Raw genomic sequence first — 57,671 nt, forward strand, 5'->3', positions numbered from 1 at the left:
CAACTTCTACCTTCTGGCGTTCCACCCAACTGGCCGGCATAGGCCGTGCGTAACCACCCACGCCCTGGGCGATTTCCCGCTCTTCGTCGGTTTCAAAAGGCACATCAATAAATTTGGCGCCGAGAGATTCCACCTGTTCTTTTACAGCCGGGCGCACATCGGTTGCCTCGATCACCGCTCCCATGCGCTTGGCAGTGGCAATAGCCTGCAAACCGGCAACGCCCACACCCAATATCACCACGCGCGCGGCCTTTACTGTTCCGGCAGCCGTCATCAGCATAGGCATGAACCGTTTATATAAGTTTGCCGCAACCAGCACTGCCTTATATCCGGCAATATTTGCCTGCGACGACAATACATCCATCGCCTGCGCACGTGATGTACGCGGCAGTTTTTCCATTGCGAATGCAGTAATGCCCTGTTTGGCATAGGTTGCAACCAGTTCCGTCTGGTAGGGGGAAAGCAGGCCGATCAGCACTGTGCCCGCAGCCAGCCTGGACAATTCGTCACCGGTCGGCGCTTTCACCTTGAGCATGATTTCCGCCTGGGCATACACCTCCTCGGCATTGACCAGCATTGCACCTGCTGCCTGATAGTCTGCATCGGGAATACTTGCCCCAGCGCCAGCACCCTGCTGAATCAGAACAGCATGCCCGGCAGCCAGCATTTTTTTTACCGTTTCCGGTGTTGCTGCAACACGTGTTTCACCTGCGCGCGTTTCCGTAGGAATGGCTATTCGCATGAAACATCTCCCTTTTTAAAAGACCCGGATAAATCCGGAAAAAGTAACGATTCCAGTCACGTAAACAATGCCTCCTTTTGCAGAAATATAGCGGCTTGAGTTAAAACCACTTCAGCTCCGGATTGCATCATGGGGAAAGCAGTATTTTGTTCTGTTTATTCTGCAACCCAATAACTGAGTAATTTTATCATCAAGCCGCACCTGTCGGCATCTGATCTTGTTCAACGCAATGCGCTATCCATTGCGCGGTCATTTTTTCCTGTACGGAATTTTGCCTGAGCCTCGCATTCAGGGCGGGGAAATTCACGCAATCGAGCTTCTGGTCCTGATTAAAGCACGAGAACACATAAGTCTTTTCCCCGGTGGAAATATCGTAATGCTCCTGAATACACTGACCACAAATTTCTTTCATCATGCATTGCATCGGAGAGTTGATCGAACCGTAAGCATGGTGATCCGGTTTCATATAGGCTTTCAGCTCACCATGGCGGGCTGCAGCAACAGCGGCCATCATCCTGTCCGAGCCAATCGCAATAATGCGGTCAACCTGTTCCAGTCCGATCTCCGGATGTCCGAGTTCTCCACTGGCATAGGCTTTAATGGCCTGTACAATATTGCCTACATAAGCACGATCCTGGGGACGGCCCGGAGTAAACCCAGGCGCATCATCGCTGCACCAGACCACCACATCCGCCGCAAGTTCGATATCCTCTACCTTGTAGCGGTCAATCATTTTTTTATAACCGGCAAAATACAGAACCTTGGAACCGATACTGCGGAATGCCTTGCCAATCGAGAACAGCACGGCATTACCCAGTCCGCCTCCTGCCAATAGAACAGTTTCTCCGGGTGCAATTTCCGTAGGCGCACCCGTCGGACCCATGAGAACAACCGGCTCACCGTGCCTGAGTCTGGAGCATAATTGCGACGATCCGCCCATTTCCAGCACAATAGTGGAAAGCAGTCCCTGTTCGGCATCCACCCAGGCGCCCGTCAAAGCCAGACCCTCCATTATCATCCGTGTCCCATCCAACTGCGCGGAATCTGTCTCAAAATTCTGCAGCCGGTAGAATTGCCCGGGCTGGAAGCTGCGCGCAGCCGCAGGAGCCTTGACGATCACCTCAACAATATTGGGAGTAAGACGCTCCACCTTGTGAATTGTAGCGCGCAGATCATTCCCGAGACGAGCAAGAAAAGCCTGGTCACCTTCTTTCGCGGAAGAATGCACCTGTGACAGCACCCTGCTCAACACCGGATAACCCTGCTTCGCACTGCCCATGGCCTTGACCACATTACCCGAATAGGATGGATGCAAGTCTCCGAAAAAGCTCACAAACCTACCATCGTGATACCGGTACTGAAGCACATGCGCACTGGATGGCTTGGCATTGCCCTTTTCTGGTCTTACGGGCTGCCCCTGTTCATCACATGCCTGGAAGTAACGTCCATCCAGCTTGAACTGATCGGGAAACTCGCGTGCCAGGACAGTATTCGGCTGGGTACCCGCGGCTACAAAAATAGTGCGTGCCGAAATCTGAATTTGTCCTGCCTTCTGCCAGTTTCCATCTGCATCCAACACCTGATTCATCACCACCATTGCAGTCGCATCGCCATTTTCATCTATTTCCACCCGCACCGGAGTCATCCCCTCGGCAAAGTAGATTCCTTCTTCCAGCGCCTTCTCCACTTCTTCATGGTTAAGCGTGTAGGAAGGACTATCAATCAAGCGCTTGCGGTAGACCAGGGTAACCCCACCCCACGATTTGATAAGCTGCAGGATGTTCGGGCTGCGTCCTTCAGTTTCGGCCTGCGCACGCTCTGCCCGTATCGCCCGGGCATGGCCAAGAAACTCGTCACCGACAACCAATTCTGCAGCGGACCATGCGCTACGCACTGCCGCTTCGCCTTTTTCTGCAACCAGCTTTTCATAGCGGTCGAGAAATTTTTCCACCTGTACCGGATAATAAGCGAGGGATTCAGTAGCCGTATCGATTGCAGTCAAACCGCCACCGATTACCACAACTGGCAGGCGAACCTGCATGTTGGCAATGGAATCCGGCTTGGCCGCCCCTGTCAACTGCAACGCCATCAGAAAATCCGATGCGGTGCGCACGCCGCATGCCATCCCGTTTGGAATATCCAGCAGGGTCGGGCGACCAGCACCTGCCGCCAGCGCAATATGATCAAACCCCATGGAAAACGCGCTCTCGGCGGTGATGGTTCCGCCAAAACGCACGCCCCCGAACAGGGCGAATTGCGAGCGACGTTCCAGAAGGAGCCGAATGATTTTGAGGAAATTTTTATCCCATCGGACTGTAATGCCATATTCGGCCACGCCGCCAAAACCAGCCATCACCCGGTTATCCAGCGGCTCTTTCAATATGCCCGCGTCGTAAATTGGGCTGAAAGGAACCCGGTTGCCATAAACATCCACGCCGGAAAGATCACCCGGCAGTGGTTCGATTTTCAACCCATCAATGCCGACAACGATATGACCATCATTCATTAAATGATGCGCCAGAGTAAAACCGGCAGGCCCCATTCCAACCACCAGCACGCGCTTGCCGGTGGCGGCGCGTGGATAGGGACGGTGAATATTCAGGGGATTCCATCTGGTAAGCAGGCTGTAGATTTCAAAACCCCAGGGCAGCTCCAGCACATCTTTCAGCGATCTGGTTTCTGACTGCGGGATATTGACCGACTCCTGTTTTTGATAAATGCAGGATTTCATGCAATCGTTGCAGATACGATGCCCCGTCGCGGCACACATCGGGTTGTCTACGGTAATGATGGCCAGCGCACCCAGTGCCAGGCCGGAAGCCTTGACTTTATGAAACTCGGAAATCTTCTCGTCCACCGGGCACCCTGCCAGAGGGATTCCAAAAACGCTTTTCTTGAATGGAGGAGGAGAACCATCAGAACCAGCCTTATCCCGCATTCCCACCGAGCAGGAATCCTTGCCTTGTTCATGGCACCAGATGCAGTAGTTCGCTTCCCCCAGCGCGCCCGCCAAACCTGTGCCTTGATCTGTCAGGGCAAAACCCTCGCGATGGCGCAAATGACTGTCTGCCAGGCGGTGGGCAACATAAGGGACATTTTCAACCCGAATAACCGGCACCAGGCGCTGAAAATCCAGTTTGGCAGGAACACGGAACAGAACGCCCTGCCCGTGGCGCTTTTTACCTGCGCTGGTATGCACTGCCCAGGCAGCATAACGCATGGCGAGATCAATCCTGTCCGCATTTTCTGCCTCTGCGTCCAGCCAGCGATTCACGTTGCGGGCAAAATTTAGTTCATCCAATTCACCTGAAGTGTCACCGAAAGCCTGCAGCAAGCCTGCCTTGAGAGCCTCACCATCAAAAGCTGCAGCATCAACGGCCTTGTATTTTTGCGCGGCCTTGCGCTGCACAAAAATTCGTTTGCAATGAAATAGCGGGGCCAGTTGGTTGTGTCTTTCAGCCAGTTCGCGTACCGATGACTGAATAGCAAACAAATTTCCCAGAAAATCTTCCAGGTGCGGCGCAAGATCAATGATAAGCTGCGACTCTTGCAGGCGCGTCAGCTGACCAGAATCCTTTCGTGCTGCCACCAGCCTTTCTGCCAACACTGAATCGCTATTAGCAAGTTCGGCGAGAAACGTGGAATCAATACGGGACAAACCATCACAACTGTAAAGGTCTGCAAATTCCATCCCGAATCCCAGATTCAAAACTGGAGGTGAAGATTCCCCATGATCCGTTCCTCCGGCTCCTTGCCGTGAATATAAGCTTTCCATGCAGTGCAAACTCCTAAATGTATTCTGCGCTTTGAATTAAAACCGTAAAACCGGGCACCCAGCACTTGCCGGACAACATTTCAGCAAACTTATAATTATACAATTCTATCGCCACATTCGCACAGCAAAAGCATGAAAAAGTTATAATTGCCCTCCTGCTACCTGATGTAATTCATACATGTCCGCAATACAACGGTTACCCGATTTACTCATTAATCAAATTGCTGCCGGGGAAGTGATCGAACGTCCTGCAGCAGCTCTCAAAGAACTGCTGGAAAACAGCCTGGACGCGGGAGCTACTGAAATCAGCGTGCATCTGGAAGGGGGTGGAATCAAACTGGTACGTGTGCGCGACAATGGGAACGGCATCACCCAAGAAGAACTGCCTTTAGCCCTGGAGCGCCATGCAACCAGTAAAATTGCCTCGCTTGCAGACTTGCAACAGGTGTCCAGTATGGGGTTTCGCGGTGAGGCTTTGGCCAGCATGGCCGCCATAGCGCAGGTAACCATTACCAGTCGCCGCATGGAAAGCCCGCATGCCTGGCAAATCAAATCGATGGACGGCATACAGGGCGAAATAGCACCCGCAGCACATTCTCACGGCACCAGTGTAGAAATTCGTGAAATTTACTTCAACACCCCGGTGCGTCGCAAATTTCTCAAGTCCGAAGCCACCGAATTTACGTACTGCGAGGAAATATTCAAGCGGATCGCACTATCACGCCCGGATGTAGCCTTCAGCCTGCAGCACAACAACCGCACGGTCTGGCAATTGCCCCCGATGGCCTGTCCGGGCCAGACGCACCCTGCTTTTGCTTCCCGGCTTGCCGGAAGCGGACGGATAGAAAATGCAGATGGCTTACCCAAGCGGATCGAAGCCATATTGGGAACCGATTTTGTCCAGAGCGCGGTAATGATCTCGCGCCAGACAGCCGGACTGCATTTGTCTGGAATGGTCTCCCTGCCGGTTTATTCCAGGGCTACGCGCGAGGCTCAATATTTTTTCGTGAATGACCGATTTATTCGCGACAAGGTCATTGCCCATGCCATTCGGCAGGCCTACCATGACATCCTCCATCTCCAGCGCCATCCGGCTTTCGTACTGTTTCTCGACATGCCGCCAGAGCTGGTGGACGTAAATGTACACCCATCCAAAAGCGAAGTCCGCTTTCGCGAAAGCAAGGCGATACACCAGTTCGTATTCCATACGCTGCACGATGCACTGAGCACGCCAGCATCCTCAACACCAACCGGTTCGGCACTCCCGGACCAAAGGTCTCCGGGTTCTTCTTCCGGACAGCGGATTACCTGGCTTTCGCAACCTGTGCAGCAACCCATGAATTTGCACATAGCTTCACAGCCCATGGCGTTGTATGACGCCCTTTACGGGGACATGGCCTCCAGGAAAGAACCCGCCGCGAACCCTTATGATTCCCCCACGGCATTTCCCCCCGCCCAGCCTCTCCAGTCCGGAATCCCGCCGCTCGGGTTCGCCCTTGCGCAGCTTGCCGGCATTTACATTCTGGCGCAGAACATACATGGCCTGGTTGTGGTGGACATGCACGCTGCACACGAACGGATTATTTACGAAAATCTCAAGGCAGCACTGGATGAGCACCAGATTCCCATGCAAACGTTACTGATCCCGGCAAGCTTTTCAGCGGAAGCGCTGGACATTGCAACAGCCGAAGAAGAACGCTCGGCCATTGCCAGGCTTGGGTTTACGATCGACCCATTGCCCCCAACTACGCTGGCAGTACGTGCCATGCCTGCCATGCTCAAACAGGCGCACGCAGAGGCGGCCGCACGGGATGTTTTGCGCGAAATGCGGGAATACGGCTCCACGCGCGTACTGACTGAGCGGCGCAACGAGTTGCTATCCACTCTGGCTTGCCATTCTGCCGTGCGTGCCAACCAAAACCTTACCCTGCCAGAAATGAACAGCATCCTGCGTGAAATGGAGCGCACAGAGCGCTCCGGTCAGTGCAATCATGGCCGGCCAACATGGTTCCAAATGAGCATCACTGAACTGGATACGCTGTTTATGCGAGGGAAATGAGTACCCTGCCCCCCGCCATTTTTCTAATGGGTCCTACCGCCTGCGGAAAAACCCTGGCTGCAGTTGAACTGGCACAACAGCTACCAGTGGAAATCATCAGCGTGGATTCCGCTCTGGTTTACCGGGACATGGATATCGGGACAGCCAAACCCGAAACTTCCCTGCTCGCCCAGGCTCCACACCATCTGATCGACATCATTGACCCAACCCAGTCCTATTCCGCTGCTGCTTTCCGTCATGACGCATTGAATCTGATGGATGAAATTACCCGGCGCGGACATATTCCTTTGCTGGTTGGCGGCACAATGTTGTATTTCCGGGCCTTGCACTACGGACTGAATGCATTGCCTCAGGCTGACCACGATTTGCGCGCCGAGCTGAATGAAAAATCGGATCGCATCGGCTGGCCTGCGATGCATGCCGAACTGGCGCTGATTGATCCGGAAATGGCCGCATTCCTGAAGCCAAACGATGCACAGCGTATCCAGCGTGCCTTGGAAATTTACTGGCTCACCGGCCAGCCAATGTCCGCACTGCTGAAGCAGCAGCAGAGGCAACCCATGCCTTACCAAGCGATGCAGCTTGCACTGATTCCTGCGGAACGCGGCCAGCTGCATGCGCGCATCGCTGCAAGATTTGCGGCCATGCTTGAGCTTGGCCTGGTAGAGGAATTGCGCGGTTTGCAGAAAAAATATTCCCTGCAACCCGGCCTGCCATCCATGCGATGTGTAGGCTATCGGCAGGCCTGGCAATATCTTGCGGGAGAAATAAACGAATCGGAACTATTGTCCCAGGGCATAGCAGCCACACGGCAGCTGGCCAAACGCCAGCTTACGTGGCTTCGCGGCATGCCGGGCATCCTCCGGTTTGATTGCTTTGCCAGCGACCTTATGCAACAAATACTCGCCGCCGCGCGTCCTCTGCAAAAATCCTGACCCTTTAGAAATACACATCCATTCCTGAAGCCAATCGCGGTCCGCAGTGAATTCAGGAATGAAGCTTCTCCATCCTGCAATCATCCATGTATGGCTGGATTCACATTATGCAGAACCGCGCCATCCGGTTGCTCTGGAAATTCCCTGAATCACTTCGCGAACCGGAAAAAATATTCACATCCCCGTATGTCAGGCGAGACTAACTCGCGCGGGAAGCACGCTTGCGTTCGTGCTCAAGCAGATGGCGTTTGCGTATCCGTATCGAAAGCGGGGTAATTTCCACCAGCTCATCATCACCAATAAACTCAACGGCTGATTCCAGGGTCAACCGGATCGGCGGAGTAAGACGTACAGCTTCATCCGTTCCGGATGCCCGTACATTGGTTAACTGTTTCCCCTTGATCGGATTCACCACAAGATCATTATCGCGGCTATGTATGCCGATCACCATACCTTCGTACAATTTATCCCCGGGACTGACAAACATGCGTCCACGGTCCTCCAGTTTCCACAGGGCATAGGCGACTGCCTCTCCATTATCCTGAGAAATCAGTACTCCGTTATGGCGGCCCGGCATGTCCGGTTTCACCGGACCATATTCATCGAACACATGCGAAATCAGTCCGGTGCCACGGGTCATTGTCAAGAAATCGCCTTGAAAACCAATCAGGCTGCGTGCCGGTATCCGGTATTCCAGGCGTACACGGCCTTTTCCATCCGGTTGCATATCCTGCAAGTCACCACGACGGCGACCCAGCTCTTCCATGACTGCCCCCTGGTGAGTTTCCTCCACGTCCACGGTGAGCAATTCATACGGTTCGCACTTTTCGCCATTGATTTCACGAAACACCACGCGCGGTTTGGAAACGGCCAGTTCAAAACCCTCACGACGCATATTTTCCAGCAAAACAGTCAGGTGCAACTCTCCGCGCCCCGATACCAGAAACGAGTCCGCTTCACTGGTGTCTTCCACGCGCAGTGCCACATTGGTCAATAGCTCCTTGTTCAAGCGGTCGCGAATCTGGCGACTGGTAACAAATTTTCCTTCCTGTCCAGCAAGAGGGGAGCTGTTCACCTGAAACGTCATGGTCAGGGTAGGCTCGTCCACCTTTGGCATGGGCAAAGCCTCCGGTTGGTTTACGTCTGCCAGCGTAACACCAATCCCGATTTCTTCAATACCGTTTACCAGAACGATATCACCCGCAACCGCCTCATCCATTTGAACGCGCTCCAGACCGCTAAAACCCAGCACCTGGTTTATCCGCGCCTTTTTCGGTGGCTTGTCGCCATTCAGAACCATCACATCCTGAGCAGGTTTCATCCGTCCCCGCGTAACCCGGCCGATACCGATCCGCCCGACAAAACTGGAATAATCCAGCGCAGAAATCTGGAACTGCAACGGCCCATCCACATCGCCGACCGGTGCAGGAACATGCTTTAATATCGTGTCAAACAACGGACGCATATCCTGGCTCGGTTTTGCCAGATCCAGTGTCGCGAACCCATTCAGCGCCGATGCGTACACAATAGGAAAATCCATCTGCTCTTCGGTTGCACCCAGCTTGTCAAACAGATCGAAGGTATGATCAATCACCCAGTCCGGCCTGGCGCCGGGCCGGTCCACTTTGTTGATTACCACAATCGGGTGCAGACCAAGTGCAAGAGCCTTGCGTGTCACAAAGCGTGTCTGTGGCATTGGCCCCTCCACCGCATCCACCAGCAGCAGCACTCCATCCACCATCGATAAAACACGTTCAACTTCACCGCCAAAATCCGCATGGCCTGGCGTATCCACAATATTGATGTGCACGCCTTCATAATCAACTGCACAGTTCTTTGCCAGAATAGTGATCCCGCGTTCTTTCTCAAGATCGTTGCTGTCCATCACCCGTTCAGCAACATGCTGGTGTGCGGCAAAAGTAGCCGTCTGGGAAAGCAGCTTGTCCACCATAGTGGTCTTCCCATGATCAACATGGGCAATAATTGCGATATTCCGGATTGCGCGCGACATGTACCTACCTAACCAAAAAAATATTAAAGTCCGCCATTCTAACACAATGGTCTGCCCTTACATGACATTTCATCCGGCACTGCGGGCTGATACGGTTGCAAACCACCCCGGAAAAACAACCGGGTGTTTCCCGTGCCCACCGCCTGCACTCACTATTTAACTACAAGTACTTGCTATTAAGTTTTCCAAGCAGTAAAATACTGCCAAGCCGTGCTTTATATACGCGGCCATGGTTCATCGTTTCCTGACCTCTAGCGTCCCTGACGCGTCTTGCTTTACCGGTTAGCGACGATGTTTTGCGCTGGTAGAGTCTATCCATACCCCTACTAAAATTTCAATGCCTGGCTTTTGCCAAGCATGCGCTTTCATTTTAATGATCGTTTTAAGGAACCACCGTGTCTATTGAAAACACAACCACACCTATTACAGTTACCACTTTTTCCTCACTCAAGCTGCACCCCCTGATTCTTGCTGCCGTGGAAGATTCCGGCTATACCGTACCCTCCCCGATTCAGGCTGAAGCCATTCCAGAAGTTATGGCCGGACATGACCTGCTGGCATCCGCCCAAACCGGTACCGGAAAAACCGCAGCTTTCATTTTGCCCGCCTTGCACCGTATCGCAGAGCCTCCCTCCGTGCGCAGCAAAGGACCCCGCGTACTGGTACTGACCCCAACGCGCGAACTGGCACAACAGGTTTCTGAAGCAGCAACCAAGTATGGTAAAAATATGCGCCTGAAAGTAGTCAGCATTCTTGGCGGAATGCCCTACCCTTTACAAAACAAACTGCTGTCCAACCCGGTTGACATTCTGGTGGCGACACCAGGCCGCCTGATTGACCATATCGAACGTGGCCGCATTGACTTTTCACGTTTGGAAATGCTGGTACTGGATGAAGCCGACCGCATGCTGGACATGGGCTTCATTGACGATGTCGAGCGCATTGCAGCTGCTACCCCTGCCACACGCCAGACACTATTGTTCTCCGCCACAATGGATGGAGTCATCACCAACCTGGCAAAGCAGCTGCTTACCGACCCAAAGCGCATCAGCATTGCACCCATGCAGGCTCGCCATGAACACATTGAACAGCGCCTGATGTATGTGGACGATATGGCACACAAGGGCCGCCTGCTGGATCACCTGTTGCGCGATGCAAACCTGAACCAGGCGGTGGTTTTTACTGCCACCAAGCGCGATGCCGATACCCTGGCAGACCAGTTATTGTCCCAGGGGCATTCCGCCGCAGCGCTCCATGGCGATATGAACCAGAGGGAACGTAACCGTACCCTGGTGAACCTGCGCCGGGGACAAGTGCGCATACTGGTCGCGACGGACGTTGCCGCGCGCGGAATCGACGTCCCGGGCATTTCCCACGTGATCAATTTTGATCTACCCAAGGCAGCCGAAGATTATGTGCACCGCATTGGCCGCACCGGTCGCGCCGGCTCTTCCGGAATTGCAGTATCCTTTGCATCTAACCGCGATACAGGAAACCTGCAAAAGATTGAAAGATACACCGGGCAGAGCTTAAGCACACATATCGTGGCCGGCCTGGAACCCAAGTTCAAACCCCGTTCCCATTCCCCCGGTACACGCAGCAAGCCCGGCGGATTCGGCCGCCACACTCCCACGGACCGCCAGCATGCACATCCAGGTCACGCACGGCGCGAAGGGCAGCCAACTGCCCGTTTCGGCAACGGTGCGCCAAGACGCAACGGCAATACGGGCACTGCGGGCCAGGAACGTCGGTCGACCAGCGGATTCTCACAGGGACGAGGGTACAATTCCGGAAACCGCTAATCCACGGTATCCCCCTGTGACAAAGGCATGCTCGGGCATGCCTTTGTCTTTTATATTACTGCATCCTGTCTTGCTCTCCGGCATCACGATCTTTGCAATCCAGAATCTGCCTGTCCTCAAGCTCCAGACCACCTGGAGCACACCGAACCATAAACCGGATATTTGATTGCATCCAGTTGTGCTGGCAGCCTCAATCCACTATGCTTCCCACTGTTACATCAATTTTGAACAAAATATGTCCGTAAGCATCAAGACCCCCGAAGAAATCGAAAAAATGCGTCTCGCAGGCCGCCTGGCCAGCGAAGTCCTAGACTACATTACACCTTATGTGCAAGCCGGCATTACCACAGGAGAAATTGACAGGCTTTGCCATGATTATATGGTGAACGTCCAGCAATGCATTCCTGCCCCACTGAATTACGCTCCTCCTGGACACACCCCCTACCCGAAGTCAATCTGCACCTCCATCAACCATCAGGTTTGCCATGGCGTGCCGGGAGAAAAAAAACTCAAGAATGGCGATATCCTGAACATAGATATCACTACCATCAAGCATGGCTATCATGGGGATACCAGCCGCATGTTCCAAGTCGGTGAAACCTCCATCCAGGCAAAACGACTATGTGAAGCCACATATCACGCAATGTGGCTAGGCATTCGGGCAGTCAGGCCGGGAGCATACCTGGGCGATATTGGACACGCCATCCAGAGCTGCGCAGAAGGGCTGGGCTTTAGCGTAGTCCGCGAATTCTGTGGCCACGGCATTGGCAAGGTTTTTCACGAAGACCCGCAGGTTCTGCACTATGGGAAACCCAAAAGCGGCCTGAAACTGGAAGCCGGCATGACCTTTACCATTGAACCCATGATCAACGCGGGCAAGCCCGGAATCACCCAGCTTGGCGATGGCTGGACCATCGTGACCAAGGATCACAGCTTGTCAGCCCAGTGGGAGCACACGATTCTGGTGACTCAAAGCGGCTTTGAAGTATTGACCGTTTCTGCCGGATCTCCCCCACCCCCACCGTAAACCGACCGTGCAAGGCTCAGCTGAAATCCGTCAGAGCTTGCGTGCATCGCGTTTATGCCTTCAGCAGGAATTCGAGCGCCACGCTCAGCCGACCCGCCTGCTGCATGCCCATACGAAGCTGGTAGACAAGCACCTTCGCGCAGCCTGGAAACTGCTCTCCATGCCTCATGCTCTGGCCCTGGTCGGGGTCGGTGGCTATGGGCGCAAAGAGCTGTACCCCAAGTCTGACATTGATTTACTAATCCTGCTGCCGGACGAACCGGATCAGGAACTGCAGCGCAACTTGCAGGAACTGGTCGGGTTGCTATGGGATATCGGCCTGGAAGTAGGCCATAGTATCCGCACCATCGCTCAATGCGTGGAAGAATCGGCAGACATCACCGTGCAGACCAATCTCCTGGAAGCCCGTTTGATCGCTGGATCGCGCACGCTGTTCGAAGACATGGTCCGCACCCTCGCCAGCCACCTTGACCATCGCGCTTTCTTCCTCGCCAAGCACAATGAGCAGCAACGGCGCCACATGCGTTTTCTCGACGCGGACTACAACCTGGAACCCCACCTGAAGGACAGCCCGGGCGGCCTTCGCGATCTTCAGACCGTCCTGTGGATCAGCCGGGCATGCAACCTGGGCGACACCTGGCGTGAACTGGCCCGGGCAGGCATGATTACCGTACCGGAAGCACTTGCCATCGCCCGCCATGAAAACCTGCTGCAGCACCTGCGCATTCGCCTGCATTATCTGGCCGGACGGCGCGAAGATCGCCTGCTCTTCGACTACCAGACCGAGCTGGCAAACCAGATGGGCATCACCGCCAAGGGCGTGCGCCGCGCCAGCGAGTGCATGATGCAGCGATACTACCGCACCAAGCAGGCGGTACTACAACTGAATGACGTCTTGCTGCAAAATTTGCGGGCGCACCTGTTCCCTGAAGCCGGCACAAGATACCTGCTCAATCCGCGTTTCATCATTCGCGATGACCTGCTCGAAATACGCGATGAAGCCCTGTTTGAGCAAGACCCGTCAACGATCATGGAAAGTTTCCTGCTGCTTGAACAACATCCCTACCTGAACGGATTTTCCGCGCCCACCGTACGCGCACTGTGGCGGGCGCGCCATACAATCAATGCCGGATTCAGAAAAAATGCACAGAACCGGGCATTGTTCATGACCATCCTACGTCAGCCACACGGCCTTACTCATGTGTTGCGACGCATGAACCAAAATGGCATCCTGGGTCGCTACCTGCCGGCGTTTGGCCGCATCGTCGGCCAGATGCAGCATGATCTGTTCCATGTTTATACCGTAGACGAACATATCCTGATGGTAGTGCGCAATCTCCGCCGTTTCACCCTGCCTGAATACGCACATGAATACCCTCTGTGCAACAAACTGATCCAGGATTTCGCACGCGTCGAAACGCTGTATATTGCCGGGTTATTTCATGATATTGCCAAAGGCCGCGGCGGCGACCACTCCATATTGGGATGCACGGATGCTGCCCGCTTCTGCAAGCAGCACGGACTGGCAAGCGAAGATACCGACCTGGTGGTATGGCTGGTAAGGCATCATTTAACAATGTCCGCCACGGCGCAAAAACAGGATCTTTCCGACCAGGACGTGATTGCAGGCTTCGCTGCCAAAATAAAGAACGACCGCTATCTGATTGCACTGTACCTTCTCACCGTAGCCGATATTCGAGGCACCAGCCCAAAAGTCTGGAATGCCTGGAAGAGCAAGCTGCTGGAAGAACTGTTCTGGGCGACACGCCGTTACATGATAGACGGCAAAATTGCCGACCAGGTCGGAGAAATCCGGGCACGCGCACTGGAGATCCTGCATTTGCACGCAATTGCCCCTGCAATACACAAGACACTTTGGGCGCAGCTTGACCCGGAATATTTTCTGCGCCATGAACCACAGGAAATCGCCTGGCACACTCGCCTGCTGGCACATCAGACCGATACCGACAAGGCCATTGTCAAAACACGTATCAGCCCCATGGGGGAAGGGATTCAGCTCATGGTATACAGCCCTGAGAAATCCTATATTTTCGCGCGCATATGTGATTTTATTGAACGTCTGAACTACAGCATCATGGAAGCAAAAGTCTACACCACCCGGCACGGGTACACCCTGGACAGTTTTCTGGCAATGGATGCAGGAAATAACAAACCGGCATACCGTGACACGATGAATTATATCGAATATGAATTGTCCCGCGAGCTGACGATCCCCGATAAGCCCGGCACCCCAAAATCCTCAAGAATATCCCGCCAGCTCAAGCATTTCCCCATCACCCCCGAAGTCAATATTACGCCTGAAGGAAAAAACGGTTACCTGCTTTCCATCATTGCCGGCGACCGGCCCGGCCTGCTGGCAGGAATCGCCCACTTGCTTGACAAACAGAATATCGCAATACGCAGCGCCAAGATCAACACCCTGGGAGCCCGTGCAGAAGACACTTTTCATGTCACCTGCAAAACCCCGATGCAACCCCCGGAAATTTCTGCACTCCGCGAAAAACTGCTACAACAGATCTCCTGACGCGAACCGGAATTCCAATTCTTTTCACATTTGCACAACATGCCATTTATAATCACCAGCCAATACATATTGGATATACCATGAAACACCTCATATTCCGCTCAAGCATTGCCTTTCTGCTGGCCTGTTTTTCAGGACCTTCGTTCAGCGCAGATCCTGCATCGGAACCAGCCTCTCCCACGATCCAACAATCCGTTCCCGCGCCTACCCCGGTCCACAGTCTGGCTGCAAAACGCCTGGCTAAGCGAGCAGTTGCCAACGCGATCATCAGTTTAAAGAACCCTTCATTCGAACCGGACCCTCAGGGCAGGATCAATGCGTGGTCAGAAATCGAACATGGTTCTGGCCATGCCTACACCTTCGTTCCTGACCCGGAAAATGCACTTTCCGCCCCAAGCAGTGCACGCATCCGGCGTCACGGTACCGAGCCCTTCGCCTTGCTACGTCAATCGATTCCCGTGCATCCCTCCTGGCACAACAGGACAGTACGACTTTCCGGTTCACTTCGGGGAGAAAGAATCAGTGGACCGGGTGGAGCGCTGACCCTGCGGGTAGAAGATGGAGTCGGCCAGATTCTGGACTGGAATTTCATGACGAACAACCGCGTCAAAGGCACTCAGGACTGGAAACAATACGCCATCGAACTCAAAATCCCGCCTTCGGCCTACTCTTTATTTGTCGGCATCATGCTGGAAGGCGGCGGAACACTGTGGGCAGATGACCTTTCCATCGAGCTGACCAATTAAAACTGTCTGAAACCAGAACCGTACCCGCAATAAACCGAACGTGCAAACCCAATCACGAATACTATTGCCCCTATTTCTTGAAATTACCGGGTCGCAACCTGCATGACTGATCACCAGCCCAACAATCCGCTCCATCAAGTCACTTTGGAGCAATTACTGAAGAGACTGGTGGAATTTTATGGCTGGGATCAACTGGGGAAAAAAATAAATATCCGCTGTTTTACCCATGAACCCAGCATTGCCTCCAGCCTGAAATTTCTGCGCCGCACTCCCTGGGCACGAGAACGGGTAGAGTTGCTGTATATCGACATGGCAAAAAAACCCATCAAACAAAAAATGCCGGATATTCATGAACCCGAAAGCAAAATCAGGAAACCTGTTTAAACTTCCAGTTCGTGAAAACTTGTCCGGGGAGAAATTTGAAAACCTGCTGGTCCGACCCGGGCTCCGGGTTGAGCGCATCATCTCGACCGGGCAAGCCAGCCCCCTGGGTTTCTGGTACGACCAGCAGATATCCGAACTGGTTGTACTATTATCTGGTGCGGCAGAGCTTCAGTTTGCGGACGAAAACGAACCGCACAGAATGATGCCGGGAGACTGGGTCCAGATCGATCCGTACCGCCGGCATCGCGTTAACTGGACGGACCCTTCCCAGCCTTCCATCTGGCTGGCAATTCATTATTAATCACCAGATCACCAATGATGACAGGGCAAATCCTCTTTTTTTGCCATGCATTCTGCGTGCATCCACCCGGCGCTATCGGATAAAATAGCCCCTGACACATTGTTTCAAAACCCAGTTTGCCAGACACGGATAGCGGATATCCCTGCTTCTGTCCCGGCATGTCTTCAAACAACAATAATCTGGGCACCATGTCATTACTTTTTATCCTGCTGCTTCCTTTTCTCGGCAGTCTGCTCGCAGCCTTTTTACCTTCAAACGCGCGCAATACCGAGGCATGGCTGGCCGGCGCAGTCTCCCTCGCCGCCACGGCGATTGTCGCCAGCCTGTATCCACAGGTAACCGCCGAAGGCGTCCTGCGCATGACCTTTCCCTGGGTGCCCTCGCTCGGACTCAGCATCTCGCTGCGCATGGATGGCTTCGCCTGGCTGTTCTCCCTGCTGATCACCAGCATGGGCACTCTGGTCGTGGTGTATGCCCGCTATTACATGTCTCCAACCGATCCGGTACCCCGCTTCTTTTCATTCTTCCTTGCCTTCATGGGCGCCATGCTCGGCATCGTACTGTCCGGCCAGCTGATCCAGATGGCGATGTTCTGGGAGCTGACCAGCCTCACCTCGTTCATGCTGATCGCATACTGGCACCACCGCAGCGATGCCCGCCGCGGCGCGCGCATGGCACTCATCGTCACCGGCGCGGGGGGCATCGCCCTGTTTGGGGGAGTACTGCTGCTCGGCCACATTGCCGGTGGTTACGACCTGGACACCGTTCTGGCTGCTTCCGGCACGATCCAGGCACATCCCTGGTATCCTGCAGCGCTGACCCTGATCGCGCTCGGAGCCCTGACCAAAAGCGCACAGTTTCCCTTCCATTTCTGGCTGCCTCACGCAATGTCGGCACCAACGCCGGTTTCCGCATACCTGCACTCCGCAACCATGGTGAAGGCTGGCGTATTCCTGCTGGCAAGACTATGGCCAGTGCTGTCGGGTACCGATTACTGGTTCTGGATCATCGGGGGAGCCGGCCTGTGTTCTCTGGTAATCGCCGGTTACCTGGCGATCTTCCAGCAGGACATGAAAGGCGTCCTGGCCTACTCGACCATCAGCCACCTTGGCCTCATCACCCTGCTGCTCGGCATGAACAGTCCGCTGGCGCTGGTCGCTGCAGTATTCCATATGGTCAATCATGCCACCTTCAAGGCCTCACTGTTCATGGCCGCCGGCATCGTCGACCATGAAACCGGCACGCGCAACCTGCAACGCCTGTCCGGCCTGTACCGTGCAATGCCGATCACCGCAACGCTGGCCATGGTTGCAGCGGCAGCGATGGCCGGCGTACCGCTGCTCAACGGCTTCCTGTCCAAGGAAATGTTTTTCGCCGAGACCATCCTGCTCAACCGTCCCGGCTGGCAGTATATGATCCTGCCCGTGGCGGCCACCGTGGCCGGCATGTTCAGCGTTGCCTATTCCCTGCGCTTCATCCACCAGGTTTTCTTCGGGCCGCCGGCAACAGACTTGCCCCACGCCCCGCATGAACCGATTCGCTGGATGCTGTTACCCAGCGGACTGCTGGTCTCAGCTTGCGTTCTGGTCGGCATTTTCCCCTCGCTCACGGTCGGTCCCTTCCTGCAAACGGCAACCGTTGCGATTCTCGGCAGCAATGTACCGGCCTACAGCCTGTCCGTCTGGCACGGACTCAACCTCCCTCTTTACATGAGCCTGACCGCCATGGCCGGCGGCGTCACGCTTTATCGCATCTTCCTCTGGCGCACCAGTGAAACAGTGCCACTGCTCGAACACATCGACGGGAAACGCAGCTTCGACTGGCTGTTATCCACGCTGACTTCAGGCGCCAGCCTGATCATGCAACGCCTATCCTCCTCCCGCCTGCAAATACAGCTGCTGGTGCTGGTCTGCGTCACCCTCGGCGCATCCCTGCTCCCTGTGCTGACCCGGGAAGAAACATTCTGGGGAACGCACCCGGCAACACCGGCCAGCCCGGCCTTTATTCTGCTCTGGCTGGTCGGCTCCGTCTGCGCGCTTGCCGTGGCATGGCAGGCCAAATTCCACCGTCTCGCTGCCCTGATCCTGTCCGGCGGAGCCGGACTCGCCACCAGCCTGACCTTTGTCTGGTTTTCGGCGCCCGACCTTGCCTTGACCCAGCTTACCGTAGAAGTCGTCACCGCCGTCCTGCTCCTGCTAGGATTGCGCTGGCTACCGCGCCGGGACGAACGATACGCACAGGGACAGGGGCAAGCCGCTACCAACCGCATCCGCCGCCTGCGGGATATCCTGCTGGCCACTGCCTGCGGACTGGGACTGGCCGCAATCACCTATGCCGTGCTGACCCGCCCTCCAGTAGAGGGTATTTCGCCATTCTTTACCGAGCAGGCGCTCCCACTGGGTGGAGGCCTCAACGTGGTCAACGTAATCCTCGTCGATTTCCGGAGTTTCGATACCCTCGGAGAAATCACCGTACTCGGCATCGTCGCACTGACCGTGTTCGCGCTGCTGCGCCGCTTCCGGCCAGCCCCGGAAAGCGTTCCCCTGCCCAATCAGCAACGCGTGCAGGATGCTGCCGACGGGCTGGAGGAAAAACACGTCACCAACCCTGCATCCATCCTGCCGGCCGGCTACATGATGCTGCCCGCAGTCCTGGTACGCCTGCTGCTGCCGCTTGCCACGCTGGTTTCGCTGTTCTTCCTGCTGCGCGGCCACAACGCACCAGGAGGAGGCTTTGTCGGCGGATTGATACTGGCCACCTCGATCATCCTGCAATACCTGGTCGGCGGCACGGTATGGGTAGAATCGCACCTGCGCATTCATCCCCAGTACTGGATTGCCATAGGCCTGCTTAGTGCCGCAGCTGCAGGCGCAGGAGCCTGGCTAGCCGGCACTCCCTTCCTGACCAGCCATGCCTGGCACGGCGAACTGCCCCTGCTCGGCGAACTCCATCTATCCAGCGTCCTGCTGTTTGATATTGGCGTCTACATGCTTGTAGTCGGCACGACCATGCTGATGCTGGTCGCCATAGCCCACCAGTCGCTACGCAGCCACCACCGCAAGGCAAGAGAAGGAAGAACCTGATGGAAATTGTTTTCGCACTTGCCGTGGGCATCCTGGCCGGATCCGGCATTTACCTGCTGTTACGTCCGCGCACATTCCAGGTAATCATGGGTCTGTCTTTGCTCGCCTACTCGGTCAACCTGTTCATTTTCGCCATGGGTCGCCTGCGCATGGGTGCCGCGCCGATCATCGACCCGGCTCGCGGCAGTGATCCGGCACTGTACGCCGATCCGGTTCCGCAGGCGCTGGTACTCACTGCCATCGTCATCAGTTTTGCCACGACTGCGCTGTTTCTCGTTGTCCTGCTCGCTTCACGCGGGCTGAACGGCACCGACCACGTCGATGGCCGCGAACCGGATCAAGAATAATGCACCCCGGTCACTGCAACGCTTCCCTCCGGCATCGCATTCTGAAAGGGTGCGCATGAACGGCTGGCTGCAACATCTGCCCATCCTGCCGGTACTGCTGCCCCTGTGCACCGGAGCGCTGCTGCTGCTATCCAGCGAGACACAGCGGATCAGCCGTGCCACGATCTCGATCTGTGCCACCATCGCCCAGCTGACCGTGGCTCTTGTCCTGCTCGTCATGGCGGACGGTCACATGGCTGCGCCATGGCCCGGCGAGGTCGGGGTTTATGCCCTGGGCAACTGGGCTGCGCCCTTCGGCATCGTGCTGGTGGTCGATCGCCTGGCGGCGATCATGCTTGCCTTGACTTCCACGCTTGGCCTGGCCACGCTGATTTATTCGCTGGCCCACTGGAAACGGGCCGGCATCCATTTCCTGCCGCTGTTCCAGCTGCTGCTGATGGGCCTGAACGGCGCTTTTCTGACCGGCGACCTGTTCAACCTGTTTGTCTTCTTCGAAGTTCTGCTGGCGGCTTCCTATGGCCTGGCACTGCACGGTTCGGGCGCAGCACGGGTAACGGCAGGCATGCACTACATTGCCGTCAATCTGGTTGCATCGCTGCTGTTCCTGATTGCCGCAGCACTGATATACGGCGTTACCGGCACCCTGAACATGGCCGAACTGGCACAACGCGCCGCCACGCTCGGCGAGGAAGACCGCATCCTGTTCAACCTGGGTGCCATGCTGCTTGGCATCGTGTTTCTGGTCAAGGCCGGAGCCTGGCCGCTGAATTTCTGGCTGCCCGACGCCTATGGTGCTGCCGCGCCGCCAGTCGCAGGCATTTTCGCCATCCTGACCAAGGTGGGCATCTATGCCCTGCTGCGCTTCGCCGTCCTGCTCGAGGATGCGGGGACGCCGGCGCCTTTCGGCGGAGACTGGCTGTTCTACTGCGGACTCGCAACCATCGCCACCGGCACCCTGGGCGTACTTGCCGCACAAAAACTCGACCGCCTGGCCGGATTTCTGGTAATCGTTTCATCCGGCATTCTTCTGGCCGCCTTCGGCTTTTCCGGCACGTCCCTTACCGGTCCGGCGCTGTATTACCTGGTCAGCTCAGTGCTCGCCAGCGGCGCCTTTTTCTTGCTGATCGAAATGGCCGAACGCAACCGCACCGCCGCTGCCGACATGCTGTCCATCACCCTGGAAGCGTTCGGCCTGCAGGACAAGCACGAATCGGAACATCCCGACGAGATGGCCGGCGTTGCCATTCCAGCCGCGATGGCCTTCCTCGGCCTTGCCTTTTTCTCATGCGCGCTGCTGCTCACCGGCCTGCCGCCGCTCTCCGGCTTCGTCGGCAAATTCGCACTGCTCGCCGCAGCCTTCTCCGCACCTCCAGAAGCGTCCATCCAGCAGGCAGCCATGTTTGCCATTGCGCTCCTGCTGTCCGGACTGGCCGGCATGATCGCCCTGTCGCGCCTGGGGATACGCGTATTCTGGGACACGGAACGCCCTGCTCCGCGTCTGCAATGGATTGAAGCCGGGCCGGTAGCAGCGCTGATCCTGCTGTGCACACTGCTCTCCCTCGGCACCGAACCGGCCATGTCCTACTTCAATGCCGCCGCGCAATCGCTGCACGATGCGCCGGCCTATGTCGGCTCGGTGCTTCCGGCAACCACCGTGAAAGGCGCGCCATGAAACGCCGCCCACTACTTCCGTTGCTGCCCGTCTTCCTGGCGGGGATGTGGCTGCTGCTTAACGACAGCCTGTCGCCCGGCCACATCCTGCTCGGCATCCTGCTCGCGCTGCTCGTCACGGCCTTTGTCTCCAGCCTGCGCCCGCTGCCGGCCTGGCCGCACCGCCTGCACGTCGCCATCGGCCTGTTTTTTCATGTCCTGGCCGATATCGTACGATCCAATCTCGCAGTCGGAAAGATCATCCTCGGCGCTTCGCGGCGCCAGCCCCAGGTCGGCTTCATGCAGATTCCGCTCGACCTGCGCGACCCCCACGGCCTGGCGGTACTGACCATAATCCTCACCAGCACACCCGGCACGGTATGGGCCGGGCATGATTCCGAAAGCAACCTGCTGACCCTGCATGTCCTCGACCTGCAGGACGAAGCCGCCTGGATACGCACCATCAAATTTCGCTATGAACGTCCTCTAATGGAGATTTTTGAATGAACACGATCCTTTCCTCTGCCATCTATTTTGCACTGGCCTGCTTCGCCTTTGCGATGCTCTGCGCCCTGATCCGCCTGTTGCGCGGCCCCACTGCAGAAGACCGCATCCTGGCGCTGGATACCCTGTACATCAACAGCATGCTGACCATCCTGATGTTGGGCATCGGTTACGGCTCCGCAATTTATTTCGATATTGCCCTGTTGATCGCGCTGTTCGGATTCGTCGGCTCCACCGCCATGGCCAAATTCCTGCTGCGCGGAGAGGTGATCGAGCCATGAGCACGGCAGACATCCCTCTCTGGGCAGCCCTGCCTGCTGCGCTATTGCTGATCTGCGGCGGGCTGCTGACTTTTCTGGGTTCGCTCGGACTGCTGCGCCTGAACAATTTCTATGCCCGCATTCATGCCCCCACAATGGGCAGCACCCTGGGCACGGGCTGCGTGCTGCTCGCCTCGATACTCGTTTCGTCGGCGCTGGAACAGCGCCCGGTTATCCACGAAGTGCTGATCACGATACTCATCCTGCTCACCGCACCGGTCACTGCCATGCTGCTGATGCGCGCCGGCATGTTCCGGAGAAGGGATTAAACAGCGGAATTGCGACAGAACTTGATCAAATCAGGATTCAGGATTCAGGATTCAGGATTCAGGATTCAGGATTCAGGATTCAGGATTCAGGATTCACAGTTATTATTCAAGAAAAATAGCCACAAGCACCTGATTGCAGAAATCATTCATTCGCTTTATTAAATTCCATCCCACCGAAATTTGCAGGGGCACCATGCCTTAAATGCGAATTCATTGGTCATCATTCGAAGAAATCCAGAACTGAAGCACGCCTACTGCGTGAATCAACGTGTCAAGATGCCAGCCACCTTTTGGATCATGGCTGTGGGTCAGTACATGCCATGCGCAGGCGAACTATTGGAACAGGTGAGTAGTACAGGGCCAAATCCCTTTCCAGCAGCATTACCAGGGCTACTCCCAGTCTGACGCGCCACAAGTGGCGCTGCCCCCCATTGAGCGAATCGCGCCGGGTTATGGGTGATGGAATAACATGGTCGAGCTGCGCAACCAAGCGCGCTTGATGGTCGACTCCAAGCTATCAGACCGCAAAAAGCAAATTCTGATACTCCAGTAGGATGGATTCAATCAATCGGAGATAGCGCGAAGATTGAACGTCGAACGCCAGGCAGTATCGGAAGCACCGAAATCACTGGCATCGGCGTCCAAAATCCTCCAACTGAAGGATAAAACTACAATGAATTTTTTTAGCCGCTAAAATGTCCTGCCAGACCAAGATTTGACGCCGCACGCCCTACCCGACATGTCAGGCAGAAGTCAGCGCATTTCATTTTCGCGCCAATTGCGAGAGAGGTATGCATCCTGCACTCGTGACAAATCCCGTCTCCTTCGCCTCTTCCGGCAGCATATATAGAACATCGAGCGGCAGTTCTTTTCCTGCAAATCTCAATTCCTCCTTCAGTCGGGATAACGGCTCACCAGAAGGACCAACGATCAAAATATCGATATCACTACCCACCCCAAACAATGAAGAACCAAACATGTAGGATTTGAACTCTCGCAAGCACTTGCAGGATGTTAGTAGGTATTTCGCAATCTCACGTGCCGTCATCAACGGTTCCGCAGCAGCATCTTTAACTCGTCCCATTTCATCACCTCGCACCCAAGGTCCGCTCCTGCCTCGATAGCATTCTGAGTGGGATTCCCGTTGGGATTAATATTCCAAGCAATATCAATGGGACCAAACCGATCCCAGAAGGTACGAATGGCATCAGCTGTTGGCTCATACTCCATAATCATGCCTACTCGAACGGTACACCCACTAGTGAGTGTCATCGTGAAAATACGATCAAACTCTCTATCGAGGTTCTTAATAGATCGAATCTGCCTGATGAGCCGATAGGAGAAGCAGTAGTCCTTATGAGCAGCACTCCTTGCATCGCCGTTGTAAATGGCAGAACCAAGTGTGCCGGCGCTTCCCCATCCTATTGTGTTGCCTTCTAAATATCTGATCGCCCCACCTTCCCAGACGCACTCCTTTCGATATCCGCACAGGAAGTCCATATCCGGGAAATTCACATGGTATTGCATTGCCAATTCGGCACTGATCGTATAAGCATCCGAGATAACCGCCATTACGTTGGGTTTATGGGGCATCATAATTCTGATAGCGTCACCGCGGACATGTTGTGCAGTCGCATCCTTATGATTATCCATAAGATATTTCAGTGCGTAGTTTACCTGCCAGTTCATGCGAAGATTCCATCCATTTCTGCCGGATAACGAATAGCGCCACCAGCGACACCACAAACGTGACGTTCCGAGAGACCTCGCACATGTTCTTGGTATCGGGCAAATGCCTGTAGCTCAGCTTCTGTCATGTGCTGCTGATTTGCCTTAATGATGGCTTGAATACGGAAATGGTTAGGCAAAATGACGCCTCTCATCCTCTGTACCCATGTCTTAGCCGCTTCAGATTCCGGGTCATACTCGAAGCTCGATCCATCAGATGGCGCGAACTCCTTCCATACAGCCTTGTTTTCGGCCATAGCGGCGGCCACGACGCATCTAACGTGGCTACGTTCATCATAAGCACGAATTCCTTGCCTGTGCGCTAAAGCAGCAAGGTGATTATATTTCCAACCTAGCAACGTGTCCCGGCTATATCCGTCGGGATCCTTGTCGACGACCGTATGACAGGTTGGACACAACAGGATGAGATTTTCAAAGGAATCTGGCTCAAACTCTCCAGCGGGCCTTTCTTCATGGCGCGGGCCCGTTTCTCCGTGCGGAATCACATGAGCCATTTCGGCTATATGCTTGTCCCCGCCCATTTCAGCGGGGAAAAGAGGCTGGAGGCACTCTGGACGTTGGCAGTGCCCTGCGGCCTCCGAAAATAGTCGGAGCTTCGTTTTTGTGGGTATTTGTTTACGATCCGCCATGGTTGTTAGCCTAAAATTAGATGCGACTAGAAGCGTTATAAAGACCACATAGGGTACAGGGAAGATTAACGAGTACTTCCCGTAGTCCACTCGTCGATCATATCCGCCCAGTCCTGCAACATGGCCGTGGGCTGCTCCCGATATTCGGCCTTGTTGTAGACCGCACGCCGCGCTGCTCATGGGCAATGCACTTCTGTAGAGCTTGTCCGGGGCTTGAGATTGCGCAGCTTGGTATCGGTCAGCATTCATCATGTCCTCTGTCGATTTCGGTCCCATGCTGAATAACCACGCAAAAACTGACATTTTATCCAATAAAAACAATAGATTAAAAAAATCGATACCATGTGATCAGCACAAAACTCAGCTTGGTATCGGCTTCCATCATGGCATCGCCAGTCGATAGTACCAGCTTTAATGCCATGCTCAAACGGCACTTGGCGCTGCCTTCTGTTGCCACACCCTGCCAGACGAAATTACCAAAAAGCCCGCAATTTCGCGGGCTTCAGGGTAGTTCATGCCATCAGGTGCCTGGCCGTGCCAGACGCGGGATCATTCCCACTCGATCGTGGCAGGCGGCTTGCCGGAAATATCGTACACCACGCGGTTGATGCCGCGCACTTCATTAATAATGCGATTTGATACCCTGGCCAGCAGCGAATGCGGTAATTCCGCCCAGTGCGCGGTCATGAAATCCTGGGTTTGCACCGCGCGCAGTGCCACCACCCATTCATAGGTGCGGCCGTCGCCCATCACGCCCACCGATTTCACCGGCAGGAATACCACGAATGCCTGGGAGGTTTTTTCATACCACCCGGAGGCGCGTAGCTCCTCGATGAAAATTGCATCCGCGCGGCGCAGCAGGTCGGCGTATTCCGGCCTGACCTCTCCGAGGATGCGCACCCCCAGCCCCGGCCCGGGGAAGGGGTGGCGATACACCATGTCGCGCGGCAATCCCAGTGCCACGCCAAGCTCGCGCACCTCGTCCTTGAACAGTTCGCGCAATGGTTCCAGCAGCTTCAGGTGCAGGGTATCGGGCAACCCGCCTACGTTGTGATGCGATTTGATGGTGTGGGCCTTTTTGGTTTTGGCGCCGGCAGACTCGATCACGTCGGGATAAATCGTTCCCTGCGCCAGCCACTTTGCCTGGGGCAGCCTGGCGGCTTCGCGCTGGAATACTTCGACAAATTCTCGCCCGATGATTTTGCGTTTCTGTTCCGGATCGGACACGCCTGCCAGGTGTTTCATGAATTCCGCGCCAGCATTGACATGGATCACTTTTACGCCCAGATTATTGGCAAAGGTCTCCATCACCTGGCTGGCTTCGTTTAGGCGCAGCAGGCCGTTATCGACGAACACGCAGGTGAGCTGCGCGCCGATGGCGCGTTGCAGCAGCGCGGCGGCCACGGAAGAATCCACCCCCCCGGAAAGGCCGAGGATGACTTCATCCTGCCCGACCTGGGCGCGGATTTTCTCAACTGCCTCGTCAATGTAATCCGGCATGTTCCAGTCCTGCCCGCAGCCGCAGATTTCATGCACGAAACGCCCAATGATCGCCTTGCCCTGTGGGGTATGGGTCACTTCCGGATGGAACTGCACGGCATAGAAGCGGCGTGCCTCGTCCGCCATACCGGCAATCGGCGTGGCTTCGCTGGAAGCGATCACCTTGAAACCCGGCGGCAGCAGGGTTACCTTGTCGCCATGGCTCATCCACACATCCAGCAGGCCGTGCCCTGCCTCATTGCTGCGATCCTGGATGTCCCGGAACAATTTTGAATGGCCGCGGGCGCGGATTTCCGCATAGCCGAACTCACGCACCAGGCCATTTTCTACCGCTCCACCCAGCTGCGCGGCCATGGTTTGCATGCCATAACAGATGCCCAGCACCGGCACGCCCAGCTCAAAAACTGCCTGCGGCGCACGCGGCGTATCTCCCCCGGTAACGGAATTCGGGCCACCTGAAAGAATGATGCCAGCCGGCTTGAAATCACGGATGAATTCGTCGTTTACATCGCAGGGATGAAGTTCGCAATACACCCTGGATTCACGCACGCATCGCGCGATCAGCTGGGTGTATTGCGAACCGAAATCGAGGATCAGGATTTTCTGGTGGGACATGTAAGGTTATCGTTGGTTAGTAATGATTCATAATCATTCGGGAAAACAGCCTTACGGATTCCCGGACTGGCCGTGCCATTGAAACCGGCTTGCCTGGCCCGGGCGCAGAGCACTTTCCCGAAAAATATCTGCCATCGGGCAGGCACGGGCTTTATGCCGGACCCTGTGGATGCGTTTATCTATCCTGCCGGCCAACCCGGGCAACCCGCTAGTCGATATGGTAATTGGGCGCTTCCTTGGTGATCTGCACATCATGGACATGAGACTCGCGGATTCCGGCAGAGGTGATTTGCACGAATTCGGCCTTGGTATGCATGGTGGCAATGTCCGGGCAGCCCAGATAGCCCATGCTGGCGCGCAGGCCGCCCATCAGCTGGTGTATCACCGCGAGCACGCTTCCCTTGTAGGGCACGCGGCCTTCCACCCCTTCCGGCACCAGTTTGTCCTGGTTCGCGACGTTATCCTGAAAATAACGGTCGCTCGATCCCTGCTGCATCGCCCCCAGGCTGCCCATGCCGCGATAGGATTTATAGGAGCGGCCATGGAACAGCTCGACTTCACCCGGCGCTTCTTCCGTGCCGGCAAACAGGCCGCCCAGCATCACGACGTGCGCGCCTGCCGCAATCGCCTTGGCGATATCACCGGAATAGCGCACGCCTCCATCCGCAACCAGCGGCACCTCCGACCCCTGCAGCGCCTCCGCCACATTCTGGATCGCCGTAATCTGCGGCACGCCTATCCCGGCAACCATGCGCGTGGTACAGATCGATCCGGGGCCAATCCCCACTTTTACGCCATCGGCCCCATGATCCATCAGCGCCCTGGCGGCAGCGGCGGTAGCGATGTTTCCGCCGATCACATCCACCTCTGGGAAATTTTTCTTTACCCAGCTGACCCGGTCCAGCACGCCCTGCGCATGGCCGTGGGCGGTATCCACCACGATCACATCGACACCGGCTGCCGTCAGCAGTGCGACCCTCTCGTCCGTACCCTCTCCTACGCCAACCGCTGCGCCTACGCGCAGGCGTCCCTGTGCATCCTTGCAGGCCAGGGGATGCTCGCTGGATTTTAAAATATCCTTTACCGTAAACAGGCCGCAGAGCTCAAATGCGTCGTTCACGACCAGTACCCGCTCAATCCGGTGCTTGTGCATCAGCGCGCGCGCCTCTTCCCGGCTGGCGTTTTCCCGGACCGTAATCAGGCGTTCACGGGCGGTCATAATATTCTGGATGGGTTGATCCAGATTACTCTCAAAGCGCAGGTCACGGTTGGTCACGATACCGACCACCTGCTTGCCCTGCACCACCGGCAGCCCGGATATATTATGCTGGCGGATCAGGTTCAGCACATCGCGAACGGTCATCCCGGAGGAAACAGTAACCGGGTCCTTGACCATCCCGCTCTCAAAACGCTTGACCTTGGATATCATCGCAGCCTGCGCCTTGGCAGGCATGTTTTTGTGCACGATACCGATTCCGCCTTCCTGCGCCAGCGCAATCGCCAGGCGCGCCTCGGTAACGGTATCCATGGCAGCCGATAACAGGGGGATATTCAGCGTGATATTGCGGGTAAGCTGCGTACGCAGGCTGACATCGCGCGGCATCACATTGGAAAGTGCCGGAACCAGCAAGACATCGTCAAACGTCAGTCCCTTTTGGATGATACGCATCATAGATCAACCTCAAACAGTTACCAGTAAACCTGTATTTTATAGTTTTTTGCCTGTAGAAGCTGCAATTTATATCAGGGAAATCCTGCGCGAGGTGTGATCATGCCCAGTCAAATACTGTATAGCCGGCGGATACCGGTAAACAGACGATCACTGCCGGTTCACCTTACCCTGAAGGGCCAGCTTTGGCCATGGCACCGGGAAACAGCTCCTGCCAGCACAAGGTGTACAACAGGCGGGGGCGCTGCTCGTCGCAGCGCCCCATGAATAATCCGGATGAAACCAGGAGCTGCCACGCTCCAGCTTCGCCGGAACTGCGGCTTGCCGGCTGCCCGATGTTTTACCCGGGCACGCCGGGTCTCCCCCGCCCTGAACCCACCCTTAACTGGAGCGTACCAGCCTCACGTGATTCGGAATGGCGCTATATTCGCTGAATACCTTGCCGATATAAAAGCTGACATACCAGATCAGGGCTCCATCCGGGGAGGAGGTAAAGAACGGCGCTCCCGGTGTTCCCGGGAAAATATCTGTATCGATCGACGGATCTCTTCGAGTCGGGTCCACAATCGACTGCAATTCATCCACCTTGGGCAGCCTCCACGGTTTTCCGGTGGACCGTGCCACCTTGGCCGCCTGCTGCAGGGCTTCCTCCAGGTTGTACAGGCCCGGAACCCCGATGCAGCCATGGATGCTTGCGGTCATTCCTTCCGGGCAACGCCGCCAGATCAGGCCCGTGGTATTGTCCGTTACTTCCGCGCCATCTTCAGAAATGATAAATCGTGCTGTTGGTTGTTCAGCTGAAGTGCCTTCCTGAGGCTGGGAGTTATCATTTTCGTTCTGCATATCTGCTCTTCTTTCCTGTCGATTAATTGCCACCTTCTGGTGGATTGTCACAATCCCTGCCCATGCCACCGGACACGGAATTCGCTGCTGTTTTCCGGAACATCCCGCGCCGCGCAAAACAAAATTCAATAATGCGGCGCATTCATTTTTGCGGAAAATTTTTATTTGTAAGGCAAATACCTGATCTTGTCAATCTACTATTCTACCCCAGAGCCAGTTGACTCAGCAGTTTAACCGCTACCGCCCCGGGCAAGCCTGCAGTACCCATGCCAGCCCCCCGCTGAGACAGGGTATGTGCATCACTGGACAGAACGAACAAGGCGCACTTGCAGCTTGCCTCCCAGAACATAGGTATTCATGAAGCCGCCAAAAAACATGACATACCACGCCTTGGATGGATTGTTCTCCACCGGCGTGGCCGACCAGAACGGAGTGGCCGGGGTACCCGGGAAAGCATTTTTATCTATCGCCGGGTTGCCGAAGCTGGCATCCACTATCCCCGCCAGCTCCTTTACCGTGGGCAGACGCCATGCCTTGCCGCTGGCCAGTGCGGCCTCCTCTGCCAGGGCCAGCGACTGTTCCCAGGTATAGGCAGCGGCAACCCCGCTGCATTCACTGGCACAGGCTGTCATTCCTTCCGGGCAGCGCCGCCAGATCAGCCCGGTTTTACTGTCCGTAACTTCGCTTCCATCTGCCGAAATCACATATCTGGACTGCGCCGGTTCCCTGATCTCGCCAGAATCGGCCGGTTTATCTGTAGCGCCGGTTTCCATCTTGATGCTCTCCTTTAAAATCCATTTTTCTGCAACTCTTTAACTTATAACGACGAAATCCACTGCCATCCGGATAACCCATGGATACTGATCCACGCGGCCCATGCATCAAATCCGGACATAAAGTGCCACAATCTTTACTATAATGTGCCAGAAAACAGTCAAACTAAACCATTCTGGCTATTCGTGCCATAAAGACGGATCATGGCAGAATCCTCAACAGGCACGATGCAAAAGCAAGGCACCGGAAAACTTATGCAAATCACTCATCTACTCCATGCCACCCTGCTGGTGGCAGACCTGGACCGGGCACGCAACTTCTACGAGAACCTGCTGGGTCTGGTTTCGGATAGCCAGCGACCGGAGATAAGCTTTGCCGGCGTATGGTACGCCATTAACCCAAACCAGCAAATCCACCTGATGCAGCTCCCCAATCCTGCAACCGGCCTGCGACGACCGGAGCATGGCGGACGCGACCAGCACATTGCACTGGCGATAACCAGTCTGGATGAACTGGCGCAGAAACTGGATGCCGCCGCAATACGTTACACGATCAGCCAATCCGGCCGTCGCGCCCTGTTCTGCCGCGACCCGGATGACAATGCCCTTGAATTCATCGAGCTTCCGCCCATCCCTTGACGCCACGCACCCCTTTCCTCCATCCACCATTCAAAATCTGGCTGATTGCATGAGCTGACGCAGCCGATCAATGCTGCTGTGGCCGATTCTCTTCCTGACCGCCTACCTGCATGGGGAAATGGTACGAAAAATTTTACTTTTGGCAGTCAGGCAAACACCATTGCCCCTCTTGAAAAATTCCGGGCCGCCCCAATTTAGAAAAAATCCTGTCAATAAATAACGGAGAGAGCAATGACCGAAAATGCAACCAGCAATCGCGAAACCCTTGGCTTCCAGACCGAGGTGAAGCAACTACTGCAATTGATGATTCATTCGCTGTATTCGAATCGTGAAATTTTCCTGCGCGAACTGATATCCAACGCCTCCGATGCCTGCGACAAGCTACGCTTCGAAGCACTGCACAATTCCTCCCTGTTCGAAAATGATTCCGAACTGGCCATCCATATCGGCTATGACAAAGAAGCCAGAACGCTGACCATCCGCGATAACGGCATTGGCATGAGCCGCGATGACGTGATCAACAACCTGGGTACGATTGCCAAATCCGGCACGCGTGAATTCTTTAACCAGCTGACCGGTGACCAGCAGAAGGATGCCAATCTGATCGGCCAGTTTGGCGTAGGTTTTTATTCGGCTTTTATTGTCGCCGACAAGGTCAGCGTGCTGACCCGGCGCGCTGGAGAGCAATCCGACCAAGGTGTGCTGTGGGAATCGGATGGGGGGGGTGAATTCGTCATAGAAATGGTGGATCAGCCTGTCAGAGGCACGACCATTACCCTGCATCTGAGAGAAGGACAGGAAGACCTGCTGGATGGCGACAGACTGCGTGGCATTATCCGCAAGTACTCAGACCATATCGTTCAGCCCATCCTGATGAAAAAAGAGGAATGGAAGGACAATGAACTGCAGGTGCTGGAGGAAGAAGAAACCGTCAACCAGGCTTTTGCCCTGTGGGCCCGTCCTAAATCCGAGATCACCGAAGAGGAGTACAAGGGATTTTACAAGCATGTGGGCCACGATTTTGAAGACCCGCTGGCATGGACCCATTCCCGCGTAGAAGGCCGCCAGGAATATACCCAGTTGCTGTATATACCGGCCCGCGCACCGTTTGATCTGTGGGAACGCAACTCGACCCACGGTATCAAGCTGTATGTGCGCCGCGTCTTTATCATGGACGATGCCACCCAGTTGATGCCTTATTACTTGCGCTTTGTGCGCGGAGTCGTGGATAGCAATGATCTGCCTCTCAACGTTTCCAGAGAAATTCTGCAGGAATCGAAAGACATTGAGGCCATCCGTTCCGGCTGCACGAAAAAAGTGCTTGCCCTGCTGGAAGACATGGCCTCCAAAGAACCGGAAAAATATACCAAATTCTGGGAAACATTCGGCCTCGTGCTGAAGGAAGGGGTAGGCGAAGACTTCAGCAATAAGGAAAAAATCGCCGGATTGATGCGCATGGCTTCCACCTATACCAATTCTCCGGAGCAGAATGTATCGCTGGCAGACTATATCGGTCGCATGAAGGAAGGACAGGACAAGATCTATTACATCACCGCGGACTCGTTTAATGCCGCAAAAAACAGCCCGCATCTGGAAGTATTCCGCAAAAAGGACATAGAAGTCCTGCTGCTGTCTGACAGGGTGGATGAATGGGTGGTAAGCAACCTGTTCAAGTTCGATGGCAAGCCGCTGGTTTCCGTCGCCAAAGGCGGGCTTGATCTTGGAAAACTCGAAAACGAGGAAGAAAAGAAAGAGCAGGAAAAAGAAGCCGATGCGCTCAAGGAGCTGACGGACAGGATACAGTCCAGTCTGGGCGAACGCGTCAAGGAAGTACGGGTAACGCACCGGCTGACCGACTCACCTGCCTGCCTGGTGGTGGACGCTCACGACATCAACGCCAACCTGGCACGTATGCTGAAAGCATCCGGGCAAAAGGCGCCGGTATCGCAACCGATTCTCGAAATCAACTCCAAGCATCCGATTGTGCTGCGCCTGAAGTCCGAGGAGAATAAATTTGACGACTGGGTTTCTGTACTGTTTGACCAGGCCTTGCTGGCCGAAGGGGGGCAGCTTGACGACCCGGCCAGCTTCGTAAAGCGCATCAATCAGCTGATGCTGGAAATGAGCAGCGACGAAGCCTGAGCTTACCCCTGTCAGGCACCCACACCACGTTGAACCTGGTGTGGGTGCATTCCGGTGGGTACCACTCTGGCCACCCGGGCAAGCCGGTACCCTTGCAGAGCAAATTTTCATCATGCATCCTGCCGGGGTACCGCTTCCGCCTTAACCGGATTTTTTCTGCTGGGCAAGCAAAGAATTCGCCAAAGCAGATGCAAATATTCTATCGGATCCTGTTATTCCTGCCGTCTGCCAAGCATGAATCCCGGCAACTCTGCCGGATACAGGAAAAAATTTCCTTGTCACCGGATGTCCGCGAACAAACACCTGACCTTGCCATCCACGATCTCATCCGCCTATCCAGCAAGAGCAACACACCCAAAGCGATTTGCCCGCTTCGAATTCCCTCCCCTGCGGGACCGTTTTTCCGGCACATCACAACCCGCCGTCATTTGAATGACCCGTCGCACCTGAATGAATATAATGGGCAAGTCCACTACAGGGAACCTGCAAATGAATTGTGAACTCTGCACGCCAGAAAATGAATTGCTGTTGTGGGAAAATGGGCTTTGCCGCGTAATTCTGGTGGAAGATGCCCATTACCCTGGATTCTGCCGTGTGATATGGAACCAGCATGTCAAAGAAATGACCGATCTGACTGAGGATGAAAGACAGGATTTCATGCAGGTGGTATTTGCCGTGGAAAGTGTGGTGCGCGAAGTCATGCATCCCGATAAAATCAACCTTGCCAGTCTTGGAAATATGACTCCTCACCTGCACTGGCATGTCATCCCGCGCTATATTTCCGACATGCACTATCCCAATCCTGTCTGGAGCAGCCCGCAACGTGCAGGCATGCCTGCGGCTCCGCCTGACTGGCGCGTCAATCTTGCCAGGCAGCTAGGTCAAATTCAACCACACCGGAAGGCGCTCTCTTGCCATGAAAATAGTGGCAGCGGGCAGGAATAAATACACCGGCAGCATGGGGACTGAAAACAAATGGGAGAACCATTGGTTCTGCGTGAAATGGAAGTGAACCACGATAAAACCCGTTACCCGCAGTTTCCAGTCTGTTAACGTTGTGTGGTCAATTCCCCGTGTCTCGCCAGCATGGCTGCGCCGAATGCGGCTTCCGTATGCTGTGCGACTACAACTGGCACCCCCAGCAGGCGTTCACGCATTTTTCTCCATACCGGATTTTTGGCTCCGCCTCCACTCGTGGAAACAGAATTCAGAGGGGTGGCTCCCAGTTCAACCAGCCTGGCATAACCAGCTGCTTCAATTCGGCTCAGGCCTTGCAACATTCCATGCAGAAAAAGGACGTCATTTTCGGGTCGAGGGGATAGCCGGGGCTGCAGGGTGGGATCATTTTCCGGAAAGCGCTCGCCAGGGCGGGGCAACGGGTAGTAATCCAGCGGGCTATCCTTGGCTGGATTGATGCACTGGCTGAGCTGTTCAAGCTGCTGGTCGTTGAAATACTGGCGCAGCACCCCGCTGCCCGCATTGGATGCGCCTCCGGCAAGCCACAGGTTCCCGAAACGATGACTATAAACGCCATATTGCCCTGCTTCCACCCTGGTTTTCGACAACAGTTTTAGCACCAGTGTGGTGCCCAGAGAGGTAACCGCTGCACCGGGCTCCCGGACTCCTGCAGCAATAAAAGCGGCAATACTGTCCGTAGTCCCGGCACGCACCCTGCATTCCGGGTTAATGCCGAAGCGCTCTGCCACCGGAGAGCTGATGCAGGCAATGCTGGTTCCCGGTGAGACCACCTGGGGCAGGATGTCAGCATACGGCAAACTGGTGACCCATTCCGGCCAGCACAGGTTCTCGGCATCATAGCCGCTCTTCAGGGCATTATGATAATCGCTGATACCACCCAGACCGGTTAACAATGCAGCAAGCCAGTCTGCCTGATGCAGAAAGTAAGAGGTCTTGGAAAGATCGGTGTGCCGGGTAAACCACAGAAACTTGGCCAGCCCGGAACTGGCATTGCAAACGGTGTGTTCCGGTGGAGCGAACTGCCTCAGGGATTCCAACTCTTCGTGTGCGCGATGATCAAAATAGAGCAGAGCTGGCGCGGTCGGCTCCAGCTCTGCATCGCACAATAAAACCGTGGCAGAAGTCGCGGCAATCGCAATGCTGTCCAGGCCGGCCGCCATTGGCGGGGGCAGGCGCCTGAGCAGTGCGTGCAGCGATTCGCGCCAGTTCAGATGGATTTGCAAGGTCGCATCCGGGTAACGGATATAATCTTCGAACACAACCATCTCAACCTTGTTCACAATACAGACGCGTGCGCCTGAAGTGCCAAAATCGAAACCAAGGTAATATTTCATCCGGGAAACAGGCAGAAAAAATCAGAATTCATGTCATACTGGCTGACATGCCAGACCCGTTGAGCCAACTCTTGCAGGACTGATACGCACCACCCTTCCACTTGAACTCCTCCAATTCCCCTGGATGATTGATTAGTCTGGACAAAATCCTTAGAACACAGGTTTCTTCTCGGCTGCCTGGTAACGCGTAACTCCCCCCAGAATTTCTTTACTCGCTTCTTCTATGCCTACCCACCCGTTGATCCTGACCCATTTTCCGATCTCCAGGTCTTTATAGTGCTCAAAGAAATGCGAAATTTGCGAAATCGTCAGTTCCGGGAGATCCGTATAAGATTTAATATTGCGGTACAAACCGCAAAGCTTTTCAACAGGAACCGCCAGGATCTTGGCATCCTCGCCCGATTCATCCGCCATCTTCAGCATGCCCAATGGCCTGCAACGAACCACCGCACCGGTAATGATGGGCACCGGGGACAGAACCAGCACATCCACAGGGTCGCCATCATCCGAAAGCGTATTCGGGATATAGCCGTAATTGCACGGATAATACATGGCCGTAGACATGAAACGATCCACAAACATCGCGCCGGTATCCTTGTCCAGTTCATATTTTACCGGGGCAGCACTCATCGGAATCTCGATAATGACATTAAAATCATTGGGCAGGTCGCGACCAGAACATACTCGATCTAGGTTCATTTATTTATTCCTGGCTAAAAATTTGCATTATACCCGCGAGCAACCCAATCCAATCAATTTTACCTGGGGGGTCTCATTTCTGGTCCGGATTTTCAGACATGTTGCTGCAATAACTTCACAGACACCAACGTTCCTCCGCCACAATCCAACTGTCAAGGGCCTGCAATCACAGGTCGGTAAAATAGCCACGGTGATGAAATCAACTATATAATGACCTACTGTACAACTGTCTGCAGAAGTGCTGATGGGTGGCGGGCGGGTTTTGCGTACCGTGCGGACTGGAATTTCACCAACCCAGCCTACCCAGCATTACTGCCCAACATGGGTCAATTTTAAGATGAAACATACACTTGCTATAGTGCTGGGTACCCAGACCAGCTGGGCGGTCCATACCCGCAAAGACGGGATTCTCAGCGGCACGGTAGATTTCCCTTTAAGAGCCGAAGATCATGCTGCTATCCGGTGGATCGCTTTCAGGGACTGGCTTTCATCCCTATTGAACACTCATAACATTCACGATGTGTTTGTTGAAATGACCACCCCTTCCGGAACTGACGCGGCAAAGGTCTATGGAGCCTTTCATGCCCTGCTGGAAATTGCATGCTATACGCATGGCTGCTCCATGACCGAGGTTGAGGCAGGCACCACGGGCAATTTCCCGACCGACGGCACGCAGGAAAACACTCCCGGTTCGCGCGTGATTGCCATATTGCACTACGGGCTTTCCCTGAACCAGGCGGATCAACAGGATACGTAGAATACAATTGGTGCAGGCTTAACCCTTTGTTCCTGCATTTACCCCGAAACTCATTGCCTTCCCTGATCCCCCACCCTTATGCAGGACATGCTCCGGCTGCTTATGTTGCCGGAAAGGCAGCTGATCCCGCTGGATGTGCAGGACCTGTATCCTGCATGCCGGGTTCTGCCGGACTGCTCCAGACAAGTCCGGAAAAAGATCCTGGCAATTTCAGGGGCTTGTAAAAACTTCCATTCAACTGGGTTGTGGCAATGATGCATATGCGAAAACGCTGACACAAATCCATGTCAGGCTTCACCTTTTGCGCCACCTTCCAGAAAGCATCGAGTCCCCCCTGATAGGTCAAGCCGGGAATATCATACAGCGCACTGCCACACGCTATGGTCGGTTTCCCGTAATTTAGCGCCGAAAACCCCACGGAACTGTTGACGACCGCTACGCCCCGTGCATGGGATAACAGCGCTGGCAGATGCTGATCATGAATATACAGCACCCGTTTCCCGATTTTGGCCTGCTCTGCCCGGCACCGGATAAAACTGGAATAATCACGGTAACCACGATCCATGGGGTGATGCTTGAATACCAGAAGGGTTTTTTTGGGCGCATGCCGTGCAAACGAATTCAGGGTCGTTTCGATGAAGTGCTCGATACCATTAAAGTCCGCATGCCGGATAATTTGGCCATCGTTGAATACCTGGAGCGGCACCAGAAAATACCGGTCTTTCCAATCAGTGGTTAATTCCTGCTGCACCCCCCTCTCTGCCCACCTGTACCAGTATTTGCGCCAGACGGAACGCGTCCATGGCAAAGCTTCCGATAGCGTCAGGGGACGATGATGCCGATAATGCCTGAACCATAATTTCCCCAGGGATCCAGCCAGGAAATACCAGAATGCATACCAGGCCATGGCCCAATAGGTATTCCCTACCGCACGCCTGACAGGAATCTGCAGGTGCTCTTCCTGGTAATATTCAGGACAGCGGGGCAGCTGCGAGTTGGCATTGACCCCGAAGCGCTCAAGCGTGACGTAATCCGGGCGGACGTACCCTTCCTCGAACACTCCGATCTCCAGTCCATTCTGCCGGGCAACTTCCAGGGCAGCATGGTGCACCGGACGACAATCCCCAAACAGGAGCACGACTTCTATCTGCAGGCGGTTCATCAGGCCAGCAATCCATGCTGGCCAGTCTTCCATCGTTCCGCAGTAATTGAATGCACCGCGTGGATAAAAAAACCAGTCTCCTGCATTCAGGTTCACTTTGAAAACTTGTGCATGTACATTGCGCAAATCCCGGGCCAGCCGTGCAAAAAATGGCCCCACCGGGCCTTGCAGCAACAAAACTCGCTTACCAGAAAATGCCTGCAAACCCCGGTTGACCATGCCCTCTCCTCACAACCAGGATCGAGCGAGGATACCCAGCTTGCGCGTTTGTTGGCGCACATATCCCATGCCCGGCTTCTCCAGACCGCCACAAACTTCCAGCTTGCATCGCATTTCTACAATACGCTGCAGAACTGCTTCGCAGGTCGTATAGCCTTTCAATTCCCAGTCCCAATAAACCGGGTAGCGCAACAAGGCTCCGCACACGAGTTCATCCAGCGTAAGCCGGCGTTTCCGACGTAAAAATGCCCCGCCCTGGGCCATATCCACAGTCAGTCCCCAGCCTGCATAAAACGGCTGGCCATGGGTAACTACCTGCTTGCCGCGTAACAGGGCATCAAACCCGGTGAGTGAGGTCATGGTGTGCACTACGTCACACGCCTCAATGCAACTCACTACAGAAAGATGCAACTCGACATGGTCGGCATACTCCATTGCCTTTGCAAGTTCAAGCTTTCCGGGACGGTTACCCGCCATTACATCCGGGTGAGGCTTGTAAACGATAAAAGCCCGTGGATGCGCCTGGCGTACGGCCTGCAGCAGGCCGAGATTGGTTTTGGTATCCTGGCATCCATGCAGGATCGACGCATCATCTTCCACCTGACCGGGTACCAGAAAAACTTCTTCGGGTCGATCCGCCCATGCCGCCATCCCATGGGGATCAATGTTATATTTGGTAATTTTGTAACTTGCGATGAATGCCCGTACCTTGCGGGCACGTTCCAGCTCTTCTGCTGGAAACTGCACGGTATTCAGAATATATTCCAGGTCGGAAGGCTGCGCGGGATCAAAATAAATCCCGCGCTGATCCAGCACGAGCGATAACGGACGAACCAGGTTCGAACCCAAACCCACCGAACGCACGAAACCATCTTCCATGCGCAGCAACTGTGCTCCGGTGTGCTTCGATAGCGCTTCCAGCTCCTGCGGAACATCGCAACCCCAATGAACCAGGCAGTCGTTCCGGGACAGCTTCATGCCTTCTGCAATGCGAACATTCGGCACAAACCTTACCCTTTCAGAGAATAGCGAAAGAAACGGTGCCACATTTTTTCTTTTCCAGAGACGATATCCAACACAAATGATCCGAGCGTTTCCGGATCCATTCCAATTCAGTGGAATGGACAGTGCAGAATGTGTGCGCACGCAATGACTGGAGTTACCCATTAGCATGTTCTTCCAGTCCACCCATTCTTTTAGCCACATTCCCGTGCATGAAGACTGGTGGACGAAGCGTACAATTTTCCAGGTCCAATTCGGGGAAAGCCATGCGCCGCTGCCGCACCAGCCAGTCGATCACATCAAAAATCGTTCCCCGCTGGTACGTGACCGGATTCAGGTAACGCGCATAGCGCAAGTATGCGGCAGCAAACAATACATCCACCGAGTGTTGCCGCACACGACGTGGGCAAATCCTCCGGTCATCCGTCGCTCCCCAGCCTGCATACCAGGGCATGCCAAACACTGTTACAGGCTTGCCTGCCAGCAATGCCTCAAAACCCATGAGGGAAGTGACCACGTACACTTTATCCATCTGCTCGATCAGACTGAGCGGATTGACATCCATCCGCAAAACTTTGATGCGCTGACCATCCCGGATATGCGTCAGGTATCCACGCTTGCGTCCGGAACTTACTTCAGGGTGCGTTTTGATATAAATGGTAGCCTGGGGATTCTCGCTCCGGGCTGCGGCAAACATGACAGCAAACGTATCTTTCCCGCTCCCCCCCAGTCTCACGCTTAAATCTCCATCCGTCTGATCAATAACCAGAACCCGCTGCACATCCCCCGGACGCAAGGCATCAGTATCCAGCAACGGGGCATGGTTATATTTACTGAGCCGGTGTGTAAGCATTAGCGATCTGGCCAGTGTCGCTTCCGCGCCGACACCAGCCAGCAGGTCCTCGGAAGAATTCAGCAGGTTTTCCAGTGCAGAAGGGCGGGTGCTGTTGAAATAAATACCCTCGTCATCCACCACCAGAGAAAGTGCCGGGAAACGATCGCCGGTCCCAAATGAACGCAAAAAGCCATCTTCGAGACGAATCAAACGGCCTCCGGTGCGTTTTGCATACCATGCTGCACACTTTGCACTGGCCTTTTCGCCCCATCCCACCCAGCCAGTATTCAAGTTACGGCGCGCAGGCAACAGGGCAGTCCTGACTGGCTGTTCAAGAAATTTACCCAGCATGGGCAGGCGTTGCAGGCCATAATTCCAGACTGGCATGTAAACCGGCGGACCACTCACTATATGCCCGCCACTTGCACAACTGTTTCAAGCCGGCGCGTCCACGTATGCTCCGAAAGTACATAACGCGCCCCTGTTTCGGCGCGCGCCAGATCATTCGGAGAAGGACCCTCTTTCAGGCGGGAAAACAAGTCCACCGCTTCTTCAGCATCATGAATGACATGACAGAAATCCCGAAAATAGCGTTCAACACTCTTGCAAGAGTTGGTCACAGCGATTCCACCGCAGGCCAGAATTTCAATCAGCCGGCGCGAATAGAACGTCCCGGAATCCTGAACCGTATTCACATTCAATGACACCAGATAATCTTTATACACCTGCGCAGTTTTTACGTGCGGCAACGCAGGCCTGATTTCCATTCCATCTATCGCAGGGTAGCGATAATTTCCCGGCCTGCGGCCGGAGTTACGGTCGATCACGGTAAGGCCAAGCCCGGCATCCCGAAGTGCCGCAAACATCATATCCTGCCAGACCCGCCTATTCTGGTGCACATGATGACTGTAGCTTCCAACAAAGTTGGCGCGATAATGGCGAAAATTGAAGCCGGTGAAACGATGAATGGCCGGTTGCACGGCGAACATCAATGTATTGACGGTTACATTCAGCGGCACGGATTCACGATAGCGCTCAAGACAACCTTCATCGACGGTAAAAATATGATCAAACAGTCTTGCACTATCGATGAACCGTGCATAATGCACCCCATCTTCCTTGTTCCAGAACAGACAGGGAATACCAAGGTTGCGTGCATACTCCACCATTTTGCGCAGGTCTCGATTGCTGTGCTCCGGATGATCCGGATAAGAGGCGATCCGGTATTTCCAGGCATTCCCTGCCCCATGCCACGCGGATTCAACAAAAAGAAGGTCTGGTTTCCAGAAACTGAGTAAATATTTATAATTTAAAGGCGTAAGGTCACACACCCGGCATTCATGAAGCAAACAGGCACGAGTCAACTCATCGGCAACCAGGGCAACCTTCAGTCGGCTGAACGGGCCAAGCGGAACAATCGCCGGGTTACCGAAGGGATAAAACAAGACATGCAACCAGCCTTTCATAATGAACCAGGCATCCCGAATGACCGGTCTCCCCCGATACCGGACACGGACATTTCCAGTAATGGAAGCCTGCCCTTCCCTGTTTTCACCGGGAAGCCACCAACATGGCGTTCCTTGCCCATGCCATCCCTTGCCAGCAGCACGCATTTCACTCAACAGTCACTGACTTGGCAAGATTGCGAGGCTGGTCCACATCACTGCCACGGAGCACCGCAACGTGATAGGCAAGCAACTGCAGCGGAACATTGAAAATTACCGGGGCGCTGATACGTCCCACATTGGCTGTTACCGGCAAAACATGTATGCGTTCGCCCGGAACAATTTCGCTGAACTCGTCTGTAAACAGGAACAATTCTGCTCCGCGTGCGGACACCTCTTCCAGGTTTGATTTTAATTTCTTCAGCAGATCATTGCACGGTGCCACGGCAATTACCGGCATGTCGGCATCGATCAGCGCAAGGGGACCGTGCTTCAATTCACCGGCCGGATAGGCCTCAGCATGAATATAGGAAATTTCCTTGAGTTTAAGCGCTCCTTCCAGTGCAATCGGATACATGGTTCCGCGACCGAGAAACAGCGCATGCTGACGTGATACCAGGCGTCTGGCCAGTGCCCGGATAGGCGCATCGTGGCGCAGCGCGTCGGCCAGCCGACCTGGAATTTTTTCCAGCCCTTCGACTATCCGCGCCTCCTGTCCGTCTGAAAGGCGTCCCAGCACCTTTCCCATTGCGACCAGCAACAACCCGAGTGCGGCAAGCTGGGTGCTGAATGCCTTGGTAGAGGCAACACCAACTTCCGGTCCGGCATTGGTCATCAGAACCAGATCGGATTCTCGCACCAGAGAAGATTCAGGCACATTGCATACTGCAAGGCTCATCAGCCCTGGATGACGGCTGCGCGCATTTCGTAGTGCTGCCAGCGTATCCGCTGTCTCGCCGGACTGCGACACCAGCACCATCAAAGTATGTTCCTGCAATACAGGATTGCGATAACGGAACTCACTCGCAATCTCCACCTGTGAAGGCAAGCCAAGAATATCCTCAAACCAGTAGCGTGCTACCATTCCTGCGTGATAACTCGTACCACAAGCCACAATCTGCACCTGTCGCACCCGCGCAAAAATTTGTGCCGCCATCGGACCAAAGCTGTTAACCAGTACCCTGCCGCGTACTATCCTGCCCTCCAGCGTGTCGGCGACTGCACGAGGCTGCTCGTGAATCTCCTTGAGCATGTAATGGTCGTAGGCTCCTTTTTCGGCCTGCGCGAAACTCAGCGAGGATATCCTGACCGGACGTGCAGCTTCATTCCCGCATTCGTCAAAAATTCGAACGCCAGACTGCTTCAGTTCGACAAAATCACCTTCCTCCAGATATACGAATCGCTGGGTCACCTTTAGCAGTGCCGTGCTGTCGGAAGCAATATAATTTTCCCCATCGCCGAGACCAATCACCAACGGGCTGCCCTTGCGGGTGGCAATCAAGCGGTCAGGAGCATCTGAACAAATCACCCCAAGGGCATATGCCCCTTCAAAATCCTGTACAGCCTGGCGCACTGCCGTCAGTAAATCCCCAGCTTCACACAGGCGATGCTCGATCCAGTGTGCCGCCACTTCAGTATCCGTTTCCGAAGTAAAGATGTAGCCTAAAGCCGTTAATTTGACGCGCAATTCGGCGTGGTTTTCAATAATTCCATTGTGTACAACTGCCACTCGGTTACGGGAAATATGCGGATGTGCATTTCTCTCGCTGGGTACGCCATGTGTTGCCCAACGGGTATGAGCAATGCCAAGACTCCCTGCCAGCGGAAACTGTCCGAGTTGCGTAGCCAGCTCGGACACCTTGCCCATTGCACGGGCGCGCCGCAACGCGCCATGGTGATCAGCAATCACTACGCCGGCTGAATCGTAACCTCTGTATTCCAGTCGCCTCAACCCTTCAACCAGCATCTGCCCGATCTCACCGCGCGCGTAACCGCCTACAATTCCGCACATACCCTCTCCTTCCCAAATTTCTTAGCAACCCAATCCTGCTAAACCGCACAGGAGCTGAAACAACACAAATCCCCGAAACCTGCATCCCAGCAGGACTCGGTCCAGAATGCATCTCCTGTTTGAGTTCGCGGACAATCCCTTTCCCACAAGAAAAACAAATCAGATTGCCGCAAGACCCTATAGACCGTTAGGCAAAAACCCGCCATGCTTTTGGCTCCTGCAGGTTTTTTGCCAGATTTTCAAATAACTAAGGTTGTCAACTCTGGTTATCCCCATACAGGTATACGAACGCTCACCTGGTTCTCAGGCTGGCTGCGTGCAAAGGCAACCACCTGCAACCTCCCGGCTTTATCAGGGAGATCAAAATGGACCTCTGAACAAGGTTCATACCAGCGAACCGCCTGTCGCACACCATCAACAAGCAGATAAAAGGCATACATGATTCCTTCGGTTCCTGCACCTTCCCGCCCGACCGAGCTCTTTGCATGCACCCGACCGCTCACCACTCTTGCACTAGCTTCCAGCTTCAATCCGACATTACTGGCTAGCCAGTGGAAATCCAAATCATCCCCGCAAAGTCTGCGATGGCTACCATCCAGTTCTCTTATAACTGTATGTATCAATTCTCCTTCCGCCAGTTTCCTCAAAACCATTTCCAAATAATCTCTGGGAGGAGCCACATGCCCTTCACCCCAATGACCAAAAAACAGGCCGATCTGCTTGCTTTCTTGTTCCATAAATGCCGCACGACCTATACGTTCCCAGAATTTACCCGCAAGATAAGGAGCAGCATGGCAGGTAACATGCCAGTCGCTACGGTTCTGCAAGTACAGTATTTCAATCTGAGGAGGCAATTTAAGATTGCGTACATCGTGAACAACTGTTGTCATATCAAGAAATTCACGCAGATGCCTGCCCCGGTCTGCCATGGTCTCTGCGTTTCGTTCTGGAGCATTCCTGCTCAAAGAAGGAAATGCAACATCAATATATTTCTCAACAAATTCCGGAACATAATCGGCAATAGCAGTTTGCGGGTTCCACACCAGAACAGTCGCACGGCATTCAAGCAATGTCGCCAGTAACAATCCCGCATAGCCACCGCCAGAACCACCGAAAACAATCAGGCGCGCCTGATACACCTCGGCCAGTCCATCCAGCAGGCAGGCAATATGATTGGGTAAATCTGGCACTTCTTCATTTCCAGCGTACCAGGCTAGTGGAAGATCAGGGTCCAGCGCCAGTGTTGGATCGGAAATCGCAATAGCGGGTAACCGCAAACTGTTTGCAATTCCCAACCCTGAAAAGAAAGGAGCTTTTTTTCCATTTCTTTCCGCCACGGCACCATTCAGGCCAACCAGCAGCACCCTTTCATTCCCTGAAGTTTGCAGCATTGACATATTCTGTGAGCAAACATCTAGTGTCCTGCCATTGGCAAGAACAATCCGGTGAATCCCGTCAATGCCAATACCTTCCACCAGTGCAGACGCAATGCCATTGTAGTGGCGTACAGGCCGTCTCCATGCACTAATATCGTAAGCATCAGTAGCTGCTTCAGTAAGGCTCCGGCCTGCTGAACCTTCTCCCAGGTCCATTTCTGAAATAACAGGGCTCTTAAAAATCTTTCTTAACACGACTGCATAGCCTGCATTCTTGTTCATAACATTACCATTACTTCGGGCGAAAATAGCGTCCAACTGACAACATGGGAACACCATCCTGTTTGTCGTGGGTATATTCCGCAAAAACAAATGCAACAATGCTATTGTTCTGCACAACAGGGAGCATGAGCTTATTGTGGCCAAATTCATCAAAGCAGCCATTTGCATTAAAGTCATGTCCATATTCATGATTAAAGAAACGTAACTGCCCTGTCATCGGATCCAGGGGAGGAAGCACACTGTGGTGGACCTTGATCTGTTTCTTCATTCTCTTCAGCACTTCAGGCATGCCACTTTGCGTAAGTCCCAGTATCTGAGGATCATTTGCATCTGCGGTAAATTTGCGAAAATCCATGCTTGTACGGGTTATCTGCCAATCATCTCCAACCCCCATCCGCATGTTTTTATGTGCAATATCTCCATCAAAATAAGCGTCATACTGACTGCGTTCGAAGCGGATATTACGAAAATCATCCGACCAATAGGCAAACCCGACGGGCTGAGAATACTGCATCCCTCCCGGGGAAAGTTCTTCTATGCCCTGCAACAGCAGACCTGAAGGATTTTTCGGGTCTAATATCCATACATATTGGTATCTGCCTGCTTCAAGCAGGTATCCTGTTTTAGTCTTTTGCAATTTTGCAGTCAGCGCGATAGATCTGGCTCCCGAAATGGTAGTCAGATATTCATCCGTACAGTTCCTGGAACCGGTATCTGCCTGCATACCATGTCGCCTGTCCAGCCGCTGCCGGGAAATATTCAGGCTGCCAAGAAATTCCTCAATATCAACGCACCAGCCGCTACCACAGGAATATAGGCTTCCAAGCTGCAGGATATTTTCCGGTAGCAGGGAATCCACACGCCAGCCAGCTGAAAAATTCAAAACCCTGTCTTTCTCTCCTTCAGACCATGCAGTTGCAGAAATCAATGCAAACCACACCATGCAGATCCATCGGACTCGCGGAAATACGTCCAGACAAATCATGCTTCTGCCTTATGATGAAACAATTGCAGCTCGGCGCAGATCATAGCCTGCTTACTGCTTTGCTGACGGACCCGTTGCGCTGCAGCAAAAGACATTGTTGCGAAAAGGTCAGGATCGTTATATAGGCGCTCAATTCCCTTCGCCAGAGCCAGCGCATCCTCGCCGGGAGCAAGGATGCCCGAAGATTTGTCGACAAACTCGGGAATCGCGGCTACAGCATTTGTGACCGGAATCAGCCCGGACGACATCGCTTCGTCCCTGGATACACCCTGTGTATCCATTCTGCTTGGACACAGGAAAATCCCATATTCACGGTGCAGTTGCGCAATGCTTGCCTGTGTAAGAAATCTGCGTTCAATGCAAACATTACTGAACCCGCGCAACGGTGCGAGTACGTCATCGAACAGCTTGCCATCTCCAATGATGTGAAACTCCAGGTCCTTGAAAAAATTCATTTCAGACAATGCCAAGATTGCCTGAACGCTTAGGTCGTTTGCATAAGTACGGGACGCATAAGGGCGGATCGAAAGGATCTTTTTTCTCTGTTCAACCGGTTTTTTATGATAGGCAAAAAGATCTGTATTAATCGCGTTATGTATGATCCTGTAGCCATTGCCAGGTAACCGAAAGCCCAGGTCTTCCATCGTAACTTCTGCCAAATACTTGGACACAAAAACCAGTTTCAGATTTTCAGGCATCTGCTTGAGAACGCCACGCCAGAAACTCATGCGCGCTTCACTCTGGACTTTGGCGGCTTCTCGTTGCTGCTGATTCTCAAAATTATCACGACGGTGCCACGGCTGAATCTCAGCACCATGAACCCAGACAAAAACCTTGACCCGATCCACATAATGCTGCAGCACATCCCACGTCGGCGCATCCAGGAAATGCACCAAAACACTCCTGTGGTTGCCATCCCTCAACAGCTTGTGCAACGCTTCCTGCGACCCTGTAATCACATCAATGTTATGAAACTCATGGTATGAAAGGTTTTCACCGTTTCGCAGGCGAAACACGTCCACACGTATCCCCTGCTCGGCATAGGCCGTTACACGGCTATGCACAAACCCATTACGATATAGATCATTGTCCGAAGGATAATGATTGGTAAGCAACAGATAGTCGCCCCGGCTCAATATTTCTGATGGCCGAAGCGGGCGATGGCCAAGCACCAGACCGTTAATACAGGCTGTACCACTCCCATAGATACGTATGCCAAATCGTATCCACTCGGCCCCATGCGGGATTGTCGCATCGTGGTTACGGTTGGCTGTCTTGATCACATGGCTGATGCGCTGTTTTTTTGCATCCAGGAACAAGATAACCAGCTGGATATTCAGGCCGGGAGTAACATCCAGATAAAGCCGTAAATTGGTTTCAAAGCCAAGATCAATAGGCCGATGCTCCGTGGCTGCATACATATAATCGTGAGTGCCATCGGGAAGTGAAGACACCGCCTCCCACACCGAACCAGATACAGTAAAAGCATATTCCTTGTTGGTCGGAGGCTTGAAAAATGAGGCAAGCTGATTACCACTCAGTACCGGCGCTTCATCAGGGGCCGCTTCTTCCGGAGTAATGCGTTCCGCCCGTACTATCATATCTTGAGTGGAAAAGCCATGATCCAGCCCGGCGAGATCGTTAACTGCCTCAGCCTGCTCCGAACCAAAATTAACCGCGCCACCGTTCTTGCAATAATTGAATTCATCTATTGCAAGAAGGTCTGTGGCCACAATCTGACGGGGGTAAAGTGTGGTGACCCAGTCACTTAGAAGTATGTTTGAAACTAGTTCAGGCCGAAGCAGCGCGCACCTGGCAGGGATGCTCTTGGCTGTGGCAGTGTACTGACAACCTGGAAAGGCAAGATTCATCCCCTTGCTGGCCGACCACACATAATGCGTAACCTTTCCTATTCCCCGTGCAGAACTGTAGCGGGTGGCCAGAGCAAGATCCAGCAAATAGTTGGGACCATAATAATCGTCCGGCACCATACCTGCAACCAGCTCAGCGCTTCCAGTCAACTCTTCCAGTCGCAGGTTCTGGATTGTGTTTGCAACCAGAACCTGCATTCTCTGATCATCCGATACATATCCGGGAGTAAATTCCCTGGGAACAACAACAATTAGACGGCAGAAAGGATGACTCTGGCGATTAAAACTGGCGCACAGTGCATCGAATTGTATTTGGTTTTTAGCATAGGCCGTAACCAGAATGCGGGGCAACATCTTTGGGTTTGCCTTACCCTGAACCCTGGACACAATGTAGGCGAGACGATCCTGGTAAGTATGATTCATCATTACTTTGCGCAGTCCTGCAAGACGAAACTTGCGCAGCTGGGTTTCGTCGCTTCCCAAAGCTTGTAAGCGACGGACAATTTCATCCCCATTATCAGTGGTAATCACCAAATCGCCGAATAGCAGGCGGACTCCACGCGAGAAATTACTGACCGTAATCGTATTGCAGGCCAGCAGGTCGAAAACACGACGCGCAAACATGCTTTGCGACTGCTTGATGGAATTCAGGTTGATTGCATAACGCGAGCCCTTATAAGCCTTGTCGATCTGATCAAATGGCAAGCTTCCAACTATGAATGGCTGGTATTCCGCCGGGAACTGGTGATTAGGGTCGCCCTTGCCATAATTACGGTCATAAATTTCTACAGGACGATATTCAGCTAGTGCAGTCATGAAATTCCCAAGATCGCGGGTACGTTCCGGATAGCGAACGTAATATGCCCCGGCAAAGCAGAAAGCATCTTTACGCTGATACACTTCAATCGGGTTCGATGCCTCCGGCTGACAGGCAAAAGGCAGCAGATATACACGGTCATGCCCAAGTGCAGCCTTATACCGATGTATGCAGTCAATATCGGTAGTAAATACGAAATCGAAAAGCTTTGCCGTACTCAGGAAGGTTTCAAAATGAATCGGATCTTCCTTGTTCCAGAATACGGAAGGGATCTTGCGTTGCCGGCACCATCCGACTATCCCAACAACCTCATCGCTCATATGGCCAACCTTGCCACCCCATTGATCATCCTTGCCCCGCCAGGCTGATTCGATAAACAGCAGCTCTGGAGTGAAAGTTTCAAGCTCCGTTTGCCAATTCTGGACAGAAAGCTGGAGCAGATTGCATTCATGACAGTACGAGCCAAAGGTAAACTCATCCATAATACAGGCCACCTTGAGCGATTTAAGGCTCAGCGCAACACAGCTGTTCAACAATGCCAGGGTTGCAGGCAAATGGAAATCCGGAACAGGGCCAATCACTCTCTCATCAGGTATTGCATTCACCCTAGCCCTCAGGGACGCTGGAAAAGTCAGGGTTTCTGCCTTGGCTGCCTTACGGCGTTTCGCCTCTCTCCTTAATTCAATCAGATGCTTAGGCAACTGGATAAACGCACGAAATGACTTGAAACCATGCAGTAACCGGTAACCCAACTGAAACGACAACATTGCATGGATCTTGGCGATCTGGTTCTCCTGTGCAATTTTCTGCTGTCGCAAACTCTCGACCTTGCCATGCAAGTCAGTCAACGATTTTTTAGTCTGCAGTACCTGTAACTTGAGTTGATCACTTTGGTACTGAGCACTGCGAAGCAGGGCATTGCTGGTCTCAAGTTCACTGATCTTGCGGAGAAGTTCAGCCTTGCTGGCCTCGCTTTCGTTCTGGGCACACGCAAGCTGATTTTTCAGGGTAACAATTTCTTCCTTGCCTGCACGTAATTTCTCATCCGCTTCCTGGAAACGCAGTTGTAGTTCACCATAAGCAGATTCAAGTTTTTTTGCCTGCACAGAAAGTGCAGCAACATCATGTTTGCGGTCTTGTTCTGCCGCTTCCTTTTCACGCAAAAGTCTGGCATGAGTATTGTCTGCGGAAATCTGCCTTTCCTTGAGCTGGGTAACTTCGCGTTTATGCACCTGAACCAAAGTTTCACTTTCCTGTACACGTTTCTTCAAGCTGGAAATCTGAATGGTGGCAGTGCGATATTTACAATTGGCATCATCCAGTCGCGCAGATAACGTGGAATGTTCCTTCTCAAGCTGCGCAAGACGCATTTCAACTTCCTGACGAGAATTACGCTGCGCTTCCAGCAAGGCTTCCATGCGATCAACAGCCATTATTTTCGCCCGCCGCTCAGCTTCGGTACGCTGTTCAGATGCAGCCAGCCTGGCCTTGATCCTCTCGAAATTATGCTGCTCAACCGCAAACTGATTCATCAAGTCAGGAATCTCCTGTTCCATGCTCCCATTCAGATGTTTTAACGGACTCCCAGGCAGGTAGTCCGCCATATAGGAACCAGTGCCAGCTCCCCAGTATTCAGACTGATGGTCACGCAAAACGACATCCACGCTGTGCGAGGGTTCCTGCTCGATTTGCGCCGGGATGCGCTCAGATACTGCCACATCAGGAAATAGAGGGAAGTCATGCCTGCCCCTCTCCTCATTTGAAATCATGGGTTTATCATCTGATTGGGCGCCAGGGATGCCCTTTAAACTATTCGAAGATTCGGGTCGCATAAAACAAATATCAGGAATACCAAGCCAATCAGTTTTTCAGAATACCGACCGCATCAATCACTTGCTGATTCGGGCGAAGCAAGTCTGGCAAACATTCAAATTCTCGATGTGCCACCAGAATGACCACGACATCGGCGGAAGACAAAGCTATTTCAAGGGGTACCAAATGATGCTGGGCAAGTGCAGAAGGAAGACTCTCGATGTTTGGTTCCACAATCATCAGAGGACGATTTCTTTCATTCAGACGCAGCGCAATGTGCATGGCTGGGCTTTCGCGCAGATCATCAATGTTCGGCTTGAAAGCCAGGCCAAGTAAAGCAATCCGCACCCCGGAATTCATTGCTTCGGGAGAGCGATCCAGGAATTGCTCGATCGCCCTGTCTATACGCGAAAGCACCCATTCCGGCTTGGACTCATTGACTTCTCTGGCGGTATGGATAAGCCTGGACTCATCCGGAACACTATCCACAATAAACCATGGATCTACTGCAATACAATGTCCACCTACTCCACAACCAGGCTGCAGAATATTGACCCGCGGATGCCGATTGGCTAGCTTGATCAGTTCCCATACATTGATATCCAGCTTATCGCAAATCAATGACAGCTCGTTTGCAAAGGCAATATTCACGTCCCGAAAGGCATTTTCAGTTAGTTTGCACATTTCCGCAGTACGGGCATTGGTCTGTATACATTCCCCCTGTACAAAAACTCTGTATAACCCTACTGCAGCTTCAGAACATTTCGGCGTCATACCTCCGATCACCCGGTCGTTTTCAACAAGCTCGCGCATCACCTGACCAGGAAGTACCCGCTCCGGACAATGTGCAACACGAATATCGGACTGCTCGCCCGCATGCTGGGGAAAAGACAGGTCCGGCCTGACAGTGGCAAGCCATTCAGCCATTTGCTCGGTGGTGCCTACCGGAGAAGTGGACTCCAGAATAACCACATCACCCTTCTTCAAAACAGGCGCTATGGATTTCGCGGCTGTTTCAATATAGCTTAAATCCGGTTTATGATTTCCCTTGAAAGGGGTAGGAACTGCAATAAAAAAGGCATCGGCAGGCTCGGGAGAAGTTGTAGCTCTCAGATAACCTTCTGTCACCGCGGCATGAACCACCATGTCGAGCTCCGGCTCGACAATATGAATTTTCCCTTGATTGATAGTTTCCACGGCATGCTGGTTCACATCTACTCCAATGACTTTCACCTTGCGCATGGCAAAGGCTGCGGCAGTGGGCAATCCAATATAGCCCAGACCAATAAGAGAAACGGTTTTGTTATGGTAATTTCCGGTCATACGTACTTTCCTCTGTCTAAAGATTATTGATAGCCGACACAATCCGCTTGCAAGCCTGACCATCTCCGTATGGATTATGGGCAAATGACATACACTCATATTCAGTACGGCTATTCATCAGCGTACGAACACCTTGGGCAATCCGGCCTGTATCCGTCCCAACCAGCCTGACCGTTCCGGCAGGTATTGCCTCAGGGCGTTCGGTCGTGTCGCGCATCAGCAGAACCGGTTTGCCGAGTGAAGGAGCTTCCTCCTGGATGCCGCCGGAATCGGTAAGAATGATATAGGCGCGCGTCATCAAATAGACAAAGGGAAGATAATCCAGAGGTTCGATCAAATGAATATTGGAATGCCCTTTGAGAATACGGCTAACCGGTTCACGCACGTGGGGATTCAGGTGCACCGGGTAAACAAAGTCCACATCGGGGTATTCTGCCGATAAATCACGTATGGCCATGCATATACGCTCAAAACCTTCGCCAAAATTTTCCCGGCGATGACCGGTAATCAGCACCAGACGCGCCCCGTCGCGTAAAAAAGCAAAGCTGGATGCAAGATCACTGGATAAAGACATGTCCTTTTCCAGCTTGGACTTGATGATCAGCAACGCATCAATTACCGTATTACCGGTAACATGGATCTTGGTTTCCTCCACGCCTTCCCGAAGTAAATTGGCCCGCGACTGCCTGGTAGGAGCGAAATGCAATCTGGCCAGGGTACCTGTAAGCTTACGATTGGCTTCTTCGGGCCACGGTGAATAAAGATTACCGGTACGAAGCCCGGCTTCAACATGCCCGACAGCAATTTTCTGATAATAAGCAGCGAGCGTTGCGGCAAAAGTCGTTGAAGTATCCCCGTGCACCAGCACCAGATCTGGCTTGAAATTCTGAAGTTCAGGCTCTAGGCGGGTCAGTATCTCACTGCTGATACCAGATAGTGTTTGCCCTGGCTTCATGATATTCAGGTCTACGTCTGGCGTAATTTCGAATAACTCCAAAACCTGATCCAGCATTTGCCGGTGCTGCGCAGTTACACAAACCCTTGACTCAATGTTTGGCTGCCCAGCAAGCGCTTGGACCAGGGGAGCCATTTTGATGGCCTCTGGTCGTGTTCCAAAAACTGTCAATATTCTCATAATCAGAATCCTATAATCACTTTCGCACTCACCGCTATCTGAAAAATGATTTGTGCCAGATCTTTCCAAATCTGCCGATGCTTCACTTCTATCTTCGGCAGTACCAATATTTCATCTCCGGCACGAACAGGAACCTCGCCCTTGCCAAGGATGAAAAACCCTTTATCACCACTTGCTTCGGAAAAACTGCCATCACGGCTAGCCACAATGATGCGGGCAGAATCAGCGTTCTGCGTATATCCGCCGGCACGACGCACATAGTCATCCAGGCTGAGCGCTCTGTCGAAAGCTATGGCATTGGGAAAAAGCACTTCGCCACTAACCAGAACCAGGCCATCCTTTGCTGGGACGCGTAAAATGTCACCATTTTCAAGCAGCAGTTCATCGCGGGTATCGCTTTGGGCGATCACCACCTGACCGTTGGGCTCAATTTTTTTTGCCCTTTCCACCCATTGCAAAACAAGATCAGCCTCATCCTTGCGCAAACGGGCCTCTTCGTTAGTACCCGATCGAGCTGTAAGCGCAGCCGCTTCCAGCGTCCTCAGCGAGTTATCCAGCATTTGTTTCTGCCGCACCTTGACGCTCTGACGAAAAAGTTGCAGACTGGTTGTGTCTGAACGTTCTGAATACCGAATTTGTTGCAGCAGGTCTTTCATGCGTGCACCATAGGGCAACACGTATTCCTGTGCGCTCAGATGCTCTCCTTCTACACGAACGGTAATCGTCCCGGGTTTCTTGTCTCCCGTAAATTCAATTTCATCTCCGTTTTGCAAAGGTACCCGGCCAGCGTCAGCCAGCGCGTAATACTCCACATTTCTTATTACCCCGGTATTGCGTATCACTCTCACATGAGTAGCTCCGGCTTTCGGTTTGGCCAGCTTCGCAACATCGGCCAGAGTCTTTGCGCGATCTGTAAATTCAAAGCGTTTAGTATTTTCGGCCATGCCACTGACCTTGACAGTGTTTTGGCGAGGTGCGACAAAAACCACATCCCCGACAGCGAGTTGTATCAGTGGCAAAGTGCCTTCAAGCAGGAAATCATACAAGTCCACTACTGCCCTCACCTGCTGACCACGCTTGACCTGCACGTTCAAAAATGAGCCTCGCTCTGGATCAATCCCCCCTGCCTGGTCAAGATAATGCAGCAGACTGTCCATACTGGTTCCACTGTACAAGCCGGGACGGTTAACAAAACCACTTACGAAAACCCGTACCGGCTGGGCAGCAGCAAGACTTGCATAGCTGGAAACATTGGAACGGAACACCTTGGCAATTGCCGCTTCCACGAGGCGCTGGAGATCCTGGTTGCGAACACCGAGAACCTGGACTGGGCCAGCATGTGGCAAAAAGATGTTTCCTTTCGGATCCACGGTAAGCTGGGAATCAAACTCGAATGCCCCCCATAACCGGATCTGTATCCTGTCACCCACCGCTACTGCGTAATTCGGATTAAACTGGGTAGCACCCTGACGGGTAAACGCTCCGGTGAACAGATTGGCGCCAAAAACATCACTGCTCAAATTTGCTTCATAATCAGCAAATTGCGGAGGAAGAGAGCGAAGTTCCGGGGCTATGGTCGATGCAGGGCTGCGTACTTCCGCAGGCTGTTTTGCCAGTGAAGTTTCAGCAGTCATGGAAGGCAGGTTAAGAGCCTGGTTAATACCATACATATCCGTTAATTGCGCCCTGGCAGGGAAGCATGCAAACATCGCGGCAACCAAAACTAAGAACGGGAATGAAAATCTTGCTGTCATGAAATCAGTCCTTATGATCTTGCACGATAGCTGCAATAAGATGCGCCACGCCAGCCAGCAACAAGGTAGCCAGCATAAAAACCAGGGTATTGTAAAAACGCCGGGGTTCCATCGCATATTCCGGCTGTGTGGGTGATTGAAGTACCGATACTTTTTTAATGGTGCGGATCGCCTCGATACGGCCTTTCTCCAGCGCAACCAAGGCCGTTTTGTAAATATCCTGGGCAAATGCTGCCTCCATTTCCAACCGCTGAAATTCTTCCACAGAACGGTTTAATTTTTTCCCTCCGGAAGAGACGAGTTTGGCTTTTTCCTGCGTAATCTGGTTTTCCACCGCAGAAATTTGTTGCTTGAGCTGGGTGATATTGGCATGACCAGGAACCAGATAAGCAGCCAAAGCCCTGTACTGGGTTTCCAGAACAGTACGCTGCGCTTCAAGCTTCGCAATAATCTCGGCAATGTTCTCGGTGGTGGCTTGAGGAGAGAGCAATCCTTTCTTGTCCTGGTAAGCCAGAAGCTTCTGGCGCGCCTGCATGACCCTTTCTTTCATCTGAGCAACCTGTTTTTCAAGAAAGGACACCTGATCCTGCGCCAGATTGTGTGCCATCCCATTCATAAAACCTTCTCCCTCCTGCACAAGCAGCGAAGTAATCGCCTTGGCGACACCGGGATCGTAACTTTGGGACTTGATGATCAGGATGCCGGCATAATCGTCAAATTCCACATTGACTCGTGAGAGGTAATGACGGTGAAACCACTCCATGGAAGCATTTGCAAACCATAGACGGGAGAAAGGGTCACGTTCCGGGTCGCTGTAATGAGCGCGCAAGTTTAACGCGGCATCCAGTTTCCTGAGCATATCCACAGAAAGCAAATGATCACGCAACAAAAGCTGGTCGGCACGATTAATGGATGTACCTCCAAGCAGACTGGGGAAATCCATGGAATGATTGCTATCCAGGTCGGTGCGCTGAATAATGACGTGTGCCTCGGATACATAGCGGTTTGATGCAATAAATAGCCAGTACACCGATGCTGCCAGGGACGCAATCACAGCAATGGAAATGATGTTGCGACGGAATCCCATGGGTGTCATTCTTCGCCGCAAACTGCCCAGAAAATTTCCTGGAAATCCTGCCAGAGCATTGGGTTTAAAGGAATAAGTCATGTAGACAAACTATCCTTGTAGGCCTTTAAAGCATCATCAATCTGGTCAAACCAGTATGCCTTACCGCCGTGAATCCAGATACCCGCCGAACAAAATTGCTTGAGCGTGCCTTCACCATGAGAAACCATGATCAGGCCTGAACGGTCGGCAAGTTGCCGGAAGGCAGTGGCAGCCTTGTTTCTGAAAGCCGCATCTCCAGTTACAGTGACTTCATCAGAAATATACACATCAAAATCAAATGCAAGTGACAAGGCAAATTGCAGCCGCGACTTCATACCTGAAGAGTAGGTTTTAACCGGTTCATCAAAAGCATCGCCGATTTCTGCGAAACTTTGAATATAGGCAATGCGTTCTGGAATATCGTCTTCATGCCCATGAATGCGGCATACAAATTTACTGTTCTGTCTCCCTGTTAGGGATCCCTGTAATCCTCCTCCAAATCCCATAGGCCAGGAAACATGGCAATTGCGTTCGATACGCCCTCTGCTTGGCTGATCCACTCCCCCTATCATGCGCAATAACGTCGATTTCCCAGCTCCGTTGGCACCAATCAGACCGACATTAAGCTTGGGAGGAATAGAAAAAGACACCCCTTGCAAGACCCATTTACCAGGGGCATGATCGGTTTGATAACGTTTATAGACATCTTCTACCAGGATCATTGAGTTACCATCCTCAGGCCGAACTGTCGATACAATGCCAACCCCAGAAAAACACTAACCAATGCAAATCCATGCAAATAAACAACACTCAGTTCTGGAACTGAATGATAGTGAAGGGAAAATCCGAGACGGGCTGCTTCCAGACCATGGGCAACAGGGTTAAGGAGCAGCCAATCCCGATAAGGCTGGGGTACTGCAGAAATAGGGAACATGACTCCAGAAATGATATACAGTGGCATCATGATCAGATGGATGATCCTGCTTAATTCTGGCACCAATTCAATAGCCACAGACATAACCAGGCCAAAACCCAGGCCAAACAGCCATATCCCTAAAAATGCGTTGATTACCCCCAGCGGATCTGCGGCCGACACAGAAAGCCCGAACAAAGCCGCACCGGCCAGCAGGATCATGATAATGATTGCCATGAGGAATCCTTCCAGCCCCGCACGCACCAGCGCGGAATCCACAGGCTTGACCTGACGGTATGCAAAAAGCGCCTGGTTGGAACCAACTGCATTCATGACCTGCATTGCGGTGCGGCGAAACATAAAAAATGCCAGCAACCCGACCATAAGCCATATCGCCATGTCAATACCACCCACCGACTGTATACGGGCGGTTGCGAAGATGAGCATGAGGAAAGCCACATGCAGCACTGGTTCTGCAATTAACCAGAACCAGGCTGCGCGACCGGTAAACGCCCGGCTCAAAGCCTCACGAAGAAAAAGCGCTTTCCAGACGGAAAGAGTAATAGCAAGAGGGGTGCGGGCAGAACGCATATTACTTACTATCCACTGACAACATGAAAACACCACGAATTTTCTGAACGAAAAATCCAAAATTACATACCCTCAATGCAGAAACCGCCCTGTTTCGATGATAGTCTTCCTGGTCATTCTGGATACGCTGAAAAACATATGACAAAGAGATGATATGCATTGGGGATTTTAATTTTTTGAATTACTGAGTAATTGACCTGCAT

At 53.5% G+C, this 57,671-nt stretch carries 45 protein-coding genes (1 of these 45 running past the window's edge); 18 read left to right on the forward strand and 27 right to left on the reverse strand.

Annotated elements, in window-relative coordinates:
- Positions 1-742 carry the 5' portion of a Re/Si-specific NAD(P)(+) transhydrogenase subunit alpha gene (locus KJA68_RS02370; protein WP_213035327.1) on the reverse strand. The gene continues 380 nt to the left of window position 1, outside the view, so 742 of the gene's 1,122 nt are visible here — the first part of the coding sequence; its start codon is at positions 740-742; the stop codon falls past the left edge of the window.
- Between the two features lie 190 nt (positions 743-932).
- The gene (locus tag KJA68_RS02375) at positions 933-4,517 is read right to left on the reverse strand and encodes an FAD-dependent oxidoreductase (RefSeq protein WP_213035328.1); all 3,585 of its coding nucleotides are present in this window, start codon (positions 4,515-4,517) and stop codon (positions 933-935) included.
- A gap of 178 nt (positions 4,518-4,695) precedes the next feature.
- Between KJA68_RS02375 and mutL the strand changes: the two genes are divergently transcribed.
- Together mutL and miaA are read left to right on the forward strand one after the other, a co-directional pair.
- Positions 4,696-6,576 carry a DNA mismatch repair endonuclease MutL gene (mutL, locus tag KJA68_RS02380; RefSeq protein WP_213035329.1) on the forward strand — a complete coding sequence of 627 codons (1,881 nt, stop codon included), beginning with the start codon at positions 4,696-4,698 and terminating at the stop codon, positions 6,574-6,576.
- The gene (miaA, locus tag KJA68_RS02385; RefSeq protein ID WP_246487028.1) at positions 6,573-7,511 is read left to right on the forward strand and encodes a tRNA (adenosine(37)-N6)-dimethylallyltransferase MiaA; all 939 of its coding nucleotides are present in this window, start codon (positions 6,573-6,575) and stop codon (positions 7,509-7,511) included. Before mutL ends, miaA begins: the two co-directional genes overlap by 4 nt.
- Positions 7,512-7,710: 199 nt before the next feature.
- Here miaA and typA read toward each other — a convergent pair whose 3' ends face one another.
- Positions 7,711-9,522 carry a translational GTPase TypA gene (gene typA / locus KJA68_RS02390; RefSeq protein ID WP_213035330.1) on the reverse strand — a complete coding sequence of 604 codons (1,812 nt, stop codon included), beginning with the start codon at positions 9,520-9,522 and terminating at the stop codon, positions 7,711-7,713.
- A 395-nt stretch (positions 9,523-9,917) separates the two neighbouring features.
- Between typA and KJA68_RS02395 the strand changes: the two genes are divergently transcribed.
- From KJA68_RS02395 to mnhG, 12 genes are all read left to right on the forward strand, one after another.
- The gene (locus KJA68_RS02395) at positions 9,918-11,324 is read left to right on the forward strand and encodes a DEAD/DEAH box helicase (RefSeq protein ID WP_246487029.1); all 1,407 of its coding nucleotides are present in this window, start codon (positions 9,918-9,920) and stop codon (positions 11,322-11,324) included.
- Between the two features lie 235 nt (positions 11,325-11,559).
- Complete coding sequence (gene map / locus KJA68_RS02400; protein ID WP_213035331.1) at positions 11,560-12,351, forward strand: type I methionyl aminopeptidase; 792 nt, start codon at positions 11,560-11,562, stop codon at positions 12,349-12,351.
- 7 nt (positions 12,352-12,358) lie between these two features.
- On the forward strand, positions 12,359-14,896 hold the full coding sequence (locus tag KJA68_RS02405) for a [protein-PII] uridylyltransferase (protein WP_213035332.1): 2,538 nt from the start codon (positions 12,359-12,361) through the stop codon (positions 14,894-14,896).
- An 80-nt stretch (positions 14,897-14,976) separates the two neighbouring features.
- On the forward strand, positions 14,977-15,642 hold the full coding sequence (locus tag KJA68_RS02410; RefSeq protein WP_213035333.1) for a hypothetical protein: 666 nt from the start codon (positions 14,977-14,979) through the stop codon (positions 15,640-15,642).
- Between the two features lie 102 nt (positions 15,643-15,744).
- Complete coding sequence (locus KJA68_RS02415) at positions 15,745-16,026, forward strand: VF530 family protein (RefSeq protein WP_213035334.1); 282 nt, start codon at positions 15,745-15,747, stop codon at positions 16,024-16,026.
- Positions 15,992-16,327, forward strand: a complete 336-nt coding sequence (locus tag KJA68_RS02420) for a cupin domain-containing protein (protein WP_246487030.1) — start codon at positions 15,992-15,994, stop codon at positions 16,325-16,327. Before KJA68_RS02415 ends, KJA68_RS02420 begins: the two co-directional genes overlap by 35 nt.
- A gap of 158 nt (positions 16,328-16,485) precedes the next feature.
- Entirely contained in the window at positions 16,486-19,410 is a 2,925-nt protein-coding gene (locus KJA68_RS02425) for a monovalent cation/H+ antiporter subunit A (RefSeq protein ID WP_320412098.1), read from the forward strand.
- The gene (locus KJA68_RS02430; protein ID WP_213035335.1) at positions 19,410-19,757 is read left to right on the forward strand and encodes a Na+/H+ antiporter subunit C; all 348 of its coding nucleotides are present in this window, start codon (positions 19,410-19,412) and stop codon (positions 19,755-19,757) included. The genes KJA68_RS02425 and KJA68_RS02430 overlap by 1 nt, the downstream gene beginning before the upstream one ends.
- Before the next feature lie 55 nt (positions 19,758-19,812).
- A complete protein-coding gene (locus tag KJA68_RS02435) occupies positions 19,813-21,429 on the forward strand; it encodes a monovalent cation/H+ antiporter subunit D (RefSeq protein WP_213035336.1) in 1,617 nt (538 codons plus the stop codon).
- On the forward strand, positions 21,426-21,914 hold the full coding sequence (locus KJA68_RS02440; RefSeq protein WP_213035337.1) for a Na+/H+ antiporter subunit E: 489 nt from the start codon (positions 21,426-21,428) through the stop codon (positions 21,912-21,914). Before KJA68_RS02435 ends, KJA68_RS02440 begins: the two co-directional genes overlap by 4 nt.
- Entirely contained in the window at positions 21,911-22,192 is a 282-nt protein-coding gene (locus KJA68_RS02445; RefSeq protein WP_213035338.1) for a K+/H+ antiporter subunit F, read from the forward strand. Before KJA68_RS02440 ends, KJA68_RS02445 begins: the two co-directional genes overlap by 4 nt.
- Complete coding sequence (gene mnhG, locus KJA68_RS02450) at positions 22,189-22,500, forward strand: monovalent cation/H(+) antiporter subunit G (protein ID WP_213035339.1); 312 nt, start codon at positions 22,189-22,191, stop codon at positions 22,498-22,500. The genes KJA68_RS02445 and mnhG overlap by 4 nt, the downstream gene beginning before the upstream one ends.
- Before the next feature lie 295 nt (positions 22,501-22,795).
- On the opposite strand, the gene KJA68_RS02455 is transcribed toward mnhG, so the two are convergent.
- The 8 genes from KJA68_RS02455 to KJA68_RS02495 form a co-directional block, all read right to left on the reverse strand.
- The gene (locus tag KJA68_RS02455; RefSeq protein ID WP_213035340.1) at positions 22,796-22,990 is read right to left on the reverse strand and encodes a hypothetical protein; all 195 of its coding nucleotides are present in this window, start codon (positions 22,988-22,990) and stop codon (positions 22,796-22,798) included.
- 273 nt (positions 22,991-23,263) lie between these two features.
- A complete protein-coding gene (locus KJA68_RS02460) occupies positions 23,264-23,584 on the reverse strand; it encodes a nucleotidyltransferase domain-containing protein (protein ID WP_213035341.1) in 321 nt (106 codons plus the stop codon).
- The gene (locus tag KJA68_RS02465) at positions 23,548-24,189 is read right to left on the reverse strand and encodes a hypothetical protein (protein WP_213035342.1); all 642 of its coding nucleotides are present in this window, start codon (positions 24,187-24,189) and stop codon (positions 23,548-23,550) included. The genes KJA68_RS02460 and KJA68_RS02465 overlap by 37 nt, the downstream gene beginning before the upstream one ends.
- Entirely contained in the window at positions 24,186-25,181 is a 996-nt protein-coding gene (locus tag KJA68_RS02470; protein WP_478210024.1) for an HNH endonuclease, read from the reverse strand. Before KJA68_RS02470 ends, KJA68_RS02465 begins: the two co-directional genes overlap by 4 nt.
- Positions 25,182-25,427: 246 nt before the next feature.
- Entirely contained in the window at positions 25,428-26,993 is a 1,566-nt protein-coding gene (gene guaA / locus KJA68_RS02480; protein ID WP_213035344.1) for a glutamine-hydrolyzing GMP synthase, read from the reverse strand.
- 208 nt (positions 26,994-27,201) lie between these two features.
- A complete protein-coding gene (guaB, locus tag KJA68_RS02485) occupies positions 27,202-28,662 on the reverse strand; it encodes an IMP dehydrogenase (RefSeq protein ID WP_213035375.1) in 1,461 nt (486 codons plus the stop codon).
- A gap of 381 nt (positions 28,663-29,043) precedes the next feature.
- Positions 29,044-29,505, reverse strand: a complete 462-nt coding sequence (locus KJA68_RS02490) for an Lcl C-terminal domain-containing protein (RefSeq protein ID WP_213035345.1) — start codon at positions 29,503-29,505, stop codon at positions 29,044-29,046.
- A gap of 299 nt (positions 29,506-29,804) precedes the next feature.
- Complete coding sequence (locus tag KJA68_RS02495) at positions 29,805-30,278, reverse strand: Lcl C-terminal domain-containing protein (protein WP_213035346.1); 474 nt, start codon at positions 30,276-30,278, stop codon at positions 29,805-29,807.
- A 255-nt stretch (positions 30,279-30,533) separates the two neighbouring features.
- On the opposite strand from KJA68_RS02495, the gene KJA68_RS02500 reads away from it, so the two are divergent.
- From KJA68_RS02500 to KJA68_RS02510, 3 genes are all read left to right on the forward strand, one after another.
- On the forward strand, positions 30,534-30,917 hold the full coding sequence (locus KJA68_RS02500; protein WP_213035347.1) for a VOC family protein: 384 nt from the start codon (positions 30,534-30,536) through the stop codon (positions 30,915-30,917).
- A gap of 231 nt (positions 30,918-31,148) precedes the next feature.
- The gene (htpG, locus tag KJA68_RS02505; protein WP_213035348.1) at positions 31,149-33,059 is read left to right on the forward strand and encodes a molecular chaperone HtpG; all 1,911 of its coding nucleotides are present in this window, start codon (positions 31,149-31,151) and stop codon (positions 33,057-33,059) included.
- A 489-nt stretch (positions 33,060-33,548) separates the two neighbouring features.
- A complete protein-coding gene (locus tag KJA68_RS02510) occupies positions 33,549-34,004 on the forward strand; it encodes an HIT family protein (protein ID WP_213035349.1) in 456 nt (151 codons plus the stop codon).
- Between the two features lie 104 nt (positions 34,005-34,108).
- Here KJA68_RS02510 and KJA68_RS02515 read toward each other — a convergent pair whose 3' ends face one another.
- Both KJA68_RS02515 and ppa read right to left on the reverse strand, forming a co-directional pair.
- On the reverse strand, positions 34,109-35,371 hold the full coding sequence (locus KJA68_RS02515) for an FGGY-family carbohydrate kinase (protein ID WP_213035350.1): 1,263 nt from the start codon (positions 35,369-35,371) through the stop codon (positions 34,109-34,111).
- Between the two features lie 150 nt (positions 35,372-35,521).
- Complete coding sequence (ppa, locus tag KJA68_RS02520; protein ID WP_213035351.1) at positions 35,522-36,070, reverse strand: inorganic diphosphatase; 549 nt, start codon at positions 36,068-36,070, stop codon at positions 35,522-35,524.
- A gap of 337 nt (positions 36,071-36,407) precedes the next feature.
- Between ppa and KJA68_RS02525 the strand changes: the two genes are divergently transcribed.
- Positions 36,408-36,827 carry a hypothetical protein gene (locus tag KJA68_RS02525; RefSeq protein WP_213035352.1) on the forward strand — a complete coding sequence of 140 codons (420 nt, stop codon included), beginning with the start codon at positions 36,408-36,410 and terminating at the stop codon, positions 36,825-36,827.
- 100 nt (positions 36,828-36,927) lie between these two features.
- Here the strand turns inward: KJA68_RS02525 and KJA68_RS02530 are convergent, their stop codons facing one another.
- The 14 genes from KJA68_RS02530 to KJA68_RS02595 all read right to left on the reverse strand — a co-directional run bounded on the left by KJA68_RS02530 (position 36,928) and on the right by KJA68_RS02595 (position 57,468).
- Entirely contained in the window at positions 36,928-38,208 is a 1,281-nt protein-coding gene (locus KJA68_RS02530; protein ID WP_213035353.1) for a capsule biosynthesis protein, read from the reverse strand.
- Between the two features lie 9 nt (positions 38,209-38,217).
- Complete coding sequence (locus tag KJA68_RS02535; RefSeq protein ID WP_213035354.1) at positions 38,218-39,186, reverse strand: capsular polysaccharide export protein, LipB/KpsS family; 969 nt, start codon at positions 39,184-39,186, stop codon at positions 38,218-38,220.
- 181 nt (positions 39,187-39,367) lie between these two features.
- Complete coding sequence (locus KJA68_RS02540) at positions 39,368-40,453, reverse strand: capsular polysaccharide export protein, LipB/KpsS family (protein ID WP_213035355.1); 1,086 nt, start codon at positions 40,451-40,453, stop codon at positions 39,368-39,370.
- On the reverse strand, positions 40,453-41,658 hold the full coding sequence (locus KJA68_RS02545; protein WP_246487033.1) for a CgeB family protein: 1,206 nt from the start codon (positions 41,656-41,658) through the stop codon (positions 40,453-40,455). The genes KJA68_RS02540 and KJA68_RS02545 overlap by 1 nt, the downstream gene beginning before the upstream one ends.
- Position 41,659: 1 nt before the next feature.
- On the reverse strand, positions 41,660-43,501 hold the full coding sequence (gene glmS, locus KJA68_RS02550) for a glutamine--fructose-6-phosphate transaminase (isomerizing) (protein ID WP_213035357.1): 1,842 nt from the start codon (positions 43,499-43,501) through the stop codon (positions 41,660-41,662).
- Positions 43,502-43,767: 266 nt separating this feature from the next.
- On the reverse strand, positions 43,768-45,159 hold the full coding sequence (locus tag KJA68_RS02555; RefSeq protein WP_213035358.1) for a hypothetical protein: 1,392 nt from the start codon (positions 45,157-45,159) through the stop codon (positions 43,768-43,770).
- Between the two features lie 10 nt (positions 45,160-45,169).
- The gene (locus KJA68_RS02560; RefSeq protein ID WP_213035359.1) at positions 45,170-46,144 is read right to left on the reverse strand and encodes a hypothetical protein; all 975 of its coding nucleotides are present in this window, start codon (positions 46,142-46,144) and stop codon (positions 45,170-45,172) included.
- Positions 46,141-50,601 carry a glycosyltransferase family protein gene (locus KJA68_RS02565; RefSeq protein ID WP_213035360.1) on the reverse strand — a complete coding sequence of 1,487 codons (4,461 nt, stop codon included), beginning with the start codon at positions 50,599-50,601 and terminating at the stop codon, positions 46,141-46,143. Before KJA68_RS02565 ends, KJA68_RS02560 begins: the two co-directional genes overlap by 4 nt.
- Positions 50,602-50,692: 91 nt before the next feature.
- On the reverse strand, positions 50,693-51,967 hold the full coding sequence (wecC, locus tag KJA68_RS02570) for a UDP-N-acetyl-D-mannosamine dehydrogenase (protein WP_213035361.1): 1,275 nt from the start codon (positions 51,965-51,967) through the stop codon (positions 50,693-50,695).
- A gap of 16 nt (positions 51,968-51,983) precedes the next feature.
- Positions 51,984-53,102, reverse strand: a complete 1,119-nt coding sequence (gene wecB / locus KJA68_RS02575; RefSeq protein ID WP_213035362.1) for a non-hydrolyzing UDP-N-acetylglucosamine 2-epimerase — start codon at positions 53,100-53,102, stop codon at positions 51,984-51,986.
- A gap of 2 nt (positions 53,103-53,104) precedes the next feature.
- Positions 53,105-54,856, reverse strand: a complete 1,752-nt coding sequence (locus tag KJA68_RS02580) for a polysaccharide biosynthesis/export family protein (RefSeq protein WP_213035363.1) — start codon at positions 54,854-54,856, stop codon at positions 53,105-53,107.
- Between the two features lie 4 nt (positions 54,857-54,860).
- On the reverse strand, positions 54,861-56,024 hold the full coding sequence (locus KJA68_RS02585) for a KpsE/RkpR family capsule polysaccharide export protein (RefSeq protein WP_213035364.1): 1,164 nt from the start codon (positions 56,022-56,024) through the stop codon (positions 54,861-54,863).
- Positions 56,021-56,686: an ABC transporter ATP-binding protein gene (locus KJA68_RS02590; protein WP_213035365.1), complete on the reverse strand. Its 666-nt coding sequence runs from the start codon at positions 56,684-56,686 to the stop codon at positions 56,021-56,023. The genes KJA68_RS02585 and KJA68_RS02590 overlap by 4 nt, the downstream gene beginning before the upstream one ends.
- Positions 56,683-57,468: an ABC transporter permease gene (locus tag KJA68_RS02595; protein WP_213035366.1), complete on the reverse strand. Its 786-nt coding sequence runs from the start codon at positions 57,466-57,468 to the stop codon at positions 56,683-56,685. Before KJA68_RS02595 ends, KJA68_RS02590 begins: the two co-directional genes overlap by 4 nt.
- Between the last annotated feature and the right edge of the window lie 203 nt (positions 57,469-57,671).

Origin of the sequence: Candidatus Nitrotoga fabula (genome assembly GCF_905221025.1) — a bacterium.
In the GTDB taxonomy this organism is placed as follows: Bacteria; Pseudomonadota; Gammaproteobacteria; order Burkholderiales; family Gallionellaceae; genus Nitrotoga; species Nitrotoga fabula.

Coding starts and splice junctions, on each gene's coding strand:
- KJA68_RS02465 (WP_213035342.1), bottom strand. CDS start 24,189: ATGAACTGGCAGGTAAACTACGCACTGAAATATCTTATGGATAATCAT.
- KJA68_RS02430 (WP_213035335.1), top strand. CDS start 19,410: ATGGAAATTGTTTTCGCACTTGCCGTGGGCATCCTGGCCGGATCCGGC.
- KJA68_RS02510 (WP_213035349.1), top strand. CDS start 33,549: ATGAATTGTGAACTCTGCACGCCAGAAAATGAATTGCTGTTGTGGGAA.
- KJA68_RS02440 (WP_213035337.1), top strand. CDS start 21,426: ATGAAACGCCGCCCACTACTTCCGTTGCTGCCCGTCTTCCTGGCGGGG.
- KJA68_RS02410 (WP_213035333.1), top strand. CDS start 14,977: ATGAAACACCTCATATTCCGCTCAAGCATTGCCTTTCTGCTGGCCTGT.
- KJA68_RS02500 (WP_213035347.1), top strand. CDS start 30,534: ATGCAAATCACTCATCTACTCCATGCCACCCTGCTGGTGGCAGACCTG.
- KJA68_RS02530 (WP_213035353.1), bottom strand. CDS start 38,208: ATGGTCAACCGGGGTTTGCAGGCATTTTCTGGTAAGCGAGTTTTGTTG.
- KJA68_RS02445 (WP_213035338.1), top strand. CDS start 21,911: ATGAACACGATCCTTTCCTCTGCCATCTATTTTGCACTGGCCTGCTTC.
- KJA68_RS02415 (WP_213035334.1), top strand. CDS start 15,745: ATGACTGATCACCAGCCCAACAATCCGCTCCATCAAGTCACTTTGGAG.
- KJA68_RS02525 (WP_213035352.1), top strand. CDS start 36,408: ATGAAACATACACTTGCTATAGTGCTGGGTACCCAGACCAGCTGGGCG.
- KJA68_RS02490 (WP_213035345.1), bottom strand. CDS start 29,505: ATGCAGAACGAAAATGATAACTCCCAGCCTCAGGAAGGCACTTCAGCT.
- KJA68_RS02420 (WP_246487030.1), top strand. CDS start 15,992: ATGAACCCGAAAGCAAAATCAGGAAACCTGTTTAAACTTCCAGTTCGT.
- KJA68_RS02585 (WP_213035364.1), bottom strand. CDS start 56,024: ATGACTTATTCCTTTAAACCCAATGCTCTGGCAGGATTTCCAGGAAAT.
- htpG (WP_213035348.1), top strand. CDS start 31,149: ATGACCGAAAATGCAACCAGCAATCGCGAAACCCTTGGCTTCCAGACC.
- KJA68_RS02590 (WP_213035365.1), bottom strand. CDS start 56,686: ATGATCCTGGTAGAAGATGTCTATAAACGTTATCAAACCGATCATGCC.
- KJA68_RS02425 (WP_320412098.1), top strand. CDS start 16,486: ATGTCTTCAAACAACAATAATCTGGGCACCATGTCATTACTTTTTATC.
- KJA68_RS02435 (WP_213035336.1), top strand. CDS start 19,813: ATGAACGGCTGGCTGCAACATCTGCCCATCCTGCCGGTACTGCTGCCC.
- map (WP_213035331.1), top strand. CDS start 11,560: ATGTCCGTAAGCATCAAGACCCCCGAAGAAATCGAAAAAATGCGTCTC.
- wecB (WP_213035362.1), bottom strand. CDS start 53,102: ATGAGAATATTGACAGTTTTTGGAACACGACCAGAGGCCATCAAAATG.
- KJA68_RS02470 (WP_478210024.1), bottom strand. CDS start 25,181: ATGTCAGTTTTTGCGTGGTTATTCAGCATGGGACCGAAATCGACAGAG.
- mutL (WP_213035329.1), top strand. CDS start 4,696: ATGTCCGCAATACAACGGTTACCCGATTTACTCATTAATCAAATTGCT.
- glmS (WP_213035357.1), bottom strand. CDS start 43,501: ATGTGCGGAATTGTAGGCGGTTACGCGCGCGGTGAGATCGGGCAGATG.
- KJA68_RS02595 (WP_213035366.1), bottom strand. CDS start 57,468: ATGCGTTCTGCCCGCACCCCTCTTGCTATTACTCTTTCCGTCTGGAAA.
- KJA68_RS02580 (WP_213035363.1), bottom strand. CDS start 54,856: ATGACAGCAAGATTTTCATTCCCGTTCTTAGTTTTGGTTGCCGCGATG.
- miaA (WP_246487028.1), top strand. CDS start 6,573: ATGAGTACCCTGCCCCCCGCCATTTTTCTAATGGGTCCTACCGCCTGC.
- KJA68_RS02460 (WP_213035341.1), bottom strand. CDS start 23,584: ATGGGACGAGTTAAAGATGCTGCTGCGGAACCGTTGATGACGGCACGT.
- ppa (WP_213035351.1), bottom strand. CDS start 36,070: ATGAACCTAGATCGAGTATGTTCTGGTCGCGACCTGCCCAATGATTTT.
- KJA68_RS02495 (WP_213035346.1), bottom strand. CDS start 30,278: ATGGAAACCGGCGCTACAGATAAACCGGCCGATTCTGGCGAGATCAGG.
- KJA68_RS02565 (WP_213035360.1), bottom strand. CDS start 50,601: ATGATTTCAAATGAGGAGAGGGGCAGGCATGACTTCCCTCTATTTCCT.
- typA (WP_213035330.1), bottom strand. CDS start 9,522: ATGTCGCGCGCAATCCGGAATATCGCAATTATTGCCCATGTTGATCAT.
- KJA68_RS02515 (WP_213035350.1), bottom strand. CDS start 35,371: ATGAAATATTACCTTGGTTTCGATTTTGGCACTTCAGGCGCACGCGTC.
- KJA68_RS02560 (WP_213035359.1), bottom strand. CDS start 46,144: ATGATTTGTCTGGACGTATTTCCGCGAGTCCGATGGATCTGCATGGTG.
- guaA (WP_213035344.1), bottom strand. CDS start 26,993: ATGTCCCACCAGAAAATCCTGATCCTCGATTTCGGTTCGCAATACACC.
- KJA68_RS02375 (WP_213035328.1), bottom strand. CDS start 4,517: ATGGAAAGCTTATATTCACGGCAAGGAGCCGGAGGAACGGATCATGGG.
- KJA68_RS02545 (WP_246487033.1), bottom strand. CDS start 41,658: ATGCGTGCTGCTGGCAAGGGATGGCATGGGCAAGGAACGCCATGTTGG.
- mnhG (WP_213035339.1), top strand. CDS start 22,189: ATGAGCACGGCAGACATCCCTCTCTGGGCAGCCCTGCCTGCTGCGCTA.
- KJA68_RS02555 (WP_213035358.1), bottom strand. CDS start 45,159: ATGAACAAGAATGCAGGCTATGCAGTCGTGTTAAGAAAGATTTTTAAG.
- wecC (WP_213035361.1), bottom strand. CDS start 51,967: ATGACCGGAAATTACCATAACAAAACCGTTTCTCTTATTGGTCTGGGC.
- KJA68_RS02535 (WP_213035354.1), bottom strand. CDS start 39,186: ATGAAGCTGTCCCGGAACGACTGCCTGGTTCATTGGGGTTGCGATGTT.
- guaB (WP_213035375.1), bottom strand. CDS start 28,662: ATGCGTATCATCCAAAAGGGACTGACGTTTGACGATGTCTTGCTGGTT.